The sequence below is a fragment of the Streptomyces mutomycini genome, assembly GCF_001700505.1.
Lineage (GTDB): Bacteria > Actinomycetota > Actinomycetes > Streptomycetales > Streptomycetaceae > Streptomyces > Streptomyces mutomycini.
This window is the reverse complement of record NZ_MAPV01000070.1, coordinates 1-41,551: the sequence shown is the minus strand read 5'-3', so window position 1 is coordinate 41,551 and position 41,551 is coordinate 1. Positions and strand designations below refer to the sequence as shown.

The following is a 41,551-nucleotide window of genomic DNA, read 5'->3' as shown; positions in this document are numbered from 1 at the left end:
CCGGCGCGCCGGTGCACAGGTCGTCCTGGTCGATCACGACGCGCTGCTCGCCGGGGACGCGGAAACCGCCGTCGGCCGGGTACGGCGGGACTCGGGGCCGTACTGGTACCGGGGCTGGATGATTCCGTCCGCCCGCTACGCGGAACTGGAGCGCGCCCTCGCCGTACGCGGCTGCGCGCTGCTCACCGACGCCACCGCGTACCGCACCGCCCATGAACTCCCGTGCTGGTACGAGGCGTTCGCCGGTCTCACCCCGCGCAGCGTGTGGCGCACCCTGTCCGTGGGAGAGGCTCTGCCGGATCCCTCGGTCTGGTCGGATCTCGCCGGGCGGCTCGGCTCCGGCCCCGGCATCGTCAAGGACTTCGTGAAGTCCCGCAAGCACGAATGGCATGAGGCGTGTTTCGTCCCGGACGTGCGGGACGGGGTTCGGCTCGCCGGCGTCGTCGGCCGGCTCGTCGAACTGCAGGGCGACTTTCTGGCCGGCGGAGTGGTGCTGCGCGCGTACGAGCCGTTCGTCCCGGGCGGTGAGGCCCGGGTGTGGTGGGTCGACGGTGAGGCAGTGCGGGTGACAGCTCATCCGGACACGCCCGGCCGGCTGCCGACGCCCTGCCTGGGCGCTGTCGGCGAGGCGGTGCGCACGCTCGGCTGCCGGTGGGTGAGCACCGACATGGCACTGCGGGAGGACGGGGTGTGGCGGGTGGTGGAGGTCGGTGACGGCCAGGTCAGCGGCCTGCCCGCCGACGACGACGGCGAGAGCCTGTTCAGCGCGCTCCTCGGGCCCTGAGCCCGCCGGGGTCTCGCGTTCCCCTGCGACCGCAAGCGCCGTGGGGCCGCCCGTCCGTGGTCCGTGCCGGTGGCTGCTTCCCGTGGAGGCGTGACGCGCAGGATCGGCGCCCTCGGCTCCGTGGACGCCGGCGTCGTCCACTCCTCGCACCTCCCCCGTCGGGCGGTCAGCCCCTGAGCGTTCCGGCCGCCCGGTGGACGACCGCCGATCCGTACCGTTCCTTCACGACCTCGAGCTGTGCCGGGATACGGCGGCGCAGATCGGCCACATGGCTGACGATCCCGACGCTCCGGTCGCGTTCGCGCAGCGAGTCCAGGACGTCGAGCACCTCGTCCAGGGTCTGGTCGTCCAGACTGCCGAATCCCTCGTCGATGAAGAGCGTGTCCAGACGTACGCCGCCCGCCTCGTCCGTCACCACGTCGGCCAGGCCCAGAGCCAGGGCGAGCGAGGCGAAGAAGGTCTCCCCGCCGGACAGGGTGGCCGTGTCGCGCTCCCGGCCCGTCCAGGAGTCGACGACGTGCAGGCCGAGACCGGCCCTGCGGCTCCCGCTGCGTCCATCGGAATGGACCAGGGTGTAGCGGCCCGACGACATTCGCTGGAGGCGGGCCGTCGCCGCGGCGGCCACCTGTTCGAGGCGGGCCGCGAGTACGTACGCCTCCAGACGCATCTTGCGCTCGTTGTCCGCGGAGGTGCCCGCGGTCAGCCCGGCGAGACGGGCCACCCTTTCGTACTCCTGGCGCAGTGGACCGAGGGCACGCACCTCTTCCTCCGCGCGGCACGAGAGCCGGCCGAGCTCCGCGCTGCGCTCCTGCGCGGCGGCGTGTGCCGCCGCGCCGTCGCGCAGGGCCTGCACCGACAGGTCGTACGCCGCCTGTGCGGCGTCCGGTGCCGCGGCCGGCCGGCCGGCCGCGGCACGGGCGTCCTCCTCGGCGAGCCGGTCGGCGACGGTGGCCGCCTCCGTCTGCCAGGCGTCGATCCGGTGCTGGAGCTCCCGTTGCGCGGTGTCGCCGAGCAGCTTCGCCGCAGCGGCCTGCGGCGTGTCGAATCCGGCCCGGAAAGCGGCGTCGGCAAGCCTGCCGTCGGCCTCCTTGAGGCGCTCGGCCGCGTCCTGCTCGGCGCGGAGCGCCTCCGCGGCGTCCGCCAGCAGCACGGCACGGCGCTCGAGCAGCCCGGCGTGCTCGGCCACTGAGGCACTGGCACCACGGGCCTTCACCAACTCGGCTTCCAGCGCGCGCTGTTCACGGTCGAGCGCTTCGCGCTGCGAGGTACGGGCAGCGGCGCGCCGCTCCGCCTGCTGCCGGTCGTCGAGCCGTCCGGCGTACTCACGCTCGGCTACGGCGAGTGCCTCCCGTGCCGCATGTGTTCCCGCGGCCAGGCGGTGTGCTTCCGCGTGCTCCCTGGTCAGGCGGTCGACGGCCGACCGCAGTTCCTCGACGTCGGATGCGGTCCGGTCCGCCGCTCCGGGGGCGCCCGCGTCGTCCTGCGGGGCCGCCGCCTCGGCCCGTGCCGCCGCGAGGCGTTCACGCAGGACGACGAGTTCGTTCTCCGCCTGCGCCCGGGCCCGGTCGGCCCGCTGGTGGACGGCGAGCGCCGCCTCCTCCGTGGCCCGGTCGACATGGCCGTCCTCCGCGCGGGCCGGCGCCGGGTGCTCCGCCGAGCCGCACACCGTGCAGGCCACCCCGTCGGCGAGCTGACCGGCCAGTTCCGCCGCGATGCCGCGCAGCCGCCGCTCCCGTAGCGTCAGCCACTCCTCGTGCGCCTCCACCGCGCGCTCACGCGCCGCGGTGAGGGCCGTCGCCGCCGTTTCCTCCTGTGCGGCCAGGGCGTCGCGCCGACGCGCCGCCTCCAGCCTCCTGCGCGCCGGGGCGAGCCGGCCGGCCAGTTGTTCCGCGCGGGTCGCGGCGTCCTGAGCCCTCTCGATGCGGTCCCTGAGGCTCCGGTGAGTGGCGTCCCAGCCGGCCAGCCATTGGGCCGCCTCGTGGATCGTGTCGTCGTCGGAGCGGGACTGCCGCTCCAGCCCGGCCCGTTCGGCGTCGATCTCCCGGCTGCGCCGCTCCGCACGGCGTGCGGCGTCGAGCGCGCCCAGCTCCGCCCTGAGTCCTCGTTCCAGGCCGGCCAGTTGCTCGGAGCCCGCCTCGGCCAGTTCGGGAGGCAGCCCGGCGCGTGACCGCTCACATGCCGCGACAGCCGTGCGGTGGGCCCGCTCGGACTCCTCCCACAGGCCGAGCGCCGGGGCGACCAGATCCGCCTTGCGCGCGCGGGACAGCTGTTCGTGGCAGCGGTCGCGTTCCGCGCGGCGCTCCTCCAGCCCCGCGGCACGGCGGCGGGTCTCCTCGTACCGCTGCTGGAGCCGGGCCAGTTCACGCTCGGCCTCGAACGCGTGGCGTGCGGAGGCGTTCCGGCCCTCGGCCGCGGCCAGGACGCATTGGGCGATGTCGAACCGTTCGCGGGCTCCGCTGCGGGCGACGGCGGCCCACTGCAGGACCCCCTCGGCGAGACCGGGTTCACCGGGCCGCTCCTCCGGCGGCGCCGCCTCGTCCGCCGCCGGACCGGCCGCCTGAGCGATGCGCTGGGCCAGGGCGAGGATCTGCCCGTCCGCTGCCCTGACCCGGGCTTCGGCCGCCCGCCGCAGGTCGGCCAGGCGCTCCTCGACGGCCGCGAACCGGCGGGTGTCGAAGAGCCGGCCGAGCAGCTTGCCGCGCGCCTCCGCGTCGGCGCGCAGGAACCGCGCGAAGTCGCCCTGCGGCAGCAGCACGACCTGGCAGAACTGGTCCCGGCTCATCCCGATGAGCCCGCCGATCTCCTCGCCGATCTCCTGGTGGGAGCGGCTGAGGGCCTTCCAGCCGTGCTCGGGGTCGTGTTCGCGCAGCCAGCTCTGCGCCTTCTCGGTCGTGAAACCGCCGCCCCTCTTCTTGGGACGGGGCTGGGCAGGGCGTCTGGTGACTTCCAGACGGCGCCCCCCGACGGTCAGTTCCAGACACACCTCGGTCGGGCGGTCGACAGGGGCGTGGTCACTGCGCAGTGAGGTACCGGGGCTCTGCCGGGCACCGGGCACAGCTCCGTACAGGCCGTAGCAGACGGCGTCGAGGACGGATGTCTTGCCTGCGCCGGTGGGACCGTGCAGCAGGAATATCCCGGCCGCCGACAGTGCGTCGAAGTCGACTTCCTGTGTGGCACCGAAGGGTCCGAACGCGGTCAGGGTGAGTTTGTGCAGCCTCATCGGGACACCTCGTTGACTCCGTCGCCGACCCTTACGTCGTCGAAGACGGCACGCAGCACGGTCCGCTCCTGCGCACTGGGTCCGCTTCCGCCCCTCACATGGGCCACGAAGTCCTCCGCCACCTGCTGGTCGTCACGCCCCTTGAGCCGCTGGGCGTACGACGCGAGGGGATCTCCGGGGGTCCGCTCGGGGTCGAAGACCAGGCTGAGGGTGTGCGGGAAGCGCTCCAGCAGGCGGGCCATCGGTTCGTCCGGCCGCGCCGGGTCGGTGAGGGTCGCCTCCACCCAGGAGTCCCGGTGCCGTTCGAGGGCCGGGTCCTCGAGCAGCGTGCCGAGGCGTCCGCGGAGCCGTGCCAGTGGGCGCGGCGCCGGGCAGTCGATGCGTTCGGCGGCGAGGTCTCCGCCGTGGCCGAGGTCGATCAGCCACATCGTCTTGCGGTGCGCGTGCTCGGAGAAGGAGTACGCGAGGGGGGAGCCCGAGTAGCGCACCCGTTCGGTGACCGTCTGGCAGCCGTGCAGGTGGCCGAGCGCCACGTAGTCGACGCCGTCGAAGACTCCCGCGGGGACAGCGGCGACGCCGCCGACCGTGATGTCGCGTTCGCTGTCGCTGGGTTCACCGCCCGCCACGAACGCATGGGCGAGCACGACCGACCGGGTGCCGTCGGGCCGGGAGGCGAGATCGGCCCGCACCCTGTCCATGGCAGCCGAGAGGACGGCTTCGTGCCCCGCCTTAGAGGCGCCGAGGCTCTCCCGGACAAGTGCCGGTTCGAGATAGGGCAGCCCGTAGAACGCCACGTCTCCCTGCGTGTCGCTCACGACGACGGGGGCGGCGCACTCGGCGGGGTCGGTACGCAGATGGATCCCGGCCCGTGCGATCAGCCCGGCGCCGACTCCGAGTCTGCGGGCCGAGTCGTGGTTCCCCGAGATCATGACGGTCGGCACTCCGGCGGCGGCGAGCCGGTGCAGCGCGTCGTCGAACAGCTGGACGGCCGACAGCGGCGGCACGGCCCGGTCGTAGACGTCGCCCGCCACGACGACCACGTCGACGGAGTGCTCCCCCACCGTCCCGACGAGGTGGTCGAGGTAGGCGGCCTGGGCGTCGAGCATCGAGACGCGGTGGAAGGACCGCCCCAGATGCCAGTCCGAGGTGTGCAGAATCCTCACGGCATCACTCCGACGACTCCGACCTGCATGTTCCACTTCCTCCGCCCCCGGGACCCGGCCGGCCCGGCACCCCGCCCGCCGTGGATTTCCACGGCCGGCCCGACCACGCTAGTGCCGCGCGGTCCCGGATCACTCATCCGGATCGGACATCCCCGTACGCCTCGCCACCGAGCTCGAGCGTTGCGGAGCCCGCGGTGGCATCGGCCAGCCAGGCCCTGAAACCGTCGATATCCGCGTCGGGCAGCCCGATCGCGATGGTCACCGCCTCCGCGTACGTCACGTCGTGAACGGCACGGCCGGTGGCGCGCAGGTCGTTCTCCAGCTTGCCCGCCCGTTGGTGGTCAACGGTGACGGTGGCGAGGCGGTACCGGCGGCGGGTGGTGGTACCCAGCGCGTCGAGCGCTTCCCCGACCGCTCCTCCGTACGCCCGGATCAGTCCGCCCGCGCCGAGCTTGACGCCGCCGAAGTAGCGGGTGACGACGGCGACGGCGTACCGCACCTCCCGGCGCATGAGCATCTGCAGCATCGGGACGCCCGCCGTCCCGCCGGGCTCCCCGTCGTCTCCGGCCCTCTGCACGGAGGCGTCGGCGCCGATGACGTAGGCGAAGCAGTTGTGGTTGGCGGCGGGGTGTTCCCTGCGGACGCGCGCGATGAACTCCTGCGCCTCCTGCTCGGTGGCGGCGGGGGCGAGCGCGCAGAGGAAACGCGACCGGCTGATCTCGGTCTCGTGCACGCCCGCGCGGGCGACTGTCCGGTACTGCTCCTGCATCGGTCCACCCTATGCGTCGTTCCGTCCCGCACTTTTCACCCTTCCGTGGGGAATGGCCGGGCCGGGCCGTCCGTTGTCAGGGCATGTACGCAGACGATGAGACGGTTCGCAGGATCCTCCGGGACACGGGCGACACCTGGGCGGTGGTCGGTCTGTCCGACAACAGCTCCCGCGCGGCCTACGGGGTGGCCGAGGTCCTCCAGCGCTTCGGCAAGAGGGTGGTGCCCGTCCACCCGAAGGCGGAGCGGGTCCACGGCGAGCAGGGTTACGCCTCACTGGCCGCCATACCCTTCCCGGTCGATGTGGTGGACGTCTTCGTCAACAGCGACCTGGCGGGTGGTATCGCCGACGAGGCGGTGGCGGTCGGCGCGAAGGCGGTCTGGTTCCAGCTCGGTGTGATCGACGAGGAGGCGTACGAGCGCACCCGCGCGGCCGGCCTCGCCATGGTGATGGACCGCTGCCCGGCGATCGAGATACCGCGCCTCGCCCCTCGCTCCTGACCGTGGGCGGGTAGTCGTGCCGACCCGCGCCGGTGACCGTTGCGCGCGGCCCTGCCTTCCCCGGGGGCCGGAAGGCGTGGTGTCGTACCGAGGCCCCGGCGGGGAGAATGTCCGCTGTGACACGGCATCTCCTCCCGGGCACTGAGCGCACCACCACCCAGCTGTACGAGCTCGGAGTGCGACGGGGTGGCGTCCTCCTGGTGCACGCCTCGATGCGGGCCGCGGGCGGGAGCGCCGGGGCCATGGCCGGCGCGCTGCATAGTGCGCTCGGACCGGAGGGAACGCTGGCCGTCCCAGCGTTCACCCCGGAGAATTCCGACACCTCGCGCTCCTACCAGGACCATGTGCGCGGCATGAGCGAAGAGGCCCGCGCGGCGGTGCGTGCGGCGATGCCCGCCTTCGACCCGGCGGTCTCTCCCGCACCCTCGATGGGAGCACTCGCCGAGACCGTGCGGCTGGCTCCGGGGGCGCTGCGCAGCGCCCATCCGCAGACCTCGTTCGCCGCGCTCGGGCCGGGGGCGGCGAAGCTGCTCGGGGGCCACCGCCGGGACTGCCACCTGGGCGAGGACTCCCCCCTCGCCCGGCTGTACGAGGCCGACGCCCAGATCCTGCTGCTGGGCACGGGCTTCGACAGCTGCACCGCCTTCCACCTCGCGGAGTACCGCCGCCCCTGCCCGCCCCGTCGTCCGTACCGCTGCGTGGTGGCGTCGGAGGGCGGAGCTCAGGACGGCGGGCGCCGTTGGTGGGAGTACGAGGACATCGCTCTGGACGACAGCGACTTCGCCGCGCTCGGGGCCGACTTCCTGAGTGCGCGGACAGGTGTGTTCGGCACCGGCCGGGTGGGCGCGGCGCGCAGTCACCTGTTCTCCCTGCGCGCCGCCGTGGACTTCGCCGTGGGATGGTTCGGGAGACATCGGGCCGACGGCTCCTGAGCGGCTCGCGCCACCGGCCTGCCTCAGATCCGGAGGCACTCCAGGACGACCACTTCGGCAGTACGGGCGGCGCCCCGCCGATGCGGATCGCTCACTTGCCTTCCCGGCGGACCGGCGGGATCGACACTGCCATGGTCAGATCAGTGGGCTCCGGGCCGTCGTTGCGGTAGCTGTGCGGCACATGGGCCTCGAACGTCGCAGAGGTACCGGCGGGCACCGTGTGGGCCTCGCCGTCGACGACCAGGGTGAGTACACCCGCCGTGACGTGGAGGAGCTCCACGGTTCCCTCGGGGTGCGGGTCGGAGGCGCTGCTGTCGCCGGGCATCAGATGCCAGGACCAGAGCTCGATCGGCCCCCTGGCCTCCGTACCCACCAGCAGCGTGGTCGAGCTGCCCGCGTCCGTCGACCACATGCGCACCGCCTGGCTCTCGGGTACCAGCCGGACCTGGGATCCCTGCTCGTAGTCGAGCAGCGTGGTGATGCTGACGCCCAGCGCATCGGCGAGCTTGACAGTGGTGCCGACGCTCGGGTTCGTGCGCGCCTGCTCGATCTGGATGATCATGCCGCGGCTGACGCCTGCTCGGGCCGCCAGCGCGTCCAGGGTGAAGCCGCGCTCGCCTCGCCACCGCTTGAGGTTGCGCGCGAGCGACTGAGTGAGCTGATCGAGGTCAGACACGTTCCGTCCAATATGCTGGATGACAAGGTCGAAAATATTGCACTACGGTGTGGTGTACCCCACCGACCACCGCACTGTACTGCGAGGCGCCCGATGACCGCACTGTTCGCCCTGGCCACGAGCCTGCTGTGGGGTCTGGCCGATTTCGGTGGCGGACTGCTGACCCGGCGCACGCCCGCTCTCACCGTGGTTGTCGTGTCGCAGTGCATCGCCGCCGCCGTCCTCGGTGTCGTCGTGTTCGCGACCGGCGGCTGGAGCGAGGCCGGGGGCCGGCTCTGGTTCGCGGTCGCCGCGGGGGCCGTCGGCCCGGTCGCGATGCTGAGCTTCTACAAGGCCCTTGCACTGGGCCCGATGGGGGTGGTCTCCCCGCTCGGCTCCCTGGGGGTCGCGGTCCCGGTGGGAGTGGGGCTGCTCGTCGGTGAGCGGCCCGGACTGCTGCAGTTCGCCGGGGTGGCCGTCGCCGTCTCCGGAGTAGTCCTGGCCGGAGGGCCGCAGCTCCGCGGTGCGCCGGTGCAGCGCCAGGCGGTCGTCCTGACCCTGCTGGCCGCGTTCGGCTTCGGAGCGGTGATGGCACTGATCGCGGAGGCCTCCACGACCGTGACCGGCCTCTTGCTGGCCCTCTTCGTCCAGCGGGTCACGAACATCGCGGTCGGCGGAACGGCGCTGTACGTCTCCGTGCGCCGTGGCGGCCGCGCACTGCCAGAGGAGGGCGGAATCGGCGTCGTGCGGGCTGCGCTCCCCGCGCTCGCCTTCGTCGGGCTCGCCGACGTCGCGGCCAACGGCATGTACGCGATGGCCGCGCAGCACGGCCCGGTCACCGTGGCCGCCGTCCTCGCCTCGCTGTATCCGGTGGTGACGGCACTGGCCGCTCGGGGAATCCTCGGCGAGCGGCTGCGCGGGGTCCAGGCGGCGGGCGCGGGCCTGGCCCTGCTCGGGACGCTCCTGCTCGCGACGGGCTGAAGACGCCCTGGGCCGAAGACCCACTGGACCTAAGACGCCTGGGCCGAAGACACCACGGGTCGAAAGGCTCCACAGGCGGGCTGCCCCGTAAGAGGTCAGCTCCCGTCGGCGGGGTCCTCGAGCAGCAGCGCCAACGCGGCCAGCTGCTCGGGGGTGACATCGTCGGGGATCGGCACCGGTGCGTGACATCGTCGGGGATCGGCACCGGTGCGGGCGTACGCAGCGGCGGCTGCCAGCCCTTCTCCGGATCCCAGCGCCGCACCACCCGGGCCGGCGCACCCGCCACCACCGCGTGGTCGGGGACCTCTCCGCGCACGACGGCACCCGCCGCGACCACGACGTTGCGGCCGAGCCTGGCCCCCGGGAGGATCACCGATCCGGTGCCGATCCAGCATCCGGGCCCGATCACCACCGGCTCCATGCGCGGCCACTGCTTGCCGACCGGCTCGTCGGGATCGTCGTAACTGTGGTTGGTGGAGGTGATGTAGACATACGGACCGCAGTAGGTGTCCGAGCCGATCGACACCGATGTGTCGGCGATGACATGGCTCCCCCGGCCCAGCACCACACCGTTGCCCAGGGTGAGGATGGGTTCCGATCCCAGATCGAGATCGGGCATCAGGCCGGCCGTGAGCGTCACCTGCTCGCCGATGATGCAGTGGTCGCCCAGCTCGATCCAAGGCTCCCCGAACACGGTGCCCTGCGGGAAGGCCAGCCGGGTCCCCGCGCCGATACGTCCGAACCGGAGCCGCCCGGGGTGCCGCGCGGTGACCGCCCCGGTCTCCTGCACCCAGGCCCAGACGCGGTGGACGGCGCGGGACGCGACGAGGCGCCGCCGGAGGGCCAGGGAGGGGAACACGTTCCGGTTCTTCGGCACCCGCTCACGGTAGTCGGCCCGCCCGGAGGGGTTCCGCGCGACAGGCTGTGATGTTCACCCCACCTGTCCGGGACGCGGTGACCGTCCATTACGGTTCGTGCGGAGCAAGGGGCGCCGAGCGCACCACACCCCACCGGAGGAGCAGGCGATGGCAGAGCGGGCATTGGTCACCGGCATCGGCGGCAAGGAGCCGGACATCGACCCGGACGCCTTCCTCGCCCCGACCTCGGTCGTCGTCGGCGAGGTCTCGATGGCCCCGGGCTCAAGCGTCTGGTACCACGCCGTCCTGCGAGGCGACGGCGGCCCGATCTCCCTCGGCCCCGACAGCAACATCCAGGACAACTGCAGCGTGCACACCGACCCCGGCTTCCCGCTGACGGTGGGGGCCCGGGTCTCGGTCGGCCACAACGCCGTGCTGCACGGCTGCGTCATCGAGGACGACGTCCTGGTCGGCATGGGCGCCACCGTACTCAACGGGGCGCACATCGGAGCAGGCTCCCTGATCGCAGCACAGGCCCTCGTGCCGCAGGGGATGCGGGTGCCGCCGGGCTCCCTCGTCGCCGGCGTACCCGCCAAGGTCAAGCGGGAGCTGACGGCGGAGGAGCGTGAGGGCATCGCCTTCAACGCGGCGGGTTACGTGGAACTGGCGAAGGCCCACCGGGAGGCGCACCAGGAGGGCTGACGGTCACCGGGCCAGGAGAGCGGGCCGCCGGCCGAGGGGCACCACGCCGGTCCACACCCGGCCGGAAGGCCGGTCCGGACCCCGTCAGCAGGCCGGTCCGCACCGGGTCGGCAAGCCGGTCCGGATCAGTCGGCCGCGGGCACCGCCTCCGGCTCCGGCGCGGGCACCCGGCGGTCGGCCTGCTCGGCGGCCTTCTTGGCGCGGTTCTTCAGCACCAGCATCGAGATCACACCGAACAGCACGGCGGTCAGCAGCCCCAGCCACGAGAAGCGCTTGAGCCACGCCTCGGCGACGACTCCCACCGAGTAGATGACGGCTGTGGTGCCGCCCGCCCAGACGATCCCGCCGAGCACATTGGCGATCAGGAACTTCCAGTACGGCATGCGCAGCACACCGGCCAGCGGCCCCGCGAAGATCCGCAGCAGTGCGACGAAGCGGCCGAAGAAGACCGCCCACACGCCCCACTTCGTGAACGACCTCTCCGCCAGGGCGATCTGGGGCTCCCCGAAGTGCTTGGGGAACCTCCCTCCGAGCCAGGCCAGGAGCGGGCGGCCTCCCCTGCGGCCGATCGCGTAACCGATCGAGTCGCCGATGATCGCCCCGGCCGACGCGCAGGCGCCGAGCACCACGGGGTCGATGTCGCCGTGCTGGGAGGCGAGGAGCGCCGAACTCACGAGGATGATCTCGCCGGGCAGCGGGATACCCAGACTCTCGAGTCCGATGACCACCCCCACCAGGAGGTAGATGCTGACCGCGGGGATCGTCTCGAGCCACTCCTGGACGTGCAACGCGGGTCCTTCCCGTAAGAAATGTGCAGCCGTGCACCACGAGTGGTGCACGGCGGGCAGCCTACCGGGCCGGACGTCGGAAGCGGCGGGCGCGGCTCCCTGGCACGGGCCACGCGGGGCGGGTACGGGTCAGCGGTTCGGACGCAGCGTCCAGACCACGCTCATCTCGCTGGTGACGGCGCCGTCACCGCGCCGGATCTCGACGGTCACGGGAAACTCCGGGCGCTTTCCCTCGTCCAGTTCGGCCACGACCTCGGACACCGGGCGGCCGAGCAGCGCGGTCGCGGTGAGATCCCCCATGGCCACCTTCTTGAATGCCATCTCCGTGGTGACGGGCAGCGGTACGGCCCGGGACATCTGGTCGCCGAACGCGGCGACGACGATTGCGCCGCTCGCCGACTCGGCGAGGGTGAACATCGCTCCGGCGTGCGGTCCGCCGAGGTGGTTGTGGTACTCGGCGCGGTCGGGGAGTGACAGGACGGCGCGCTCGGTGGTCGTCTCCAGGTAGGTGATGCCAAGGGTCCGGACCATGGGGACGCTCGCGGACAGGATGTCGCCGACTGTCATCTCTTCAGTACTCATGAGACAGATGTTACTAGCGAGTAGCAGTCTTTGACCATCCCCTCACAGGGGCGCCCGTAGCAGTGGCCGCCCCACCCCTCTATGGTTACTGGCCATGTGGCCAGGACAGCAGCCGCCCGGGGGCGAGCAGAACCCGCAGGACCAGAATCCGTACCAGCAGCCGGGGTACCAACAGCCGAATCCCTATCAGCAGCAGGGATATCAGCAGCAGGGCCAGCCGGGGCAGGGGCCGGGCTATCCGCAGCCCAACCCGTACCAGCAGGCCACGGTGCCGCAGTACGCCGTACCTGGCGGTCCCGGCGGCCGGCAGCCGGACGACAGGAAGAAGACGACGATCGTCGCCGTACTCGCGGCCACGGCGGTCGTCATCACGGCCGTCGTCACCGGGGTCGTCGTCATGAACAAGGACGACAAGGGCGGCTCCGACGTCGCCGACGGCAAGGAGTCCTCGTCCCCGTCGGCGAAGGAGTCCGACGCCTCGTCCTCACCCGCGGCGAACCCGCGGGGCGGTGAGGACGCCGCGCCCACGATTCCGGGCTGGAAGGTCGTGACCAATCCCAAGTGGGGCACGCAGTTCGACGTGCCCGGGGACTGGGAGATCGCGAGCAGCGGAATGATCTCGGGCTTCGAGGACGTGAAGGACCCCACGGGTCCGCCCGCGGTCGGTTTCTCCGCTCCGGCCTACTTCAAGAGCAAGTGGTGCAGCGACGACACGGACAAGGACGGCGAGAAGGAGGACACCGGCCTGGCCGGTGTCGGCACCAAGGGGGCCCAGGGCGCCAAGAGCACGGACGAGGCCGCCACGAACGAGGCCGCCAACTGGGTCTGGGCCGCCTATGCCCAGAAGGACCCGAAGGAGAAGGTCAAGACCGCCGAGCCCAAGCCGTACACGACCAAGTCGGGCCTTTCCGGCAGCTTCGTCACCGCCACCGCCAGCGGACTGGCCAAGAAGGACAAGTGCGACACCGACGGCAAGTCGATCGCGTTCACCTTCAAGAACGCCGAGGACGAGTACTCGTCCTGGATCCTCTACGCGAACGCCGGTGTCGACGACGAACTCCCGGACGCGACCATCCAGAAGATCCTCAGCACGGTGCGCCTCGTGGAAGGTGCCGGGACCACGTCCTGAGCCTCCGGCGGGCACGGCCGGGACCGCCCCATTTGGCGGGAGGGGGCCGGGGCGGGGATAGTCCCCTGGTGACTTCCGCCGCTCCCTCTCCCCCGCCCTCTCTCCGCTCCCTGCCGGAAGGCCGCAACTTCGGTCTGCTGACCGCCGCCGCGATCATCACGAGCCTTGGCACCAACGGCGCTCTGATCGCGGCGGCGTTCGCCGTTCTCGAGTCGGGTGGCGACAGCGGCGACGTGGGCCTGGTGGCCGCCGCGCGTACGGCGCCGCTGGTGTTCTTCCTGCTCATCGGCGGTGCGGTCGCGGACCGGCTGCCGCGTCACCGGGTGATGGTGGCGGCCAACACGCTCAACTGCGTCTCGCAGGCGGTGTTCGCCTGGCTGGTCCTGACCGGGGACGCCGAGCTGTGGCACATGATGGTGCTGACGGCACTCTGCGGTACCGGCCAGGCCTTCTTCGGTCCGGCTGCCGAGGGCATGCTGCTTTCCAGCGTCAGCGGGGAACAGGCGGCCCGCGCCTTCGCCTTCTTCCGCATGTCGATGCACGGCGCGGCCATCGGCGGCGCGGCGCTCGGCGGCGCCATGATCGCGGCCATGGACCCGGGCTGGGTGCTGGCGGTCGACGCGGTGGCGTTCGCCGTCGCCGGGGCGCTGCGGGCCTTCCTGGACGTGAGCCACATCCCCCCGCGCGCGCCGGGCGGCGGGCTGCTCGCCGATCTTCGGGAGGGCTGGCGTGAGGTCGCCGGACGCCCCTGGCTGTGGGCGGTCGTGCTGCAGTTCTCCGTGGTCGTGGCGGTCGTAGGAGCAGCCGAGGCGGTGTACGGCCCGCTGGTGGCGAGGGACGAACTCGGAGGCGCTCGCCCCTGGGGCTTCGCTCTCGCGGCGTTCGGCGTCGGCACCCTGGGCGGTGCGCTGCTGATGATGCGATGGAAACCCCGGCGGCTGCTGCTGGCCGGGACGCTCTGCGTCTTCCCGCTGGCCCTGCCCTCCGCGGCGCTCGCCATCCCGCTGCCGGTGGCCGGCCTCTGCGCGGTGATGTTCGTGACGGGGGTCGCCATCGAGGTGTTCGGGGTTTCCTGGATGACGGCCCTCCACCAGGAGATCCCCGAGGACAAGCTGTCCCGGGTCGCGGCGTACGACTGGTTCGGCTCGGTCGCGATGGTGCCGCTGGCCACGGCGGCGGCCGGCCCTGTGGAGACGCTCGTCGGCCGCAGCGAGGCCCTGTGGGGCTGCGCCGCCCTGATCGTGCTGGTGACGGCGGGCGTGCTGTTCGTACCCGGCGTACGGAATCTGAAGCGCCGCAGCTCGGTGGCGAAGGTCAGCGTGCCGGAGCAGTCCCGGAAGTCAGCCGATGCCGAAGGCTCCGTCGGGGGGCTCGGGTGAGGCCACGGCCTCGTTGTCCCGTACCGGCTTCGCACCGCCGATGAGCCGGGCGAGCGACGCACCGTGTTCGACCCGCGCGGGGAACGCGTCTGCGGCGCACAGCCTGGTGAGCGGGGTGATGTCGAGTGGGGCGCGGGAGGCGAGCAGCACGGCGTTGCCGAAGCGCCGGCCACGCAGGACGGCCGGCTCGGCGATGAGGGCGAGCTCGTCGAACACCTCAGCGAGGTTGGCCAGTTGTGACCGCAGGAAGGCGAAGGGAGCGCTGTCGGCCAGGTTGGCCGCGTAGACGCCGTCCGCACGCAGGACGCGTGCGGCGGCCCGCGCGTATTCGACGGAGGTGAGGTGCGCCGGCACCCGTGCCCCGCCGAACACATCGGCGATCAGGAGGTCGGCGGAGCCTTCCGCCGCCTTTTCGAGCCAGCCGCGGGCATCGGTGCCGTGCACGGTGACACCGGCCCCCGCCGGCAGCGGCAGGTGTTCGCCGACCAGCTCGACGAGCCCCCGGTCCGCCTCCGCCACGTCCTGCCGCGAGCCGGGGCGGGTCGCCGCGACGTAGCGCGGCAGCGTGAGCGCGCCGCCGCCGAGGTGCACCACGTCCAGCGGTGCCCCCGGGGCGCCGGCACGGTCCACGACGTGGCCGAGCCGGCGTACGTACTCGAATTCGAGGTGCTCCGGCTCGTCGAGGTCGACGTAGGACTGCGGGGCGCCGTCGACCGTGAGCAGCCAGGCCCGGTCCCGGTCGACGTCGGGCAGCAGCCTGGCGGTGCCGCAGTCGGTCTCGCGGATGACGGGTATCGGCTCGTTCACTCCCCCATTGTGACGGGCGCCGGTCCCTCCTCCCGCCGGGTCAGCCTGTCCACACCGCCGCGACCGCTTCGGTGTGGGCCGCGGACTGGGCGAGGCCGGCCCTGGCCGCCGCGGCCCTGCGTGCGGGGTCCAGGGAATTGCGGCCGATGGGCTTCCGGGTGGCCGCGTCCGGGGTGATGACCTCTACGCGGGCACCCGCCGCCTCCAGTTCGGCGGCCTGTGCGCGGGGCGAGACGATCACCTTGCTGCCGGTGGCGGTGGGTGCGATCACGACGACGCGCCCGTAGCCGGAAGCGAGATGCGCGTTGGCCGGGGAGTGCACGCCCCCGTCGATCCAGCTCCCGCCGCCGGCGTCGACCACCGGCCAGACCACGGGGACCGCGCAACTGGCGGTGACGGCGTCGGCGAGCGCGACCGTGCCCGTCCTGTCGAAGGTGTGCAGCGCGCCGGTGGACGCGTCCACGGCGGTGACCAGCAGGTGCCGTTCGGGCCATTCGGGCGACGGGAGCAGGCCCGCGATCGTTTCCCGCCGCTCGGCCGCGGACACTCCGGGCCGGCTGTCGCGGGCCAGGGCGCCCAGCCTGCGGCCGTACTCGTCGGGCGTACGGGAGGAGAGCGCCGCTCTCGCGAAACGCAGGATGGCGACGGGGCCGAGCCGGGCCGCCGCCCCCCTGTCGCCCTCCGGGGCGGCGAGCTGCCGCTCGTAGAGGTCGCCGATACCGGCAGGTCCGAAGGCGAGCCGCGCCCCGACGATGGCACCCGCCGAACTCCCGACGATCAGATCCGCGGTGGAGAGGTCGACGCCCGCCTTGGCGAGCCCGTGCAGGATGCCGCTTTCCCAGGCCGTGCCGGTGACGCCTCCGGCACCGAGTACGAGAGCTGTGTCTGCCATGGCCCCCAGTCTGCCGGAGAAGGCGCGGCCCGCCTTCCCGGGGTCGGGAAGGCGGGCCGCGCCCGGGCCTCAGAGCAGGCCGGTGACCGTGCCCGCGCCGACCGTGCGGCCGCCCTCGCGGATCGCGAAGCCGAGACCGGACTCCAGCGGGACGTCACGGCCGAGCTCGACGGTCATGGTGACCGTGTCACCGGGCCGCGCCACCGCGGCCTCGCCGAGGTCGACGTCGCCGACGACGTCCGCCGTACGGATGTAGAACTGCGGCCGGTATCCCGTGGTGACCGGCGTGGTGCGGCCTCCTTCCCTGGCCGACAGGACGTACACCTGCGCGGTGAAACGCCGGCTCGGGGTGACGCTGTTGGGCGCCGCCACCACGTGGCCGCGTCGGACGCGGTCGCGCTCGACCCCGCGCAGCAGCAGCGCTACGTTGTCGCCGGCCTCCGCCGACTCCATCGGCTTCCCGAAGGTCTCCAGGCCGGTGACGACCGTCTCGATGTCCGCGCCGAGCACCGACACCCGGTCCCCCACGCGCACCGTGCCGCGCTCCACGGCGCCGGTGACGACCGTGCCGCGGCCCGTGATGGTGAGCACGTTCTCCACGGACAGCAGGAACGGCGCGTCGATGTAGCGCACCGGCATCGGCACGTACGTGTCGATCGCGTCGAGCAGCCCCTCGATGGACGCCGTCCACCGCGGGTCCCCCTCCAGGGCCTTGAGGCCCGACACCCGTACGACGGGCACCGTGTCGCCGCCGTAGCCGTGCGCGGAGAGCAGCTCACGGACCTCCAGCTCGACCAGGTCGGTCAGCTCGGGGTCACCCGCGTCGGCCTTGTTGAGGGCGACGACGATGTGGTCGACGCCGACCTGACGGGCCAGCAGGACGTGCTCCGCGGTCTGCGGCATGATCCCGTCGAGCGCGGAGACGACGAGGATCGCCCCGTCGAGCTGCGCCGCTCCGGTGACCATGTTCTTGATGTAGTCGGCGTGGCCGGGCATGTCGACGTGCGCGTAGTGCCGGGTGTCGGTCTCGTACTCGACGTGCGAGATGTTGATGGTGATGCCGCGCTGCGCCTCCTCGGGGGCCCGGTCGATCCGGTCGAACGGCACGAAGGTGCCGGTCCCGCGGTCGCTGAGCACCTTGGTGATGGCGGCGGTCAGGGTGGTCTTGCCGTGGTCGACGTGGCCCATGGTGCCGATGTTGAGGTGCGGCTTGGTGCGTACGTATGCCGTCTTGGGCATGGCTCGTTCCTTGGAATTCGAAGCTGAGAGAAGAAGACCCCAGGGCCCCGCCGACCCTCCCCTTGCGGGGTCCGCCGGACTGTCGGGGGAGGGTCAGCTTCGGGCGCCGCCGAAGAGCGCTGCGGGCGCTGCCGCGAGTGCGGGCGCGGGGTTCGCGGCAGCCTTCGGCGCGTCCGCGACTGCGGACTGCGCTGCGAGGAAGGCGTACCGGAACATGCCCCTGAGGATGCCGGAGCGGCGCGGCGCCGTCGAATGGTTTTCCCGCGGGCCGCGCCGCCCCGCGGCGCCGGTCGGGGGTCGGCGTTCACTGGGACTCCAGGCCCTGAAGTGGTGCACACCGCCCGCCGGGAACCCGCCGCCGCGACCGGGCAACGTGCTGTTCCGCCTGTACGGCGCCGGGCCCCCTCCGATCGGCTATGCCGTCGCTCACACCGCCGCAGCCCTCCTGTCGTGGGGCCAACCCGTGGGTAATGTGGCCGTGTTGTGGTCCACCACTACTACCCACGGAGGACATCGTGTCCGGATCCGTCATCCTGGCTGGGGCCCGTACACCCACCGGTCGCCTGCTCGGCGCTCTGAAGGACCTCTCCGGAGCTCAGCTCGGGGGCATCGCGATCAAGGCGGCTCTGGAAAAGGCGGGGGTGACGCCCGAGCAGGTGGAGTACACGATCATGGGGCAGGTGCTCACCGCGGGCGCCGGCCAGATCCCGGCCCGCCAGGCCGCGGTGGCCGCGGGCATCCCGATGAGCGTCCCGGCGCTCACCGTCAACAAGGTGTGCCTCTCCGGGATCAACTCGATCGCTCTGGCCGACCAGCTGATCAGGGCCGGTGAGTTCGACCTGGTCGTGGCGGGCGGTCAGGAGTCCATGTCCCAGGCACCGCACGTGCTTCCCCATTCGCGTTCGGGTTTCAAGGCCGGTGACGTGCCGCTGGTCGACCACATGGTCCACGACGGCTTGTTCTGTCCTTTCGACCAGCTGGGCATGGGCGTCTCGACCGAGAAGTACAACAGCCGTTACGCCGGCCTGACCCGGGAGAAGCAGGACGCCTTCGCCGCGGCCTCGCACCAGCGGGCCGCCGCCGCGGCGGCCGCCGGCCGGTTCGCCGAGGAGCTGGCGCCCGTGACCGTCCCGCAGCGCAAGGGCGACCCGGTGGTGTGTGACACCGATGAGGGCGTGCGTCCCGGCACCACGCCGGAGGCTCTGGCGAAGCTGCGTCCCGTGTACAGCGCCGACGGCACCATCACGGCGGGGACGGCTTCGCAGATCTCCGACGGCGCCGCGGCCGTGGTGGTGGCGAGCAAGGCCAAGGCCGAGGAGCTGGGCCTGTCCTGGATCGCCGAGATCGGCGCCCACGGCGTGGTGGCCGGACCGGACGGGAGCCTGCACGAGCAGCCGTCCAACGCGATCATGGCTGCGCTGGCCAAGGCGAAGCTGGAGCCGTCCGATCTGGACCTGGTCGAGATCAACGAGGCGTTCTCCGCCGTCGGTATCGTCTCCACCGAGCAGCTGCGCATCAGCCCGGACATCGTCAACGTCGACGGCGGGGCCATCGCGCTCGGCCACCCGATCGGCGCCTCCGGCGCCCGGCTCATCGTCCACCTGGCATACGAACTGCGCCGCCGGGGCGGCGGACTCGGCGCGGCGGCGCTGTGCGGCGGCGGTGGGCAGGGCGACGCCCTGCTGATCCGCGTACCGTCCGCCTGACGGCCGGCCGGAGCAGCGCGGCCGGGAGCCGCAGGAACGACACGGCCCCCTGGGGGCGGCCCACATGGTGGCCGCGCCCAGGGGGCCTTACGCACCCCTTCGACCGTGCCGTCCGGGTTGCCCCTGGGGGGCACCTGGTGGCGTGACCTGGTCCTCAGGCGTCCACGGCCGCCGCTGCCGGCGCGGGTTTCTGCCGCAGCGTGATGAGCATCGTGCCCACCACCGCCGCGCACAGGATGTTGACGGCCATTGCGGCGACGTAGACGTGGTGGAAGGAAGCGATGTCGCCGGAGGTCGGGCCCAACGCCATGATCGAGGCGAATCCGGCGATGCCGATCGCACCCCCGACCTGGCGCACCGTCAGGGTCATGCCCAGGCCGCCGGCGAACTTCTGCGGGGGCACCGTCCCGGCCGCTAGCGACGACAGACAGGTGATGGCGAGGCCGAGACCGCCGCCGCCGAGGATGGAGGCCGGCAGCCAGCCGCCCAGGAAGTTGGGCGTGGGGCCGAAGAGGCTGGACGCCCAGATGGCGTTGCTCGCCGTGAAGGACAGCGCACCCAGGACCGTCACCTTCACCTGGGTCCCCGGCCGGGTGAGCCGTCCGGCGGCCAGCGAGCCGGCCATCGAGGAGACGGCTCCGATGCTCAGCGCACCGGCCGTCTGCAGGACCGACCAGTGCCAGATGTCGGCGGCGAACAGCGGTGCGGCCAGCATCCACGCGAACATCGTCATGTTGAGCATGCCGAGACCGAGGTTGGCGGTCCGGAACACGGGGCTGCGCCACACCGTCATCTCGAGGGCCGGCGCCGGGTGCGTGCGCGAGCGGATCACGGTCACGGCCACGAGCGCCAGTCCGGCCAGCCCGAGTCCGACGGTGCGGGCATCTCCCCAGCCCCAGGTGTCCCCTTCCGTGAGCGCGCTCACCACCCCGCCGATGCCCAGTGCCAGCGCGATGCTGCCCACCGCGTCCGGCAACCGGTCCCCGGTGCCGCGCAAGCGCTGCCTCGGCAGCATCAGGACAGCGGCGACCAGCATCGCGCCGCACAGCGGGAGATTGACGTAGAACACCGAACGCCAGCCGAAGGACCGCAGCAGCAGCCCGCCCGCGGCCGGTCCGATGACGGCGGAGAAGCCCGCCACCGCGGACCAGGTTCCGACCGCTCTGGCGATGCGGTCCCGTGGTGTCGTGGCGAGGATCAGGCCGAGCGCGGCGGGGACCATGCCACCTGCCGCCGCGCCCTGGACGATCCGCGCCGCGATGAGCCACCAGATGGACGGCGCCACGGCGCAGACGAGCGAGGCGACGGCGAAGGCTGCCAGGGACCAGAGGAAGACCGTGCGCCTGCCGACGCTGTCGGCGATCCTTCCGGCGGGGGTGAGCACGGCTGCGAGCAGGATCGTGTAGCCGCTGAGTACCCACGTCACGGTGTTGAGCGACGTGCCCGGGAAGTCGTCCAGGATGTCGGGGAAGGCGATGCTGACGATCGAGAGGTCGAGGAAGGCCATGAAGCTCGCGCCACTGCACAGCGCGAGGACGAGGGCCTGGTTGACCTCCCGTGTCGTGCGGCTGTGCTCAGCCGGCTCGTCGGGCATGCCCGTCCCCTCGGATCGTGCACCTCGTCGAACTAGTCTGCGGTTCAACTAGGCGCGTGGAAAGGTTGGTTGAAGCGGTACAGCCGGAGCAAGTGTGCTGCTGCTCCCCCTCGAAGGCAGGCGAATCGCATTATCAGCACGTGTGATGACCATCACTCAGGAATCGTTCGAAGATCTTTGCGGTGATGCCTTGCGATCGGTCTCACGGCAGGCCAATGATGGGTCGGCGCCCGGGGAACGGGCGCAGCATTCGAGGGCCGCTACCGCACCATCGCGCGACAGTCGATCTCCGCGGCCCGGTATCCCGGTACGTCCGACGACAGCGTTTCCGTCACAACAGCACGTGCGCACTGAGGCAGTTCAGCACTTGGCACACTCGCAATTCTGACAGCGCGGACCACTCACGACGCAGCCGCTCGTACGACTGCTCGTGGGGCGGACGCCGCTCGATCTCGGGGGGATCGGCACGGGCGCACGGGGACCAGAACCCTGTGCGCGCGCTTGGATCCGGCACGTACTGGTCCTCACAGGGCCGCCTCGGTGCCGTTCCGTTGCCATGCCCCTGGGCCGGTGGCGCTCACAGGACGCGCGGCGGGTCATCACGGGAGGCACGGCAATGACGTCTTTGAGTTCCGTCCTGATCGGCAGCGGGAGCGTACTCGCCCTCTGCGGCGAGGTACTCGTGGCGAAAGGGCACCGCATCACAGCCGTGGTGACAGGCGACGCCACCGCCCGGTCCTGGGCGGTCAAGGCAGGCATCCCGCACCACGAGCTAGCCGAGGCCGTGGCGCTCGCACCGCGGTTGTCCTGCGACCTCCTGCTGAGCGTCGGCAACTACGCAGTGGTGCCTGAGGCGTTGCTGGGCTGCGCGGCGCGGGCCGCCGTCAACTACCACTACGGCCCGCTCCCCGAGTATTCGGGTCTGCACACGCCGTCCTGGGCCATCGCGGACGGGGCACGTGAGTACGGCATCACCTGGCACCGCATGGCCGAGGTGGTCGACGGCGGTGAGGTGCTGGCGCGGGTGCCGGTGGCGATCGGACCCGAGGACACCGCGCTGTCGCTGGGCCTGAGGTGCGACGAGGCGGCCGTCGCCAGCCTGGCCGGACTGGTCGACGAGATCGCGGAGGGCCGCGAGACCTCGACCCCCCAGGACTCCGCGACCCGCCGCTACTTCTCACGGCACACCCAGTTCGCCGCCGAGGGCCTGATCGACTGGCGCCTTCCGGCCGAGCGCATCGCCGCCATGGTCCGGGCCACCGACTACGGCCCGTTCGCGAGCCCGTTGGTGTGGCCCAAGGTCAACCTCGACGGGCACTTCTACGCCGTCCGGGGCGCTCGCCTCGGGACCGGGGAGGACACCGCCGGCGAGCCCGGTACGGTCCTCTCCTGCGACGACGCCTCGGGCCTGCGGATCGCCACGGACGCCGGAAGCGTCACCCTGACCCGGCTGTCCACGCCGGAGGGTGAGGAACGGCCTGTCGGCGCCGTCGCCGCGGCCCACGGGATCCGGCCCGGCACCATCCTGGACGTCCCCGGCGAGGACGCGAGCGCGCGCCTCACCGAGGCGGGCGTCAGAGCGTCCAAGGCCGCCGGCCGATGGCGTGAGCACCTGCTCGGAGGCGCCGACGACCCCTACCGCCTTCCCTACCCGCAGCCCCGCCCCGGGACCGGGGCCGGCAGCGCACAGCAGGCGGATCCCGTACGGGTGCGATGCCAGGTCCCGCTGCAGGACGGCGACGACGGCCTGGAGGCGTCCGCGTCGGCCGCCTCCCGCCTGGCCGGTGCGCTGGGCATCTTCCTGAGCCGGGCGAGCGGCCGGCCGGACGTCCACCTCGCGGTGGCGGCCCCTCGCGAGGGCCTCGACACCGCGCACCGGGACCTGTTCGCCGCGTGGCTGCCCCTGCTGTGCCGTGTCGACGCCGGCACGACGATCTCGGAGAACCTGCGGTCGGTGGGGCGGGAGTTCACCCGCGGCCAGGAGCGGGGATGGATCCGCCGCGATGCCGTCGGCCGGGACGAAGCGCTCCGGGCACACTGGAACAGCGGCGCCCTGACACCGGACGTGCTGATCTCGTGGGGTGCCCGCGACGCCGTCGACCACGGCTCCGCCGCCCAGGGCGGCCGCCGTCCCAAACTGGAACTGCACGTCCAGCAGGACGGTGCCGAGGACGGTGCGCTCGTCACCTTCCACCACGACGCCACTCTCCTGGCGACCCCGGACGTCGCCAGGCTGGCCGGCCAGTTCAGCGCATGGTGCGACCGCCTCTCCTCCGCCCGCGAGAAACTCCCGGCCGACGCCGACCTTCTCACCACGGACGAACGCGCTTTCCTGCTGGAGGAGTTCAACGACACGGCCGGAGCCGTCACGGACCTCCCCGGGCAGGGCCTGCACCGGCTCTTCGAACAGGCGGCACGCGACCACGCCCAGGGCACCGCACTGATCTGCGCGGACACCGGCCTGACCTACGCCGAGCTCAACGCCCGCGCCAACCGGCTCGCCCACGCGCTGACCGGCCGGGGAGTGGGCCGTGGCGACCTCGTCGGCGTGGCCCTGGACCGCTCGATCGACCTCGTCGTGGCCCTGCTGGCGGTCGTGAAGACGGGCGCCGCCTACGTGCCCGTCGATCCCAGGTTCCCGTCGGAACGCATCCGGCAGATGATCGACGACGCCGATCCCAAGCTCATCGTCACCCCCGCCGCGGCTCCAGCAGGCCTCGCCGCCTGGGAAGCACGCTGCGTGAGCGTCCACCTGGGTGCCGAGCTGAGCCATGACCAGGACCTCGCGGTCGAAGTGGGCGCCGCCGACCTGGCCTACGTCATCTACACCTCGGGCTCGACCGGCCGCCCCAAGGGGGTCGAGATCACCCACGGCGCACTGTGCAACTTCCTGGCCTCCATGCGGGAACGGCCGGGTTGCGCCGCCACGGACCGGCTGCTGGCGGTCACCACCGTGTCCTTCGACATCTCCGGGCTGGAGTTGTTCCTGCCACTGCTCTGCGGCGCGACCACGGTCATAGCCCAGGCCCAGGAAACCCTGGACGCCAAAGCGCTGAGCGGGCTGATGGAGCGCCACGCGATCACCATGATGCAGGGCACCCCCGCCACCTGGCAGCTGCTGCTGGACGGGGGCTGGCAGGGCACCCCCACGCTGAGGAAGATCCTCTGCGGCGGTGAGGCGCTGCCCCGCGACCTGGCGGACCGGTTGCTCGCCACCGGAGCCCCGGCCTCGGTGTGGAACATGTACGGCCCCACCGAGACCACCGTGTGGTCCACGGTCTGGGAGGTGGCGGCTCGGGCCGCGGAGGACGGCATCCTCATAGGCAGCCCGATCGACCGCACCCAGGTCTACGTACTGGACGAGAACCTGTCGCCGGTACCGCTCGGCTTCCCGGGAGAACTGTGCATCGGCGGGGCCGGAGTGGCCCGTGGCTACCGGAACGACCCCGGGCAGACCGGGCTCCGCTTCGCGGACAACCCCTTCCACCCGGGCACCCTCTACCGGACGGGCGACCTGGCCCGCTTCGTCGAGCCCGGCAGGCTGACACTGCTGGGACGCAACGACCGCCAGGTCAAACTGCGCGGCCACCGGATCGAGCTGACCGACGTGGAGGCCGCCGTCAGCCGCCATGAGTCGGTCCGCCGCGCCGTGGTGGTCGGCCATGACGAGCAACTCGTCGCCTACTGCGTCCGTGACGCGTCCCCGGCCGGCGAGCCGGCCCCTGTCCCGGCGGACCAGGACATCGCCCTTGCCGAGTGGGCCGCCGCCTGGGACCGCGCCTACGAGGCCGGCACCGACAGTGCTCCCTCCGCCCCCGGCAACGGTTCCGGTCCCGTCACCGCGGACGCCACGTTCAACCTGGCAGGCTGGCGCAACGGCTACGACGGTCTCCCCTTCTCCGACGGGGAGATGCGCGACTGGCAGCGGAGTTCCGTCCGCCGCATCCTCTCCTACGCACCGGAGAACGTCTTCGAGATCGGCTCGGGCAGCGGCCTGATGCTGTTCGGCCTGGCACCGCAATGCCGCACCTACCACGCCGTGGACGCCTCCGCCGCAGCCGTCGAGATGACCCGGCGGCACCTGGGCTCCCTGCCGCACGTGACCTGTGAGCAGCGCGCCGCCCACGCACTCCCCGAGGTGGCCGAGGGTGCCTTCGACACCGTGGTCCTCAACTCGGTGGCCCAGTACTTCCCCAGCGTCGGCTATCTGACCTCGGTTCTGGAGTGGGCGACCAAGGCGGTCACCAGGGGGCGGATCTTCCTCGGTGACGTACGCGATCTCTCGCTGCTGGACGCCTTCCACGCCGACGTGGCGCACTTCCGGGCGGACGGGGAGGCCGGCGGGATCTCCGCCGAGGAACTGGCCGGCCGTACCGAGCGCGGGATGCGCGCGGAGCGCGAACTGGTGCTCAGCCGGGACTACTTCGCCAATCTGCCCCACCTGTTCCCGCAGATCACACGCGTCGACCTCACCCTGCGCGACGGCCGCTGCGTCAACGAGATGACGCGCTACCGCTACGACGTCACCCTGCACATCGGAGAGGACGCCCGACCCGTCACCCCGGCGACGGAGAAGGACTGGCAGGCCGACGGCCTCGGCCTGGACGCGCTCCGCGCCGAGCTGGGTTCCGTCACCGACCGCCCGCTCCGTCTGAACGGCATCCCCAACGGCCGGCTGGGCGAGGTGTACGGCCGGGTCACCCCGGCCCTGGAGCTCATGGGCGCGGGCACCTCGGTGGAGCCCACGTCCTGGATCGACCCCGCGGACCTCGCCGACCTCGCCCATGCGGCGGGCCTGGAACTCGCTCTGCTGCCCAGCTCCTCCGGCGGCAACTGGCGGTGTGACGCAGTGTTCTGGCGGTCCGGCCGGACCCCCGACCTCAGCCCGCACCCCGCCGAAGCTCTGGACCGCGACGCTCTCGGTGCGTACGCCAACGCGCCCGCGGTCGGCGAAGCACCCAGGCCCCCGCTGCACCGCGTGCTGCGCCCCTGGCTGGCCGAGCGGCTGCCGGAGTACATGGTTCCGGCGTTCATCGTGGAGCTGGACGAACTTCCGCTGACCCCGAGCGGCAAGATCGACGAGAGCGCTCTGCCGGACCCCGTGGTGGAGGTCGACGCCACCGCCAGGCCGGCCACGGAGCTGGAGCGGGACATCGTGGCCATCTGGGCCGACGTGCTCGGCCACGACAGGATCGGCGTCAACCAGAACTTCTTCGAGATCGGCGGCAACTCGCTGCGCGTCGTCCGGGTCCAGACGCGGCTGGAAGAACTGCTGGGACGCCCGCTCTTCGGGGCCAAGCTCTTCGAGCACTTCACCGTCAAGTCCCTGGCCGCCTATCTGACCGGCGGCACCAGGACCAGCCGGGAGGCCGTGCCCGACCGCCGCCGTGCCGTCCTGGACGAGCCCATCGCCATCATCGGCATGGCCTGCCGCCTCCCCGGCGACGCCAACACCCCGGAGGAGTACTGGGAGCTGCTGGAACGCGGCGGAGACGGGATCGTCGAGGTCCCGAAGGACCGCTGGGACGCCGAGGCCCTGTACAACCCCGACCCGGAGGTGCCCGGCACCTCGTACTGCAGCCGGGGCGGGTTCGTCACCCCCATCGATCTCTTCGATGCCCCCTTCTTCGGCATCTCGCCGCGTGAGGCCCGATCACTCGAACCCATGCAGCGCACGGTGCTGGAGACCACCTGGGAGGCGTTCGAGCGCGCCGGCTACACCATGGACCGGCTGCGCGGCAGCCAGACCGGTGCGTTCGTAGGCGTCGGCAAGAGCTCGGCGTACCACGAGTACGGCCTCACCATGGCCGGCGGGCTGACCGACCTCGACGGCTACGTGGGCCCGGGTTCCGCGGGCGGCACCATGTCCGGCCGGGTGTCGTACGTGTTCGGCCTGGAGGGGCCGACCCTCACCCTGGACACGGCGTGCTCCTCCTCCCTGGTCACCACCCACCTGGCCTGCAACGCCCTGCGCAACGGTGAATGCGATCTCGCGGTGTCGGCCGGTGTGAGCCTGATGCTCACCCCCGAACTGCACGTCGAGTTCAGCCGCCTGCGCGGCATGTCGGCGGACGGCCGCTGCCGGTCGTTCTCCTCGGACACCGACGGAACCGGCTGGAGCGAGGGCTCCGCCGCGGTCGTGCTCAAGCGGCTGTCCGACGCCCAGCGCGACGGCGACACCGTCCTGGCCGTGCTGCGCGGCACCGCCGTCAACCACGACGGCCACAGCGCCAGCCTGACCACGCCCAGCGGCCCCGCCCAGCAGCGGGTCATCCGGGCGGCCCTGGGCACGTCAGGACTCCAGCCGGACGACATCGACTACCTGGAGGCGCACGGCACCGGCACCAAGCTGGGCGACCCCATCGAGGGCACCGCGCTCGCGGAGGTCTTCGGCGGCAGCCACTCGGACGAGGTGCCGCTGTGGGTCGGCTCCGCCAAGTCGAACCTCGGCCACACCCAGGCCGCCGCCGGCCTGGCCGGGGTGATGAAGGTCGTCCTGGCCATGCGCCACGACACGCTTCCCCGGACCCTGCACGTCGCCGAGCCCACCCCCGCCGTGGACTGGAAGGGCGCCGGCATGGCGCTGGTCCAGGAACAGCGCCCGTGGCCGGCGAAGGAAGTGCCGCGCCGCGCGGGCGTCAGCTCGTTCGGTATCGGCGGTACCAACGCCCACGTGATCGTCGAGGAGCCGCCGCGGCCGGCCGCGAAGGACACCGAGCAGGACGCACCCGCCCCGCTGCCGCCCACGGTGCCGTTCGTGGTGTCCGGCCACACCGACGCCGCCCTGCGCCAGCAGGTGGAGAACCTGCACCTGCACATGGGCATGAACATCCAGGACAGCCTCGGTGACGTGGCCCGCTCGCTGGCGACCACCCGCAGCCACTTCCGTCGCCGCCTGGCGCTCTTCGTCAAGGACAAGGCCGAACTCCTCGACAAACTCGCCTCCTTCGCCCGCGTCGGAGACCTGCCCGCGGAGTCGGTCCGCACCGGGTCCCACACCGAGGAACCCCGGCTGGCGATGCTCTTCACCGGCCAGGGCAGCCAGCATCCGGGCATGGGCAAGGACGTCTACGACGTCTACCCCGTCTTCCGCGAGGCGCTCGACGGGGTCGCCGCCCGCTTCGACGGGCTGGAGCGGCCTCTCCTCGAGGTGATGTGGGCCGACCCGGACAGCGAGGACGCGGCTCTGCTGCACCGCACCGACTTCACCCAGCCCGCCCTGTTCGCTCTGGAGGTGGCGCTGTGGCGGCTGTGGGAGAGCTGGGGTGTGCGGCCGGAGCTGCTGCTCGGCCACAGCATCGGCGAACTCGCCGCCGCCCACGTGGCGGGGGTGTTCAGCCTGGACGACGCCTGCCGGCTGGTCGCGGCACGCGGCCGTCTGATGCAGGCCCTGCCCGCCCGCGGCGCCATGGTGTCGCTGGAGGCCGGCGGCGAGGAGGCGGAAGCGGCCATCGACGCCCTCGGGCTGCGCGGCGGCCTTGAAGTCGCCGGACTCAACACGCCCACGCAGACCGTGTTGTCCGGTGACACCGACGCCGTCGAGGCGATCACCGCCCACTTCATGGAACAAGGCCGTAAGGCCAAGCTCCTGAAGGTGTCCCACGCCTTCCACTCGCACCACATGGACGGCATGCTCGCCGAGTTCCGGTCCGTGGCGGAGACCATCCGCTTCCGCCCCGCGGAGATCCCCCTCGTCAGCAGCCTCACCGGCGAGATCGCCACGCCGGGCGAATTGGAGCAGCCCGGCTACTGGGTCCGCCAGGTCCGCCACGCGGTCCGCTTCAGCGACGGCATGCGCGGCCTGCGCCGGGAGGGCGCAAACACCTTCCTGGAGCTCGGCCCGCAGCCCGTGCTGTCCGGCCTCGGGGCGTCCTGCCTGGCCGACGAGGGACCGGTGTCCTGGGTGCCGTCCTGCACCCCGGGCAGGAACGGTGCCTCGGTCATCCAGCGGAGCCTGGCCGAACTGCACGTGCGGGGCGTCCCGGTAGGCTGGGACGGCTATTTCGCGCCCTTCGGCGCCGGCCGGGTCGCCCTGCCGACGTACGCCTTCCAACGGGAGCGCTTCTGGTTCGAGCCGCCGCTCTCCCGCGAGGTCGGCGCCGGTCTGAACCCCACCGGCCACGCGCTCCTCGGCGGCGGTGTGGAGATCGCCGGCACCGAGCTGTCGCTGTTCACCAACGTGGTGGCGGCCGACCAGCCGGTATGGGTGCAGGAGCACCGGGTGATGGACGCCGTCCTGATGCCGGGCACCGCGTTCTTCGAGGCCATGCGGGCGGCGGGCGACGCTGCCCACGAGGGCGAGTGGGACCTGTCGGACGTGGTCATCGCCTCGCCCCTGGTGCTCGCCTCCGGGGTGCCGGTGCGGATGCAGGTCACCGTGGGTCCGGCGATCGGTGAGGCCCGCCCCGTCCAGGTCTACAGCGCGCCCGAGGGCGAGGACGGCGCCTGGCAACTGCACGCCGAGGGCCGGATCACTCCCGCGGAGGGAACGGAGCCCGGCACCGCGGTGACGGTACCGCCCCGGGGGGCCGAGCCCCTCGACGCATCCGCCCTCTACCGCGATCTGGACGCCCTGGGCTACGGCTACGGCCCGACCTTCCAGGGCATCAAGGAGGCCTGGCACGTGGGCGGGGAGGTGTGGGCCAGGGCCGCACTGCCGGAGAGCGCGGAGCAGTCCGCCACCGGCTACGTCCTGCACCCTGCCCTGCTGGACTCGGCCATGCACTCGCTGCTGCTGACGCAGCGGCTGCAGAACCGGACCGGCGACGACCTCTTCGTGCCGTTCGAGGCAGAGCGCCTGTCACTGCGGGTGAAGGGACTGGCGGAGATCTGGGTCCGGGTCGCCGACTTCGAGTTGGGTGACGGCGAGTTCTGGGCGTCGCTCGACATCCACGACAGCGACGGCGCCCATGTCGGCCGGCTGCACCGCCTCCACGCACGGCGGGTGGACCGTGCGGTACTGCGCCGCCTGGCCGCGGCCGGGGTGGACCGCTTCCAGTTCGACGTCAACTGGCGACAGGCCGACACCGCGGACGTCGAGCTGGGCGGCTCCTGGGGCATGATGACCCCGGCCGGGGACGTGCCGTGGGCGCGGGAGGTCAAGACCCTCCTGGCTCGGGCCGGTATCCAGGTGATCAAGATCCGGGAACTGGAGGACGCAGAGGATCTGGACGGCCTGGTCTGCCTGTGGGACTCCGACGCGGAGGTGCCGTCCCAGGCCCACGCGTTCGCGGCCGGGGCGCTGGAGCAGCTCCAGGAAGCGGTGGGTACGGAGTTCCGCACGCCGCTGGTCTGGGTCACCCGCCACGCGGTGGGCACCGGCGCCGATGACATGGTCTCCGGGCTGGGCGCGGGCCCCCTGTGGGGACTGATGCGTACCGCCCGCAACGAGCACCCCGAACTGAGCCTGCGCATGATCGACCTCAGCGAGGAGAAGACGGACCTCAAGGCGCTCCCCGCCGCGTTGATGCTGGAGGCCGAGCCGGAGTGCGCCCTGCGCCGCGGTGAGGTGCTGGTGCCGCAGTTGCTGCGGGTGGGCTCGGCCCAGGATCTGGAGATCCCGGCCGAGGGCCGCTGGCAGCTGGAGATCGCCGCCAAGGGCCGCCTGGACGAGCCGCTGACGGTCAAGCCCATGCCTGAGCAGGCCCTCGCGCCCGGCGAGATCCGCGCCGAGGTGAGGGCCGCCGGGGTGAACTTCCTCGATGTGCTCAACGCCCTGGGCATGGTGGAGATCCCGGCGTTCGGCCTGGAGTTCGCCGGTGTGGTCACCGAGGTCGGCGGCAGCGTCGACCATGTGAAGGCGGGCGACGCCGTGCTCGGGCTGGCCCGCGGCTCCTTCGCCTCCGAGGTCGTCACGGACGCGCGCCGGGTGGTGCGCATGCCGGAGCACCTCAGCTTCGAGGAGGCCGCCACCATCCCGATGACGTTCCTCACCGCCTGGTACGGCCTGCACGAACTGGGCGCGCTGCGATCGGGCGAGCGGGTGCTGATCCACGCCGCGGCCGGTGGCGTGGGCATGGCGGCGGTGCAGTTGGCGCGGCTCCACGGCGCGGAGGTCTACGGCACCGCCAGCGAGCCCAAGTGGCCCGCGCTGCGGGAGCTCGGCCTGGACGACGCCCATCTGGCGTCCTCACGCGATCTGGGCTTCGTCGAGCACTTCGGCAGGAACGCCGGCGGCGGGTCCGGCGGAAGCTTCGACGTGGTGCTGAACTCCCTGGCCACCGAGTTCATCGACGCCGGTCTGGGCATGCTGGGCAGCGGCGGACGGTTCCTGGAGATGGGAAAGATCGATGTGCGGGAGCAATCCGCCATCGACCAGAGCCATCCGGGCGTCACCTACACCGTCTACAACCTGCCCGAGGCGGGCCCGGACCTCATCCAGCGGATGCTGGTCTCCATCGCCGAGCTGTTCACGCAGGGCAAGCTGGCGCCGCTGCCGCTGCGGGCCTTCCCCATGACCCACACCTCCGACGGCCTGCGCTTCATCGCCCAGGCACGGCACGTGGGCAAGGTGGTGCTGGTCCCGGCGCAGCAGCGGCAGTTCGTCCGGCCGGACGGCGCGGTGCTCGTCTCGGGTGGCGCCGGCGACCTCGGCCGGCGCGTGGCCGGGTGGCTGGTCGGCGCCCACGGTGTACGCGACCTGGTGCTCACCTCCCGCCGCGGGATGGAGACCCCCGGCGCGCAGTCCCTGGTGGATGAGCTGGCCGAGCTGGGCGCAACCGCCACCGTGGTGGCCTGCGACGCGGCCGACCGCGACGACGTCGCCGCGGTGATGGCACTGTTCGATGACGAGCGCCCCCTGCGCGGCGTGGTCCACGCGGCGGGTGTGCTGGACGACGGCGCGCTGACGGACCTGACACCGGAGCGGTTCGACGCGGTCTTCCTGCCCAAGGTGGACGGCCTGTGGAATCTCCACGAGCTGACCCAGGACAGGGAGCTGGACTTCTTCGTGATGTTCTCCTCCATCGCGAGCGTCATGGGAGCACCCGGGCAGGGCAACTACGCCGCTGCCAACGCCTTCATGGACGCGCTCGCCCACCTGCGCCGGGCGAAGGGCCTGCCGGCCACCTCGGTGGCCTTCGGCCCCTGGGACGGTGAGGGGATGGCCGCCGGGCTCAGCGAGTTCGACCGGGCCCGCTTCGCCCAGCTCGGCCTGGACCGGCTGGCACCGGACGAGGGCCTGGAGCTCCTGGAGCTCGCGGTCAGGAGCGGCCGCGCGCTGACCATGTCCGCCGCGCTGGACCTGAACCGAGTACAGCACTACTTCGAGAACCGTGGCGGCATACCGCCGCTGTTCCGCGCGCTGCTCAGCAGCAACGCCGGCAACCGCTCCCGGGCCGGCGGCGGAACGGACCTGCGCAAGCTGCTGGGCGAGGCCACGCCCGAGGAGTACCCGGCCGTGGTGCTGAGCGTGGTGCGCGAGGAGGTGGCCAAGACCCTGGGCTTCGCCTCCCCCGAGGCCGTGGACGTCGGCGTGCCGCTCCAGGACATCGGCATCGACTCGCTGACCGCGGTGCTGATGCGCAACCAGCTCGCGGACCTGACCGGGCTCGCCCTGCCGGCGAAGATCGCCTTCGATCACCCCAACCTCACCTCGCTGAGCGAGTTCCTGCTGGCGAAGCTGCTGGAAACGGGGCTGGACGCGGCGCCCGGGACTGTCACCGGACCGACGGCCACCGAGGCGGCCGAGGTCGCCTCGGTGACGGGCCCGGACCTGTCCACGGCCCGGAAGGGCTTCCTGCACCCCGACCTCCTCTTCGGCAATGCCACCGCGGCGCCGGAACGCCCGGAGGCGGTCTTCGTCACCGGCGCCACCGGATTCGTCGGCGCCTACCTGCTGCACGAACTGCTCGCCTCCGAGGTGGTCGCCTACTGCCTGGTGCGGGCGGACGACGCCCGCCAGGCGATGGAACGCCTGGTCGGCGCCCTCGACGGCTACGGCCTGTGGAGGGAGGAGTTCGCGCCGCTGCTCAACCCGGTGGTGGGCGACCTCACCCGACCCCTGTTCGGCCTGGACGAGGAGGTCTTCGACGAACTGGCCGACCAGGTGGACGCCATCTGCCACTCCGGCGCCCTCGTGGACTGGATGCGGCCGCTGGAGGACTACATCGGCCCCAACGTGGTCGGCACGCACGAGGCGCTGCGCCTGGCCTCACGCGGTCGCGGCAAGGCGTTCCACTTCGTCTCCACCTTCGCCACGCTGCCCAGGCACCTGGGGTACGAGGTCACCGAGGAGAACCGCGAGTACGGCTACCTGACCTCCAAGTGGCAGGCGGAGCAGATGGTGGCCGCCGCCCGCTGGCGGGGCGCGAAGGCGTCGACGTACCGGCTGCCGTTCGTGGGCGCTTCGACGCTCACCGGGCACTTCCGGCTCGACCGCGGCGACTTCCTGCACAACCTGATCACCGGCTGTCTCGAGATGGGGAGCTTCCCGTCATTGGCCGCCGACCTCTCGGCGGTACTGCCGGTCGACTACCTGTGCCGGACGATCGCCGCAGCGATGACCAGTGAACTGGAGCGCATCGGCAGGGACTACGACTTCGTCAACTCAGGGGCCCCTGCCTTCGACCGCTTCTTCGAGATGGTCGGTGCCGCCGGCGGCGGGGCGGAGATCGTGCCCTTCGACGAATGGCGGCAGCGAGCGCTGGTGTTCGCCGCCGGGCATCCCGCGAGCCCCATGGCGCGGATCGCCGCCCTGGTGGACGACCTGTCGGCGCAGGGCATGGCGGACATGTTCGCCGCGCTCCCCGTGGGAGGCGCCGTCCTCGGCGCGGAGGACTGCCCGTCCCCGCCCATCGACGAGGACTTCATCCGCACCTACGTGGACCGCATCAACACTTCGGACCGAAGGGAGAACACGACGTCATGAGCGACGCGACCCAGGGGGCAGACGCGGCTGTGGACGACGCCACGGTCACCGGCACCTACCAGAAGACCGGCACCTTCCTGCACTCGTCGGCGGCGGTGCACGCCGAGCAGCTGTCCCCGGTGCTGGACAAGTACCAGGTGGACAAGGGGGAGATGGAGTCCCGGCTGCCTCCTCACCGGGCGCTGAACACGAGTTGTTTCCAGCCCGAGGGGATCCCCACCCAGGTCGTCCCGATGAACCTGGACGACGACCTGGCGGAAAACCTGGCACGCCAGCTGCGCTGCCAGGCGGTGATCCAGGAGAGCTTCGCCGCCGCCTCGATCGGCAGCTACTTCCCGGTCTCCACCATGTTCGAGAACTGCGTGCTGTTCGTGCCCTCGGCGAAGCGCTTCTACGACCTGAACCAGGACATCGTCCAGGAGCACTTCCCAGAGGTCGAGACGGCGGTGGTGAACGCCTTCATCGTGCCGGCCGAGAAGCGGCCGTACGGCACCCACGCGGCCAGCTCGATCGCCCTGCAGATCCCGTCGCTGGTGAAGAAGCAGCTCGGTTTCCCCACCGAGTACCGCAGCTTCCACACCGCGCTGACCCCGACTCCGCTGAGCCGGCAGCCCTTCGTGATCTTCGAGGAGGCCGATCTTGAGGCCCCCAACCTCCCGTACGTCTACGAGAAGATGCTGGAATGCGGTCTGGAGGGCGAGGAGAAGGACGCCGTCGACAAGGCGCTGTACCTCTTCCTGGAAGGGAAACTGTCCGAGATCGACCTGCCCTCGGTGCGGGACTTCCTCATGGCGATGTACTGGGCGAAGACGTACGCGGACAGGCCGTCTCCGGGCTACTACTGCGACAGCCGGGTGGGTGACGCGCTGGTCTTCGACAACTACCGGGCGCACGCGGACAGCACCCTGCCCCGGACGGCCAAGGACCGCCTGACCATCGACCTGCGCTGCTTCAACAAGGTGCACTACCCGAAGGGCATGACCAGCGGTCTGGACTTCATCGTCGATCCGGACGAGCGCGCCTACCAGACCAGGCGCAAGTGGGCGTCGATCGAGTTCCTCCTCGCCACGCTCGGTTACGAGAGCGTCGACGAGTTCCTGCGCCTGGTGTTCGGCGGGACCCGGCGCGCGGCGGACATCGATCCGTTCGGCCTGATGACCGACCTCCAGTTCGGCATCTACAACAAGTCCGAGTACCACCTGCTGGACCAGAACCTCGACAACCACTACGAGCGGGTCGAGGCGCTGTACGACCGCATCGCGAAGGAGGGTGAGTACGTTCTGCCGGAGCGTGCCAGGCGGTGCCTCGCGGCACTGAGCGAGCAGCCCGGCAGCTAGGGTCCGTCGTCCGGATCAGGCCGGATCACGCGAGCCCGGCCTGATCCGGACGAGAGGCCCTGGGGCCTGCCAGGAGGGGAAGCGGTCGAAATGAGCCACCGACACCGATCGAGGAACGCACTGTGAGCCGGACCGAATCCGTGGACGACCTCGTGGAGCGCTTCTACACGGTCGTGAAGCTGCCGCACGATCCGTTCGCGAAGGCGTTCCTCAATCGGTGCCGTTCGCACACCCTCAAGGTGAACGGCCGCTTCTACAAGTATTTCCAGAGCGGCAGCGGCCCGACCGTACTTCTCGTCCACGGCCTGAACACCAATCTGGGCAGCATGGTGGCCATCGCCGAGGAACTCCTCGCCCAGGGTTACCGGGTGGTGCTGTTCGACGTGCCGTCGCACGGGGAGGCGCTGGGCACCACCACGTGCGATCCCAGCGAGGTCCGCGCCCTGCTGCGCGCCCTGTACGACCGCCTGGCAGGACTGCACGCGGTGGTCGGCCACTCCATGGGCGGCCTGTGGGCCCTGACCGCGTGGCACGCCGGGGTGTCCGCCCGGACCGTGGTCTCGATCTCCTCCCCGCCCGCCAAGATGTTTCTCGTCGAGAGGTTCGCCGAGGCGAACGCCCTCGACGACGACCGGGTCCGGGGGCTCGTCGGGGAAATCGAGGGAAGGTTCGGTGCGGCGGTGTGGGACGAGTATTCGGCGCTTGCCGCCGCCCGGGCCAACGGCGTGCCCGGGCTGGTCATCCACGGCACGGCCGATGACCACGTTCCGCCGGCGTACGCCGGCGAACTGCATGCGAACTGGCCGAATTCGAGCGTGGAACTCATCGAGGGAGCCGACCATTTCGGCATCGTCGAATCATCCGAGACCCGGAAGATCATCTCCGCGCACCTGCGGAGCGTGGAAGAAACAAGGTAAGGGGCGATCGAATTGAGCACCGACATCACCGAGAAGCTGCGCCGGCTGGCCTTCACGCCGATGCGGACGCAGCCTCCGAACGCCACCCGGCCGATCCTGGAGCAGGCCGCCAAGGAGGTCGAGGTCGTCGACGGCGGCAAGGTGGTCCACTACCTGTGGGGTGAGGGCGAGCGGCGGATCCTGCTGGTCCACGGCTGGGCCGGCAACGCCGGGCACGTGACCGTCCTGGCGGACGCGCTCGTCCGGGCGGGCTGCGCGGTGGTCGTCGCCGATCTCCCGGGCCACGGCGAGTCGGAGGGAGCGGAGTCCTCAGTCATCCACTTCGCCAGGGCGGTCGAGGCGGCCGGCAAGCGGTACGGCCCCTTCCATGCCGTCGTCGCCCACTCGATGGGCGCCGCGGCCACGACCTACGCCATGACGCGCGGGGTCACGCTTGAGCGGGCCGTCTTCATCAACCCCATCAGCAGCTACACCAGCCTCTGGCGCCGTTCCGGCGAGGTGATGCAGGTATCGCCCGAGGCCATCGGGCTGGTCCGCTCCCGTGCGGAGGAATGGCTCGGCATCTCCTTCGAGGCCATCGAACCGGCCGTCGCGGCGGAGGACTTCACCAGCCGCTTGCTCGTCGTCCACGACGAGAACGACCCGGAGTCGCCGATCACCGACAGCGAGGCGCTGGTGGCGGCCTGGGGGCAGGCCGAGCTCATGCGGGTGCGGGACCTGGGCCACACCAAGGTGCTGCGCGACGACGCCGTGGTCCGCCGTGTCGTCGGCTTCCTGACGGCGGCGGACCGCGCGGGCGACGGCGCGGCGGGTGATGGACCGGCGGGCCTGTGACGCTTCTGGTGGCAGCGCACGCGATCGCCGCCCTCGGCGCCTTCCTGGCCGTCGGACTCCTGGGGCGCCGGCTCGCCCGCCGGATCGGGCAGCCCGGCGTCGTCGGCGAGATCGCGTTCGGCATGCTGCTCGGGCCGGCCGTGTTCGGCTGGGCGTGGCCCGGTGCGCAGTCCGTCCTGTTACCGGCCGACGTGCTGGAGCCGCTGCGCGACCTGGGGCACGCCGGGCTGGTGCTCTTCCTCGTGGGCGTCGCCCACGAACTGCGCCTGGACGCCGCCCGCCTGCGGGACAGGGCCATCGGCTGGACGGCGCTGGGCACCCTTGTGCCCTCCCTGGTGGCCGGCGCGGCGTTCGGCGGCTGGCTCGTCCTCCGCGATCAGCCCTCCTTGCGGGGGACCGCGCCCACGATGGCCTTCGTGCTGCTGCTGGCGACCACCATGGCGGTCTCGGCGGTGCCCGTGCTCGCGAGGATTCTCGCCGACCGGGGCCTGACCACCAGCCGTGCCGGGCGGCTCTCGCTGACCTCGGCGGCGCTCGTCGACGCCGTCGCCTGGTTGCTGCTGGCCGTGGTGATCGCCATCGCCCAGCCCGGCTCGGGTGGCATCTCGACGGCTGCGATCGTGCTGGTGGCCGGAGCTCCGGCGGCATTCCTGGGCCGCCGTCTGCTGAAGACCTCTCAGGCCGGACGCGTCTGCGCCCGGTGGCCCTGGCTGGTGGCCGTCGCCCTGGGCTGCTGCGTGCTCCAGGCGGCGTACGCGGCGGAGTCACTGGGACTCACCGCGATATTCGGCGCGTTCATGGTGGGCCTGATGATCCCGCCCGGCGCCCCGCACTGGGACGCACCGGTCCGCTGGGTGTCCACGCTGGGTCTGTGGCTGGTTCCGGTCTTCTTCATCGCCACAGGGCTGTCGATATGGACGGGCTCGGGCGGCATCCCCTGGCTGGTGACGGTCCTGGCGACGGTCCTGGCCGTGCTTTCCAAGATCGGCGGCGGTTACGCCGTCTCCCGCCTGGGCGGGGAGGGGCACCCCGAGGCGCTTCGCGTCGGCGTCATGCTCAACACCCGGGGGCTCACCGAGATCGTCCTGCTCCAGGCCGGGTACAGCGCCGGGGTGCTCACCTCCGGCCTGTATCTTGCGCTGCTGGTGATGGCGGTGGCCACCACCTCGATGACCGGCCCGCTTCTCTCGCTGATCGACCGCCGCCACGGAGCGGACGCGCCGCCGGCGCCCCGGCAGGGCGAACAGATCGCGGCGGGGTGAGTGCCCTCGCCGGGCAGCGGAGCCGACTGCTTGCGGCGGTGGCGGTGGAACAGGGGCGGGAAAACCCATGAAACAGAAACTGTGAGGTCAGGCTTCCCCATGGTGGAACACCAGGACGTGACAAGGACGGCCTACGACGGGGTGGTCGACCTCTACGCGTCGATGTTCGCCGGCCGGCTGGAGACGCAGCCGTTCGCGCGTTCCATGATCGCCACCTTCGCCGAGCTGGTGCGCGGAACGGAGAACCTCCGGACGGCAGACGTCGGGTGCGGGCCCGGACATCTGACGGCCATGCTGAAGGACCTGGGGCTGGACGCCTTCGGGCTCGACCTCTCCCCCGCCATGATCGACCATGCCCGGCGGGCCCACCCCGCTCTGCGGTTCGACGAGGCGCGGATGGAGGCCATGCCGGTCGAGGACGGCTCGCTCGGCGGCGTGATGGCCCACTACTCGATGATTCACACTCCGCCCGGGGAACTGGGCGCGCTGCTCGCCGAGCAGGTCCGCGTCCTGGCACCGGGCGGCCTGCTCCTGGTCTCCTTCTTCGGGACCGACCGAGCCGAGCCGGTCCGCTTCGACCACAAGGTGGCGCCCGCCTACAGCTGGCCGGTGGACCGGTTCGCCGAACTGCTCGCCGGGGCCGGACTCACACCGTTCGCCCGGCTGCTCCACGACCCCGCCTCCGACCGGGGCTTCCTCGACGCGCATCTGCTGGCCCGCCTGCCGTGAAGCGTGCGGTGCCTCGGAGCTCGGGGCTCGGCACCCGAGCTTCGAGGGCCGGTACCGGAGTGGACAGCGCCCGCCCGTTACGACGATCACACACACGTTTCGGTTACGCTCCCCAGATGTTCGACCCCGTCCCCGCAACACGGCCCTCCGGTGGCCTCGCAGTGCGCTGTACGAGGGCGCTGCTCTCCCCCTGGTCCCGGTTCTCCCTGCTCGTGGCGGTCCTGCTGGCCGCCGCCACCACGATGCTGCTCTTCGAACCACAGCGGCTGCTGGCCTCCGGCTGGCCGCCTCAACTCACGGGCACCGCAGCGGCGATGCTGTTCGGGCTCGCGTACGGCGTGTGCACCGTGGCCTTCGTTCCGCGCCCGCTGCTCAATCTGGCCGCCGGTGCGCTGTTCGGGGCGCAGGCCGGTCTCGCGGCGGCGCTGGCCGGGACGGTCCTCGGTGCCGGGGTGTCCTTCCTGCTCGGCAGGGTGCTGGGACAGGACGCGCTCAGGACGCTGTTGCGCGGCAAGTACCTGAAGGCGGCGGACGGACTGCTGAGCCGGCACGGGTTCAGGTCCATGCTCGCGCTGCGGCTCTTTCCCGGGGTGCCGTTCGCCGCCGCCAACTACTGTGCGGCGACGTCGCGCATGGGCTATCCGCCGTTCCTGCTGGCCACGGGGATCGGCTCGATCCCGAACACCGCGGCGTACGTCATCGCCGGCAGCACGGCCTCCTCACCCACGTCGCCGCTCTTCCTGGCGGCGATGGGCTTCATCGTGCTGTCCGGCGGGGGTGCCGCGCTGGTGGCGTGGCGCAAACGGCACAAGCTGGGCGGAACAGCCGGCGCGGCGTCACTGGAGCAGGTGGCACGGCCCGGGCAGGAAGCCGGCGGCGCGGCCTAGCCAGGGGCAGGCGGGAGCCCGTTCACCTCCAGGCGATACGCTGCCCGCAACCGACAGAGGATGTCCGGGGCCGTGGCGTCCCGTCCCCCTTTCTGACCGCATCCGCACGTTGCCGACGGCCTTCGCGTCCGTCGGCCGTTGCATGAGTACCTCCGGGATGGCCTAAGCCCCATGAGCTGGTTCGAATCATTCGTCCTGGGCCTTGTTCAGGGACTGACCGAGTTTCTGCCGATCTCCTCCAGCGCACATCTGCGGCTGACCGCCGCCTTCGCGGGCTGGCACGACCCGGGGGCCGCGTTCACCGCGATCACCCAGATCGGCACGGAGGCCGCGGTCCTCATCTACTTCCGCAAGGACATCGCCCGGATCATCTCGGCCTGGGCCCGGTCGCTGACGAACTCCGCGATGCGCAGCGACCACGACGCCCAGATGGGCTGGCTGGTCATCATCGGCTCGATTCCCATCGGTGTCCTGGGCGTGACCTTCAAGGACCAGATCGAGGGGCCTTTCCGCGACCTCCGTCTGATCGCGACGACACTGATCGTCATGGGTGTCGTCCTCGGCATCGCGGACCGCCTCGCGGCGCGCGACGAGACCGGCGGCAAGCACCGGGCGATCAAGGAGCGCAAGTCGCTGAAGGAACTGGGGGTCAGGGACGGTCTGATCTTCGGCTTCTGCCAGGCCATGGCCCTGATCCCCGGCGTCTCCCGCTCGGGCGCGACGATCAGCGGTGGTCTGCTCATGGGCTACACGCGTGAGGCGGCCGCCCGCTATTCCTTCCTTCTGGCGATTCCGGCGGTGCTGGCCTCGGGCGTGTTCGAGCTGAAGGACGCGGGCGAGGGACACGTCTCATGGGGACCCACGATCTTCGCGACGATCATCGCGTTCGTGGTCGGCTACGCGGTCATCGCGTGGTTCATGAAGTTCATCACGACGAAGAGCTTCATGCCGTTCGTCATCTACCGCGTGATCCTGGGCATCGTGCTGTTCATCCTGGTCGGCGCGGGTGTGCTGAGCCCTCACGCGGGTGAGTCGGCGGGCTGACAGGCCCAGCGGGAGGTGCTGACCCGCGCCGTACCTGGGCAACGGGGAAATCGTGAGGCCCTTCGAGGCAAGGCGAACGGTTCGCCTCCCGCCTCGCCGGCCGGGCTGTGAACAGCAGCGAACGGGCAGGGCCCGACCGCCTTTCCAGGTGGTGGCGCCCTGCGCGGACGGTCCGTGCCCGCGCAGCCCGCCTCGGGCCTCGCCCACGACGCGGTCGACGCCGTTGTCAGCCCCCGCCCGTAGACTGTGCGTATGCCCCGACCACCTGCCGAGCCGACCCCTGTACGCTCACTGGCCGAGCTGAACGCGGAGATCCGCGCGCTCGTGGATTGCGGCCTGGGCTCACTGGAGGCCCGCCAGAAGTACGAGCGGCTGCTGGTCGAGTGGGGATCCGCGGTGCAGGACGGTGTCGCCGAGGCGGCGTGACCGGCCCCGACAGGCCGGGAAGCCGGCCCTTTCGCCGATGAACGAGCCGCTGGGCGAGCCGGACGGCCTCCACGCGGCCTCCGCCCGACTGCCGAGGGTCACGAGTCCGCGTGTCTCCCGGCGTGCACGGCCTCCGTCGCGGGGAGCCGAGCTCAGTACACGTCGCGTACGTAGCGCTTGTCGGCCGCGAGCTGCTTGACGTACGCGGCGGCGGCGTCCTCCTGGAGTCCGCCGTGGGCCACGGCGATGTCCCGCAGTGCCCGGTCCACGTCCTTCGCCATCCGGGAGGCGTCGCCGCAGACGTAGAAGTGGGCTCCCTCCTGGAGCCAGGACCAGAGCTGTGCGCCGTGCTCCCGCATCCGGTCCTGGACGTAGACCTTGGCGCGCTGGTCGCGGGAGAAGGCGGTGTCCAGCCGGGTCAGGGTGCCGTCGCGGCGCAGGGAGTCGAGTTCGTCGCGGTAGTAGAAGTCCGTGGCACTGCGCTGCTCGCCGAAGAGCAGCCAGTTCGGGGCTCGGTGGCCGAGGGCCCTCCGTTCGTCGAGGATTCCGACGAACGGAGGGCCCTCGG

28 protein-coding genes and 2 pseudogenes are annotated in these 41,551 nt (G+C 71.7%); 17 read left to right on the top strand and 13 right to left on the bottom strand.

Features of this window, described 5'->3' with window-relative positions:
- The coding region (locus tag BFF76_RS11225) for an ATP-grasp domain-containing protein (protein ID WP_065848119.1) at positions 1-784 on the top strand (784 nt) is incomplete at its 5' end.
- 166 nt (positions 785-950) lie between these two features.
- On the opposite strand, the gene BFF76_RS11220 is transcribed toward BFF76_RS11225, so the two are convergent.
- The 3 genes from BFF76_RS11220 to BFF76_RS11210 all read right to left on the bottom strand — a co-directional run bounded on the left by BFF76_RS11220 (position 951) and on the right by BFF76_RS11210 (position 5,936).
- Positions 951-4,004, bottom strand: a complete 3,054-nt coding sequence (locus BFF76_RS11220) for an AAA family ATPase (RefSeq protein ID WP_065848118.1) — start codon at positions 4,002-4,004, stop codon at positions 951-953.
- Positions 4,001-5,167 carry an exonuclease SbcCD subunit D gene (locus BFF76_RS11215; protein ID WP_065848117.1) on the bottom strand — a complete coding sequence of 389 codons (1,167 nt, stop codon included), beginning with the start codon at positions 5,165-5,167 and terminating at the stop codon, positions 4,001-4,003. The genes BFF76_RS11220 and BFF76_RS11215 overlap by 4 nt, the downstream gene beginning before the upstream one ends.
- A 133-nt stretch (positions 5,168-5,300) precedes the next feature.
- Positions 5,301-5,936 (bottom strand): YigZ family protein, encoded by a 636-nt coding sequence (locus BFF76_RS11210; RefSeq protein ID WP_065848116.1) that lies wholly within the window; start codon positions 5,934-5,936, stop codon positions 5,301-5,303.
- An 83-nt stretch (positions 5,937-6,019) separates the two neighbouring features.
- Between BFF76_RS11210 and BFF76_RS11205 the strand changes: the two genes are divergently transcribed.
- Both BFF76_RS11205 and BFF76_RS11200 read left to right on the top strand, forming a co-directional pair.
- Positions 6,020-6,436, top strand: a complete 417-nt coding sequence (locus BFF76_RS11205; RefSeq protein ID WP_031094154.1) for a CoA-binding protein — start codon at positions 6,020-6,022, stop codon at positions 6,434-6,436.
- A 107-nt stretch (positions 6,437-6,543) separates the two neighbouring features.
- Positions 6,544-7,368, top strand: coding sequence for an AAC(3) family N-acetyltransferase (locus tag BFF76_RS11200; protein ID WP_065848115.1), 825 nt, complete (start codon positions 6,544-6,546; stop codon positions 7,366-7,368).
- Positions 7,369-7,459: 91 nt separating this feature from the next.
- Here the strand turns inward: BFF76_RS11200 and BFF76_RS11195 are convergent, their stop codons facing one another.
- The gene (locus BFF76_RS11195) at positions 7,460-8,044 is read right to left on the bottom strand and encodes a helix-turn-helix domain-containing protein (protein ID WP_031094156.1); all 585 of its coding nucleotides are present in this window, start codon (positions 8,042-8,044) and stop codon (positions 7,460-7,462) included.
- Positions 8,045-8,137: 93 nt separating this feature from the next.
- On the opposite strand from BFF76_RS11195, the gene BFF76_RS11190 reads away from it, so the two are divergent.
- Positions 8,138-9,004: an EamA family transporter gene (locus BFF76_RS11190; protein WP_031094157.1), complete on the top strand. Its 867-nt coding sequence runs from the start codon at positions 8,138-8,140 to the stop codon at positions 9,002-9,004.
- A 181-nt stretch (positions 9,005-9,185) separates the two neighbouring features.
- Here the strand turns inward: BFF76_RS11190 and BFF76_RS11185 are convergent.
- Positions 9,186-9,881, bottom strand: a pseudogene (locus BFF76_RS11185) (acyltransferase); the annotation flags it as partial.
- Positions 9,882-10,029: 148 nt separating this feature from the next.
- On the opposite strand from BFF76_RS11185, the gene BFF76_RS11180 reads away from it, so the two are divergent.
- Complete coding sequence (locus tag BFF76_RS11180) at positions 10,030-10,563, top strand: gamma carbonic anhydrase family protein (protein ID WP_031094159.1); 534 nt, start codon at positions 10,030-10,032, stop codon at positions 10,561-10,563.
- 125 nt (positions 10,564-10,688) lie between these two features.
- On the opposite strand, the gene BFF76_RS11175 is transcribed toward BFF76_RS11180, so the two are convergent.
- Positions 10,689-11,351 (bottom strand): DedA family protein, encoded by a 663-nt coding sequence (locus BFF76_RS11175; protein ID WP_031094160.1) that lies wholly within the window; start codon positions 11,349-11,351, stop codon positions 10,689-10,691.
- A 129-nt stretch (positions 11,352-11,480) separates the two neighbouring features.
- Positions 11,481-11,918: a DUF4442 domain-containing protein gene (locus tag BFF76_RS11170; protein WP_031094161.1), complete on the bottom strand. Its 438-nt coding sequence runs from the start codon at positions 11,916-11,918 to the stop codon at positions 11,481-11,483.
- Between the two features lie 109 nt (positions 11,919-12,027).
- On the opposite strand from BFF76_RS11170, the gene BFF76_RS11165 reads away from it, so the two are divergent.
- Together BFF76_RS11165 and BFF76_RS11160 are read left to right on the top strand one after the other, a co-directional pair.
- Entirely contained in the window at positions 12,028-13,062 is a 1,035-nt protein-coding gene (locus BFF76_RS11165) for a DUF8017 domain-containing protein (RefSeq protein ID WP_065848114.1), read from the top strand.
- A 68-nt stretch (positions 13,063-13,130) separates the two neighbouring features.
- Positions 13,131-14,441 carry an MFS transporter gene (locus BFF76_RS11160; protein ID WP_065848113.1) on the top strand — a complete coding sequence of 437 codons (1,311 nt, stop codon included), beginning with the start codon at positions 13,131-13,133 and terminating at the stop codon, positions 14,439-14,441.
- Here the strand turns inward: BFF76_RS11160 and BFF76_RS11155 are convergent.
- From BFF76_RS11155 to BFF76_RS34410, 4 genes are all read right to left on the bottom strand, one after another.
- Positions 14,403-15,248, bottom strand: a complete 846-nt coding sequence (locus BFF76_RS11155) for a spermidine synthase (RefSeq protein WP_065848112.1) — start codon at positions 15,246-15,248, stop codon at positions 14,403-14,405. The two genes, BFF76_RS11160 and BFF76_RS11155, sit on opposite strands and share 39 nt — an antisense overlap.
- A gap of 40 nt (positions 15,249-15,288) precedes the next feature.
- Entirely contained in the window at positions 15,289-16,140 is an 852-nt protein-coding gene (locus tag BFF76_RS11150; protein WP_065848111.1) for a patatin-like phospholipase family protein, read from the bottom strand.
- A 69-nt stretch (positions 16,141-16,209) separates the two neighbouring features.
- Complete coding sequence (gene tuf / locus BFF76_RS11145; protein ID WP_031094167.1) at positions 16,210-17,379, bottom strand: elongation factor Tu; 1,170 nt, start codon at positions 17,377-17,379, stop codon at positions 16,210-16,212.
- 93 nt (positions 17,380-17,472) lie between these two features.
- Positions 17,473-17,595: a hypothetical protein gene (locus BFF76_RS34410; RefSeq protein ID WP_267882484.1), complete on the bottom strand. Its 123-nt coding sequence runs from the start codon at positions 17,593-17,595 to the stop codon at positions 17,473-17,475.
- A 299-nt stretch (positions 17,596-17,894) separates the two neighbouring features.
- On the opposite strand from BFF76_RS34410, the gene BFF76_RS11140 reads away from it, so the two are divergent.
- Complete coding sequence (locus tag BFF76_RS11140; protein ID WP_065848110.1) at positions 17,895-19,085, top strand: acetyl-CoA C-acetyltransferase; 1,191 nt, start codon at positions 17,895-17,897, stop codon at positions 19,083-19,085.
- 154 nt (positions 19,086-19,239) lie between these two features.
- Here the strand turns inward: BFF76_RS11140 and BFF76_RS11135 are convergent, their stop codons facing one another.
- On the bottom strand, positions 19,240-20,679 hold the full coding sequence (locus tag BFF76_RS11135) for an MFS transporter (RefSeq protein ID WP_053931210.1): 1,440 nt from the start codon (positions 20,677-20,679) through the stop codon (positions 19,240-19,242).
- Positions 20,680-21,295: 616 nt separating this feature from the next.
- Between BFF76_RS11135 and BFF76_RS34405 the strand changes: the two genes are divergently transcribed.
- From BFF76_RS34405 to BFF76_RS32950, 9 genes are all read left to right on the top strand, one after another.
- Positions 21,296-33,547 carry a type I polyketide synthase gene (locus BFF76_RS34405; protein WP_079122369.1) on the top strand — a complete coding sequence of 4,084 codons (12,252 nt, stop codon included), beginning with the start codon at positions 21,296-21,298 and terminating at the stop codon, positions 33,545-33,547.
- Positions 33,544-34,884, top strand: coding sequence for a hypothetical protein (locus BFF76_RS11125; RefSeq protein ID WP_065848109.1), 1,341 nt, complete (start codon positions 33,544-33,546; stop codon positions 34,882-34,884). Before BFF76_RS34405 ends, BFF76_RS11125 begins: the two co-directional genes overlap by 4 nt.
- Before the next feature lie 122 nt (positions 34,885-35,006).
- Positions 35,007-35,801 (top strand): alpha/beta fold hydrolase, encoded by a 795-nt coding sequence (locus tag BFF76_RS11120; RefSeq protein ID WP_079122368.1) that lies wholly within the window; start codon positions 35,007-35,009, stop codon positions 35,799-35,801.
- A 12-nt stretch (positions 35,802-35,813) separates the two neighbouring features.
- Entirely contained in the window at positions 35,814-36,635 is an 822-nt protein-coding gene (locus BFF76_RS11115) for an alpha/beta hydrolase (protein WP_051834600.1), read from the top strand.
- Complete coding sequence (locus BFF76_RS11110) at positions 36,632-37,897, top strand: cation:proton antiporter (protein WP_065848108.1); 1,266 nt, start codon at positions 36,632-36,634, stop codon at positions 37,895-37,897. The genes BFF76_RS11115 and BFF76_RS11110 overlap by 4 nt, the downstream gene beginning before the upstream one ends.
- A gap of 99 nt (positions 37,898-37,996) precedes the next feature.
- On the top strand, positions 37,997-38,626 hold the full coding sequence (locus tag BFF76_RS11105) for a class I SAM-dependent methyltransferase (protein WP_031094186.1): 630 nt from the start codon (positions 37,997-37,999) through the stop codon (positions 38,624-38,626).
- A 116-nt stretch (positions 38,627-38,742) separates the two neighbouring features.
- Positions 38,743-39,513: a TVP38/TMEM64 family protein gene (locus tag BFF76_RS11100; protein ID WP_053931209.1), complete on the top strand. Its 771-nt coding sequence runs from the start codon at positions 38,743-38,745 to the stop codon at positions 39,511-39,513.
- Between the two features lie 171 nt (positions 39,514-39,684).
- On the top strand, positions 39,685-40,557 hold the full coding sequence (locus BFF76_RS11095; protein WP_031094188.1) for an undecaprenyl-diphosphate phosphatase: 873 nt from the start codon (positions 39,685-39,687) through the stop codon (positions 40,555-40,557).
- A 252-nt stretch (positions 40,558-40,809) separates the two neighbouring features.
- Positions 40,810-40,983 (top strand): hypothetical protein, encoded by a 174-nt coding sequence (locus BFF76_RS32950; RefSeq protein WP_167359485.1) that lies wholly within the window; start codon positions 40,810-40,812, stop codon positions 40,981-40,983.
- A gap of 152 nt (positions 40,984-41,135) precedes the next feature.
- Here the strand turns inward: BFF76_RS32950 and BFF76_RS11090 are convergent.
- Positions 41,136-41,551 (bottom strand): annotated as a pseudogene (locus tag BFF76_RS11090) (hypothetical protein); the annotation flags it as partial.

Bases quoted from the DNA above. Each gene is read 5' to 3' on its own strand.
- BFF76_RS11135 (WP_053931210.1), bottom strand. From the start codon at position 20,679: ATGCCCGACGAGCCGGCTGAGCACAGCCGCACGACACGGGAGGTCAAC.
- BFF76_RS11180 (WP_031094159.1), top strand. From the start codon at position 10,030: ATGGCAGAGCGGGCATTGGTCACCGGCATCGGCGGCAAGGAGCCGGAC.
- BFF76_RS11125 (WP_065848109.1), top strand. From the start codon at position 33,544: ATGAGCGACGCGACCCAGGGGGCAGACGCGGCTGTGGACGACGCCACG.
- BFF76_RS11220 (WP_065848118.1), bottom strand. From the start codon at position 4,004: ATGAGGCTGCACAAACTCACCCTGACCGCGTTCGGACCCTTCGGTGCC.
- BFF76_RS11150 (WP_065848111.1), bottom strand. From the start codon at position 16,140: ATGGCAGACACAGCTCTCGTACTCGGTGCCGGAGGCGTCACCGGCACG.
- BFF76_RS11205 (WP_031094154.1), top strand. From the start codon at position 6,020: ATGTACGCAGACGATGAGACGGTTCGCAGGATCCTCCGGGACACGGGC.
- BFF76_RS11100 (WP_053931209.1), top strand. From the start codon at position 38,743: ATGTTCGACCCCGTCCCCGCAACACGGCCCTCCGGTGGCCTCGCAGTG.
- BFF76_RS11210 (WP_065848116.1), bottom strand. From the start codon at position 5,936: ATGCAGGAGCAGTACCGGACAGTCGCCCGCGCGGGCGTGCACGAGACC.
- BFF76_RS11095 (WP_031094188.1), top strand. From the start codon at position 39,685: ATGAGCTGGTTCGAATCATTCGTCCTGGGCCTTGTTCAGGGACTGACC.
- BFF76_RS34410 (WP_267882484.1), bottom strand. From the start codon at position 17,595: ATGTTCCGGTACGCCTTCCTCGCAGCGCAGTCCGCAGTCGCGGACGCG.
- BFF76_RS11165 (WP_065848114.1), top strand. From the start codon at position 12,028: ATGTGGCCAGGACAGCAGCCGCCCGGGGGCGAGCAGAACCCGCAGGAC.
- BFF76_RS34405 (WP_079122369.1), top strand. From the start codon at position 21,296: ATGACGTCTTTGAGTTCCGTCCTGATCGGCAGCGGGAGCGTACTCGCC.
- BFF76_RS11190 (WP_031094157.1), top strand. From the start codon at position 8,138: ATGACCGCACTGTTCGCCCTGGCCACGAGCCTGCTGTGGGGTCTGGCC.
- BFF76_RS11170 (WP_031094161.1), bottom strand. From the start codon at position 11,918: ATGACAGTCGGCGACATCCTGTCCGCGAGCGTCCCCATGGTCCGGACC.
- tuf (WP_031094167.1), bottom strand. From the start codon at position 17,379: ATGCCCAAGACGGCATACGTACGCACCAAGCCGCACCTCAACATCGGC.
- BFF76_RS11105 (WP_031094186.1), top strand. From the start codon at position 37,997: ATGGTGGAACACCAGGACGTGACAAGGACGGCCTACGACGGGGTGGTC.
- BFF76_RS32950 (WP_167359485.1), top strand. From the start codon at position 40,810: ATGCCCCGACCACCTGCCGAGCCGACCCCTGTACGCTCACTGGCCGAG.
- BFF76_RS11200 (WP_065848115.1), top strand. From the start codon at position 6,544: ATGTCCGCTGTGACACGGCATCTCCTCCCGGGCACTGAGCGCACCACC.